The organism is Delftia sp. (assembly GCF_059499305.1).
Map to the genome: position 1 here is coordinate 49662 of NZ_JCABYI010000030.1, position 55943 is coordinate 105604.

Sequence of the window (55943 nt, forward strand, 5' to 3'; positions counted from 1 at the left end):
AGGGCGAAGGGCGCAGGGCGCAGGGCGCAGGGCGAAGGGCGAAGGGCGAAGGGCGAAGGGCGAAGGGCGAAGGGCGAAGGGCGCAGGGCGCAGGGCGCAGGGCGAAGGGCGAAGGGCGAAGGGCGCAGGGCGCAGGGCGCAGGGCTCGCGAATGTAAGCCATGGGATAGGCACCTCAAAACTTGGCATTTCTCGGCCCTGATCACTCGCCAGGCAAGTTCAGAGTGCAAAAATATTCATTTAAATCAATGACTTACGAAGCGAATCGACAAGAAATTAGTTCAAAACTGAGTGAGAAAAGTTCAAAACTCGGTGGGAATCGACAGCGACTGCACGAACCTGCATCTTTCGTGCCGGTCGCCGGCGGAGCCGGGCGCAAAGGGGTCAAAACCCGGCGGGGGCCGACACATGCCTCCCGCCGGCAAGCAGGGTTTCCAAAAATCGCTCAGACTAGCCAGAAGCGACTTTTGCAGTGCCGAAGATTTCTGCAACCGACTGAAAAACCCGCGGAACTTCGGCTTTAGCACTCAATCCTAACGAGTGCTAATATGAAGGAATGGAAGAAAGGAACTCTGCAATGACAAACGCCTCCGGCTCCATTGCGACCACCTTGGCGCCCGCTAACCCCTGGGCCCTGGTGCCGCCTCTGGGCAATCTGGATGCCTACATTTCCGCGGTCAACCGCCTGCCCATGCTCACCCTCGAGGAAGAGCAGGACTACGCCCGCAAGCTCAAGGAACACAGTGACCTGGACGCCGCAGGGCGTCTGGTGATGTCCCACCTGCGCCTGGTGGTGTCCATCTCGCGCCAGTACCTGGGTTACGGCCTGCCCCACGGCGACCTGATCCAGGAAGGCAATGTCGGCCTGATGAAGGCCGTCAAGCGCTTCGATCCCGATCAGAACGTGCGCCTGGTGAGCTACGCCATGCACTGGATCAAGGCCGAGATCCACGAGTACATCCTCAAGAACTGGCGCATGGTCAAGGTCGCCACGACCAAGGCCCAGCGCAAGCTGTTCTTCAACCTGCGCTCCATGAAGCAGGGCCTGAAGTCCGACGCCGCCATGGCCGAGGACGGCGCCATGCTGCGCGACACGCTGACCTCCGGCGAGATCGACGCCATGGCCGAGAAGCTCAACGTCAAGCGCGAAGAAGTCATGGAGATGGAAACGCGCCTGGCCGGTGGCGACGTGCTGCTGGACCCCTCGCCCAGCGATGATGGCGAGCAGGCCTTCGGTCCCATCGCCTATCTGGCCGACGGCGCACATGAGCCCACGGCCATGATCGAGTCGCGCCAGCGTGACCACCTGGCCACCGACGGCATTGCCATGGCGCTGGATTCGCTGGACGACCGCAGCCGCCGCATCGTCGAGGAGCGCTGGCTCAAGGTCAACGATGACGGCTCGGGCGGCATGACGCTGCATGAGCTGGCCGCCGTGTATGGCGTGAGCGCCGAGCGCATTCGCCAGATCGAGGTGGCTGCCATGAAGAAGATGAAGAAGGCCCTGGCAGAGTTCGCCTGATGGCCTGACGGCCTGGGCTGACAGGCCGCTTCAAGACAAACCCGGATAATCTCCGGGTTTTTTATTGCCCGCAGCCTTTGCGGCCCCCACGCACCCATGCCCGCCAGCGCCATCTCGCCACTACGCCGCCTCTTCGCCAATGCCTTGGCCACCGCCCTGGCTTCGGCCCTGCTGCCTTGCGCCGCCGTGGCGGGCGACCAGTGGCCCAGCAGGCCCCTGCATCTGATCGTGGGCTTTCCCGCGGGCTCCTCCCCCGACCTCACGGCGCGCGCCCTGGCCGAGCCGCTGGAAAAGCGCCTGGGCCAGCCCGTCATCGTCGAGAACAAGGTGGGAGCAGGCGGCAACATTGCAGGCGAGCAGGTGGCCCGTGCGCGCGATGGCCATACCTTCAGCGTGATGATCAACGGCAACCTGACGATTGCCCGCCTGCTCAACCCCGCCGTGCGCTACGACCCCGTCAAGGACCTGCAGCCCGTCAGCCTGATCGGCGTGGCACCCCTGGTGCTGGTGGCGCCGGCCGGCGCGCCCGAGGGCCGGGCCTTCCTGGAGGCCGCTGCCCAGGCCGGCAGCCGCTGGAGCTACGGCTCGCCCGGCGTGGGCACCGTGGGCCACCTGGGCATGGAGCTGCTCAAGAGCCGCTCCGCGCTCAGGCCCGAGCACATTCCCTATCCCGGCTACCCGCAGGTGTTCAACGCCATCCAGGGCGGCGACCTGCAGCTGTCCATGCTGCCGCCCGCGCTGGCCATGGCCCAGGTCCAGGCCGGCAAGCTGCGCGGCGTGGCCGTGACCTCGGCCGCGCGCAGCCCGCTGGCGCCGGGCCTGCCCAGCCTCAAGGAGCTGGGCGTGGGCGATTTCGACCTGGAGATCTGGAACGCCGTGGCCGCGCCCAAGGCCATGCCCGCCGCCCATGTGCACAAGCTGGCCGAGGCCGTGAGCGAGATCGTGCGCTCGCCCGAGATGCGCGTGCGCCTGGCCGCCCAGGGCTGGCAGGCCGTGGGCAGCTCGCCCGAAGGCCTGGCCCTGCGCATGCGCCAGGACGTGGCGACGCTGGGCCGCATCATCCGCGAACAGGGCATACGCGCACAATGATGCGCCCAGTGACGTGCCCTCTTTGACACCCCCATGACCGCAGCCCAAGCCTTCACCGAACTCAATGCCTGGCAGGTTATGGCCTGGGGCCTGGCCTTCTTTGGCGTGCTCTACCTGGCCGGTGGCTGGGGCATGTCGGCGCTCACGCGCTGGCTGCAGCGGCGCGGCGCGGGCCGCGTGCTGGACACGCGCCCGCTCAAGCCCGACCAGTTGCAGCGCGAATGGCGCCAGTCGCTGCATTCGGTGCTGATCTTCGGCATCGGCATGATCGTGCCCTGGGGCCTTCTGCAATTGGGATGGGCGCGGCTGGAGCCCGATGCAGGCCCCTGGCGCATTGCCATCGAAATCGTGGTGCTGCTGATCTGGAACGATGTGCATTTCTGGATCAACCACCGCCTGCTGCATACGCGGCTGCTGGGGCGCTTTCATGGTGACCACCACCGCTCCATCGTCACCACGCCGTGGTCCACCTACAGCTTCCATCCCATCGAGGCGCTGATGCTGGGCAACGTCATCCTGCTGCCCATGGTGGTGCACGACTTCAGTTTCTGGTCGCTGGCCTCGGTGCCGGTGCTCAGCCTGCTGCTGAACGTCATAGGCCACTCCAACTACGACTTCTTTCCCGGGGTGTCCGACACGCATGCGCTGGCCGCCAGCCGGCGCCACCATCTGCACCATGCCCGGCCCAATGGCAACTACGGCTTTGCGCTGGCCTTCATGGACCGGCTGATGCGCACGCGCGTGGCACTGCCCGCCACGGCCCGGCCCAGGACGGAATGAGCCGACCGCCTGCTCGCCACGTCCAGCCACGGCTGCCCCGGCTGCGCCACGGGCGCGACCTGCAGTCGCTGGCCTATCTGGTGGCGCTGCCGCTGATCGTGTGGTGGCAGTGGCAGCATGGCTGGAACCTGTGGCTCTACGGGATCGAGCTGTTCCTCACGCTGGGCGTGGGCGTCATCCACCACAACCACACGCATTTGCGCATGTGGCGCGGGCGCTGGGCCAACCGCTTCACCGACTACTGGCTCACCCTGCTGCAAGGCCACCCGACCTTCGTGTTCTGGCCCGCCCATGTGGCCAACCACCACCGCTTCCGCCACGGCCCGCGCGACATGGCACGCACCTACCGCTTCGGCGGCGACCACAACCATCTGCTGGGCTACCTCCTGCACCCGCTGCAGGCCGGCTGGGTGCTGTACCCGCTGTTCCTGCGCTGGCTGGGCCAACTGCGGCGGCATTGGCCCGGCGCCTTTCGCTACTGCATGGGCCAGTACCTGCTGTGGCTGGGCAGCTGGGCGCTGCTGCTGTCGCTGGATTGGCAAAAGGCCTTGCTGCTGGTGATCGTTCCCCAGCTGCATGGCCTGCACTGGCTGCTGGCCACCAACTACCTGCAGCACGCCCATGCCGATGGCCGGCCACTGACGCGCGGCCAGCGGCTGGACAGCGCCACGCCACTGAACTACGCGCGCAATTTCGAGGGCTGGGTCAATCCGCTGCTGTTCAACATCGGCCTGCACACGGCCCACCACGAGCGGCCCCAGGCCCACTGGTCCGAGCTCACGCGCCTGCACAGCGAGCACTACCGCCAGCGCGTGGCCCCCGCGCTCAACGAGGGCGGACTGCTACCCTACATGGCCCGCGTCTTCGTGCTCGGCACGGTCTGGCCGCCGGCGCGCACGCGTGCGCAAATGCCTCCCGGAACATACGACTGATACGACCCTGAACCCATGCCCGTCGCCTATTCCAACGTCTATCTGCATGCCGCAGGCATGTTCCTGCCCGGTGAACCCGTGGACAACGCAGGCATGGATGCCTACGTGGCGCCGCTCAACCGCCTGTCCGAGCGCCTCAAGCGCCGCATCCTGGCCGAGAACGGCATTGTCCAGCGCCACTACGCCATCGACGCCGAAGGCCGCACCGTGCACAGCAACACGGCCATGGCCGCCCAGGCCATCCAGGACTGCCTGGCGCAGGCCGGGCGCGCGCTGGGCGATGTGGGCTTCCTGGCCAGCGGTTCCTCGGGCGGCGATGCGCTCATGCCCGGCTTTGCCAGCATGATCCAGGGAGAGATGGCCGCGCCGCCCATGGAGACCCTGTCCGTGCACGGCGTCTGCGCCGCCAGCGTGGGCGCGCTGCAGGCGGCGGCCCAGGCCGTGGACCGCGCGCCCGACTCGCTGGCCCTGGCCGTGGCCAGCGAAATGCCCTCGCGCCTGTTCAAGCGCTCGCGCTTCGCGGCCCAGGGATACAACACGGATTTCGACGCCCACTTCCTGCGCTGGATGCTGTCCGATGGCGCAGGCGCCGTGCTGCTGGGCGGCCCGCAGGCCCTGCCCGACGCGCCCGGCCTGCGCCTGAAGCTGCGCTGGACGCACCTGCGCAGCTTTGCGGGCGACTACCCGGTCTGCATGCAGCTGGGCCTGACGCCCGACCGCGCCACCAGCCACCTGGACTTTGCCGCCTGGGGCGAGGCCGAGGCCGCAGGCGCGCTGTCGCTGCGCCAGGACATCCGTCTGCTGCCGCACCTGTTCGATGTCTGCATCCACGAATACGCCCACCTGGCGCACACGGGCTGGGTGCCCGGGCGCGGCATAGACCACTTCCTGTGCCACTACTCGTCCGAGCGCTTCATCCCCGTGGTGGACGAGCTGCTGGGAAAGGCCCAGCTCGGCATCCCGCGCGAACGCTGGTGGAGCAACCTGGCCTGGCGCGGCAACACGGGCGCGGCTTCCATCTTCGTGATGCTGGCCGAATTCCTGCGCACGCAATCGGCGCGCCTGAAGCACGGCGATACCGTGCTGTGCTTCATTCCCGAATCGGGCCGCTTCACGGCCGGCTACATGCTGCTGGAAGTGGAGGATGCGGCCCAGGCTCCCACCGCCACCCCGGCCAAGGCCACAGCGCGCAGTGCCACCGCCGAAGCTCCCGCTGCCCCGGACCTGCTGCCCGATGTCTCCACCATCGCCCCGCCCCACGACCCGAACCAGGCCCCGGCCACGCTCGCGCCGCTGCTGACCGAACTGGCCAGCCTCTGGCAGGACTACCGCTCGCGCGTGTGGCGCACGCCGCTGCTGCAGCGCATACGCACAGGCAGGCTGCAGACCGCCGACTACGTGCGCTGGATGAGCCACTGGGTTCCCCAGGTGCGCGAGGGCAGCCTGTGGATGCGCGAGGGCGCGGCCTCGCTGACCGGCGAGCACGCGGCGCTGGCCGCGCTGATCGACGTGCATGCGGGCGAGGAGCAGAACGACTTCCGCATCCTGCACGAGGACTACCTCAAGGCCGGCGGCACCGAGACCGACCTCACCCGCCTGCGCCGCAACCCCGGCGGCGAGGCGCTCAACGCCTACCTGCACGGCCTGGCCGCCACGCCCAATCCCGTGGGCCTGCTGGGCGCCATCTACATCATCGAAGGCACGGGCCAGCGCATCGTGCCCAGCCTGCTGCCGCTGCTGCGCGCCAGCCTGCCGCTGCCGCCCGATGCCTTCCGCTTCCTGGAATACCACGGAGCCAACGACGAACACCACCTGGAACGCTGGCTCATGGCCGTGCAGATGGTGATGGCGCTGGACGGCACAGACGACACAGACGGCAGCGGGGGCACGGCGGCGCAGGCCATCGTGCGCACCGCGCGCCACACGGCGGCGCTGTACCTGATGCAGTTCGAGCATGTCCTGACCGAGGAGAACTGATGCCACCGCCAGACTTCATCGACCAGCCCCACGACGAGCGCGACCCCAGCCCCTGGCGTGCCCTGTACCTGGACCAGAGCACGCCGCTGCCCGACGACGTCAAGGCCGCCTGGCTGCGCGACTGCAGCAGCGGCTCGCGCCAATACCTGCTGCCCTTTCTGCGGCCGCTGGCGCGCACCAGCATCGTCCTCATCCAGATCCTCAAGGTGCTGCTGCCGCGCAACTGGGCCCACTCCAGGCTGCTGCACCGGCTGCTGGCCTTCAGCATGAACCGCTTCGTCTCGCCCGAGGCCAACTGGCTCATCCTGCGCCACTTCCACCTTGGCTCGCAGATCCTGGCCTTTGTCGCGGCCAACGCGCCCACGCCCGTGTCCACCACACCGCTGGAGCCAGGCAGCATCGACGACATCAGGGACGACCTGTTCCTCAGGCACGACCTGAACCTGTTCAACTTCGTCATCCGCCTGAACAACGCGCTGCGCGCCGCAGGCCAGGAACTGCAGCCCGTGGCCGAGCCCGACTTCTCCATGCTGCGCAACCCGCCCCTGCGCCTGGAGGACATGCCGCGCGGGCGCCTGAACCTGCTGGACCTGCAAAGCGCCATCGAGGTCTACACGCCCGTCTACCAGCTGCTGCTGACCGACAACGACTTCTGGCGCGCCAGCAACTCGCTGCAGCTGGACGAGACCGTGGCCATCTATGCGGCCAAGATCCTCGCCTCGCCCGAGCACCTGGTCATGCTCAACAACAAGCACCCGCTGGTGCCCCTGTCCACCCTGCGCGCCGGCCACCGCCTGGTGCTGCACGGCCTGTCCACCGAAATGCTGCACTGCCTGCTGATGAAGGTCGCCAGCGGCGACATCCCCCTGCCCGCACGCGAGCTGGCACGCATGCGCGAAGCCGCCCGCGCCCACGGCAGCGAAACGGCCAGCGGTGCCGACCATGCCAGCAGCACCAGCAGCACGGCAGCCGTCTGACCCAGGTCAAGGAACAGCGGTGGATTGACGCCATCTGGCGCGAAAACGGTTACATCACGTTGCATTCAGCCGCAGGGCCCGCTAGCCTGCACGGCTTCGCCCTGGCCGCACGCCCGGGTCCCTGCCAGCGCCAGGGCGCCTCCTGCCCTGGCTTGCGGCGCCTTCGAACCGTCCGTGCCATGCCATCGTCGTCCTTTGCGCCTTCAGCCGTACGCTGCAGCGAATGCATGCGTTCGTCCCATTGCCTGCTGGGCCAGTTACCCGAGCCCGCATTCCAGCAATGGCTGCCGCATATCCGCGAACGCGGCTTGGCCAAGGGCCAGAAGCTCCAGGCGCAAGGCTGCGTTGCCCATGAATTCCAGGTGATCAAGCTCGGTTTCGTTCTGGCCATCCGCCGTGGCGGCGACGGCGTGCAGCGGCCCGTGGCACTGTTCGGCAACGGCCACGCGCTGGGCAGCCCGGGCTGGCTGCAGCAGCCCTCGGCCATGCACTTCGAGGCCCTGGGCCCGGGGCGCATCTGCTGCGTGGACATCGCCACCATCACGCGCCGCGGCCTGGTCGATGCCGCCTTCGTGCGCGCGCTGGCCACCAGCTACACCTGCAACAACGCCCTGCTGGCGGAATGGGCCCACATCGTCCGCATCCCCGGCGTGCTGCGCCAGCTGGCCGCCACCCTGATGCAACTGGCCGCGCTGCAGTCAAGCCTGCTCGTACGCCTGCCCAGCCAGGGTGCACTGGCCGCCCTGCTGGCCACCACGCGCGAAACCATCGCACGCAGCCTTGTGCGCCTGGTGCAACTGGGCGCGCTGGAGCGGCCGGATCGATGGCACTGCGTGCTGCAGCCTGCGGTGTTGTCGAGGATCAGTGGGGGTGGGGTGAAGGAGGTGGGGTGCGAGAGGCGTGGCGGTTGATCGGGCGGACCGATAGGCTTGCCGACCTGTTGCAACATCAAGCGCCAGGTTTGGCAGAACCGCCGTCCCTGCTCACCATCGCTCCCTTCCCATCGCAACAGTCCGCAGTTTGATGCTCAAGCGCCTATTCCTCCTGCTGCGCCAGCAAGGTCGCCACGGGCTTGTGAATCAGCGCGGGAATCTGCTCCGCCGGCATGGCGCGGGCGAAGAGCCAGCCCTGGTAGGCGTCGCAGTCCAGGATGCGCAGCAGGCGCAGCTGCTCGGCGGTTTCCACGCCTTCGGCAACCACCTGCAGGCCCAGGGTGCGGGCCAGCGCGATCACGGCCTTGACGATCTTGGCGTCGGCCGGGCTGTCGAGCATGGGGCCGATGAAGGTGCGGTCTATCTTCACGCGCGAGACGGGCAGATCGCGCAGGTGGGCCAGCGAGGAGTAGCCGGTGCCGAAATCATCCAGCACCACGCAGACGCCTGCGGCAAGCAGGCTGCCCAGCAGTTCGCGCGCCTGCTGCGGGTCGGTCATGGCGGCGGACTCGGTGACTTCCAGCTCCAGCAGGTGCGGCGGCACGCCATGCCGGGCCAGGCTGCCCATGAGGCGCTGCTGCAGGTCGGCCTGGCGCAGTTGCTGGGCCGAGAGGTTGACCGCCACGCGCAGCGGCATGCCTGCGCGCAGCCAGTCGCCGGCCTGGCGGCAGGCCGCATCGATCACCCATTCGCCCAGCGCGAGGATCAGGCCCGTGGACTCGGCCACGGGCACGAAGCGCTCCGGCGAGACCCAGCCCATCTGCTCGTCGTTCCAGCGCAGCAGGGCCTCCACGCCCTGGACCTGGCCGCCCAGCACCTGCACCTGGGGCTGGAAATGCAGGCTCAGCAGACCCCGGTCCAGGGCGCGCTTGAGGCGTTCGTGCAGCAGCACTTTCTCGGCCATGGCCTCGCCCATGGCGCTGGCATAGCAGGCGTAGGAGGCACGGCCGCGCTGCTTGGCGTCGTACATGGCCATGTCGGCATAGCGCATGAGGGTGGCCGCATCGCCCGCGTCCTGCGGGTAGAAGGCCACGCCCACGCTGGCGCCGAAGTTCAGCGCGTAGTGGCCGATGGCGCAGGGCCGGCACAGCTCGCCCAGCAGCGCGTCGACGCGCCGGCGCAGGTCCGGCCCGTTGCAGGGATGCAGCACGGCGGTGAACTCGTCACCGCCCATGCGCGCCAGCGTGGCCGAAGTGCCCAGCGCGGCCTGCAGGCGGCGCGCCACTTCCTTGAGCACCTGGTCGCCCACGTCGTGGCCATAGCCGTCGTTGATGGCCTTGAAGTTGTCGAGGTCGAGCAGCAGCAGCGCAAAGGACGCGGGCCCGGTGCCCGAGCCCGAACCCACTTGCGCCTGCGCCTGCGAGATCGCCTGCTCCAGCTGCAACCCGAACTGCCAGCGGTTGAGCAGGCCGGTGAGCGTGTCGTGCGTGGCGTGGTAGTGCATGCAGGCCTCCATCTGGCGCAGCTGCGACAGGTCGCGCACAAAGGCCACGGCCACGCCCCCGCCGTGCGGGGAATGGCCCAGGGCGATGTCCACGGACAGGCGCTTGCCGTCCTTGCGCAGCAGCCACAGGTCCCGCCCCTGCCCCATGGGCCGGCGCGCGGGCTGGGCGAAGTAGGACTGCAGCTGCGGCCCATGGGCCGCATGCGCCTCGGGCGGCAGCAGCATCTGCAGCGGACGGCCCAGCAGCTCGGAGGCGCCATAGCCGCTCATGGCCTGCATGGCGGGATTGGCCAGCAGGATGCGGCCCTTGCGATCCACGAGCACGATGCCGTCGGGCGCGGCCTCCATGGCCACGCGCTTGAGCTCCTCATCCAGCGCCTCGCACGGCCCGATCAGATGGCCGGCTTGCGCGCTCCAGGCCGACGCCATCATGCGGACGGCCCCTTGCCGTGGAAGACCGATGCCGCAGCCTCCAGCGCCTGAGCCTGCCCGGCCAGCTGCTGCGCGTGCGCGATGGTGTCGCGCGCCAGCGTGGCGTTGTGCTGGGTCATCTGTTCGAGCTGCTGCACGGCGGCCTGTACCTGTTGCACGCCACCGGCCTGGGCCTGGCTGGCGGCCTGCATGCCTTCGGCCAGCAGCAGCTGCTCGCGCATGTCGGCCTGCACGGCGAGCATGGCCTCGCCCATTTCGCGCGCCATGGCGCAGCTTTGCGCCACCTGCTGCTGCGATGCCTCGATCAATGCCTTGATCTGGCGCGCAGCGTGGGCGCTGCGCTGGGACAGGCCGCGCACCTCGTCGGCCACCACGGCAAAGCCCTTGCCGTGCTCGCCGGCGCGCGCGGCCTCCACGGCGGCGTTGAGCGCCAGCAGATTGGTCTGAAAGGCAATGCCGTCGATGAGCGAGCTGATCTCCCCGACCTGGTCGCTGGTCCGGGCCACGCCGCGCATGCCCTGGTCCAGTTGCGCGACCATGCGGCTGCTCTGCCCGGCCATGTCCACGCCATGCCGCGCGCGGCGGGCGGCCTCGCCGGCCTGGGCGCTGCTGCGCTCTATGGCGCAGGCCAGGGCCTGCATGGCCTGGGCCGATTGCTCCAGGCTGGCGGCGGCAGCCTCGGTGCGGTCGCTCAGTTCGGTGCTGCCCTGCTGCACGGCCAGCGCGCAGCGGCGCACCTGGTCGCTCTTGCCCTGGATGTCGTCCACCAGGGAGACCAGGTTGAGTCCGGTCTGCCGCACGGCGCCGCCGATGGCGCCGATCTCGTCCGTGCGCTGCGTGAACAGTTCCCCCGTCTGCTGCCCGCTGGCCACGGCCTGGGCCTGTCCGCGCAGGGCAGCCAGGGGCATGAGCAGCCTGGTGCGCAGCCACTGCCCGGCCGCCACGCAAGCCAGGCTCCAGATCAGCCAGGCGGGCCAGATCTCGGCCAGCGTCAGGGACAGGGGCAAAGCCGAGGCCCAGGCCTGCAGCGACGGCAACCACAGCCCGGCCGATCCCAGCAGCCACAGTCCCGCCACCATGGCCTGCGCCCGCCAGGCCAGCGGCCTGAAGCGCCACCAGCGCTGCAGCGCGCCCGCGGCGCCACGCCCCACTGGGAAGCCCCGGTGCAGGCCCAGCGAGCGCACGCCGGCATTGATCTGTTCATAGAGCGCCGCATGCTGCTGCACTTCGCACGGCTGCGGCCGGGTGCGCACGGACAGGTAGCCGACCACGGTGCCCGCATGCCGTATGGGACTGGCGTTGGCGCGCACCCAGTAGTGGTCGCCGTTCTTGCGCCGGTTCTTGACCAGGGCGCTCCAGGGCAGCCCTCGCTGGATGGTGGACCACATGTCGGCGAAGGCGGCGGCCGGCATGTCCGGATGGCGCACGATGCTGTGGGCCTTGCCGTAGAGCTCGGCGGCCTCGAAGCCGCTGACGCGGATGAAGGCATCGTTGGCATAGACGATGCGCCCCTTCAGGTCGGTGACGGAAAGAAGCGTCTCTCCTTCGTTCAAAGGGTACTCACGCTGGGTGACGTACACGTTTCGCCGCATGGATCAGGTCTCTTGGAGATGGGCGGGGCGTCGGCATGACGCTCCAGGCGGGGCCCACTCTAAGCAGTCCTGCGGCGATGCACATCAGGGATGGTGTGCCGCATCGCGCCTAAACGCAGCCAATGTGACGGCGGTCACACTGGCTGCGGCGCGCGCAGGATCAGGAACGCTTTTCCTGCAGCAGGGCCTTGACGTCGGCGCCCAGCACCTGCGGGCCGCCGCCGTATCGCTCATACACGCGCAGGCGGCCGGCCGTGTCGTAGACATAGCTGCCGGCCGAATGGTCCAGCGTGTAGGTGCCTTCGGTCTTGCCGGGCACCTTCTTGTAGAAGAGCTTGAAATCCTTGGCCACGGCCGCCGTCTCCTCGGGCGTGCCGTGCAGGCCGACGAAGCCGGGGTCGAAGTTGCCCAGGTAGGCCTTGAGCACCTCGGGCGTGTCGCGCTCGGGGTCCAGGGTGACGAAGACGCCCTGCAGCCTGTCGCCATCGGCGCCCAGCTGCTGCTTGACCTCGACCAGCTCCTGCAGCGTGGTGGGGCAGACGTCGGGGCATTGCGTGTAGCCGAAGAAGACCACGACGACCTTGCCCGCAAAGTCCTTGATGCTGCGCTGCTTGCCGTCCACATCGCGCAGGGGAATGTCCTTGGCGTATTCGGCGCCCGTGACATCGACACCCTGGAAACTGGTCTTGGCCTCGCGCGAGCATCCGCTCAGCGCCAGGGCGCCCCATGCCATGGCGGTCACGCCCAGAAAGCGCAGCGCTGTCCGTTTGTTCATGCTTCCTCAACAAGGTAGTTGCCGCAGGCTGCGTGGCCGCAAAGCCTGCGCGCCGCCCGGGCTGGAAAGGGAAAAGGCGAAAGCGTCCGCTGAAGGCGCTTTCGCACAGCCGCAAACCATAACCCATAACCGCAAGACCCCGGCGCTGCGGGGCCTGCCTGCCTCCATGAGACGGCCTGGCTGCCGGCTCGGTTCCTTGGCGCAGGCCTCAGTCGCCGTCGCCGGGGCGTCCCGCCGTGTCCCACGAGGCCGATGCTCGCAGCAGCCGGTCCAGGTCGCGCTTGGCCTTGCCGGCGTCGGCCATGCCCAGCCCGGCGGGCATGCGCATCATCCAGTGGCCCTGCGGGTCCACCACGTACAGGTGGTCCTGCAGCGCATGGCCGGGCGCGGGCTGCAGCCAGCCGCGCAGCACGGCCTCGGGCACGCGCAGCACCGTGGCCTGGGCCAGCGCGGGGCGCAGGTGGGCGGGCACGGGAGCGTCGTCGGAGATGAGCCAGACCCGGTCCAGCCGGTCCTTTTCGCGGCCCAGGGTCTCGCGCAGCTGGCGCTGCAGATAGAGATGGCTTTCGCAGGCGCTGCCGCAGTCCCCGCCCGCCACGCTCAGCAGCAGCCATTGGCCCTTGAGCGACTGCAGCGGTACAGGGGCGCCGTCCAGCGTGGTGGCCGTGGCCGGTGGCAAGGCTGGCTGGTCCGCGATCAGCTCGCCAAAGCTGCGCTGCTGACCAGGCCGCAGCACGTAGTAGGTGAAATAGGAGGCCACCACGGGCGCGGCGCAGACCGCGAACACGGCCAGCATCTTCCAGCGGCCGCTGCGCGTGCGTTGCGCGCCGGCAAGGCCCGGCTGCAAGGGTGGCAGGCCATGGACAGTCATCTCCAGGGGAGTCTCAGGAGCGGGCATGGCGCGGGCGGACAAAGCGTCGGACGATTTGGAACCAGACATACAAAAGCGTGATCAGGGCCGCAAGTCCAAACCATTGGAACGCATAGCCATGGTGTTTCTCGACACCGGCCGTCACAACAGGCCAGTCGCGCCGCAGGTCTTCGCTGGCTTCGCCGGTCTGCAGCAGGCTCCATTCGCGCAGCGGCAGCCCGGAGGCCACGGCCCATTCGGCAATGTCCACATTCTGTCGGATGCGCGACTTTTGCCCATCAGGGTCTGCCCCTGCACGGCCGAATTCGTAGAGCCGGGACGGCGCGGCCTCCATGCGCCCCTGGACGGTCACCAGCCCTTCGGGCGTCTGCACCTCGGGCAGGGCCGTGCGGTCCAGGAAGTTGCGCGGCACCCAGCCGCGCTGCACGGCGATCACCACGTCCTCATGCGGCGCAGCCAGCCGCAGCGGCGTGAGCACGAAGAAGCCCGGCTGGCCCTGCATCTGGCGGTTGTCCAGGTACAGCGTCTGCCCCGCAATCCAGTGGCCCTGCAATTGCACGGGACGGTGCAGCCAGGGCGCGGCCTCGGGGTTCGGCACCGCATCGGGCTGCACGGCTGCCAGCTGGGCGTTGCTCCACGGCGGCAGGCCCTGCTGGCGCTGCACGGCGTCGAACAGTTCCTGCTTGTAGGCCGCGCGCTGCAGCTGCCAGCGGCCCAGGGACAGCGTGACGGCCACGCCGATCAGCGCGGCCAAGGTGATCAGTACAAACCGCCAGCGCTCTGGCATTCTGGAAACACGCACCGGATAATCCACCCATGAAATTCGTGATCGTTCTCGCCCTGCTGGCCATTGTCGCCAGTCTGGGCAGCGCCCTGTTCTTCATGATGCGCCGCAATCCCGAAGACCAGCAGGGAGCGGGCGACGACAGGCGCCGCAGCCGCGCCATGTTCCGTGCACTGGCGCTGCGCGTGGGCCTGTCCATCGCGCTGTTCCTGTGCGTGCTGCTGGCGGCCAAGCTGGGCTACATCCATCCCACCGGCTGGACCGCCGGGCAATAGACAAGCCCCCTGCCCCCACAAACAAAAAGAAGCGCCCTGGCGCTTCTTTTTGCATGGGGCCGGATACAGACTACATCCAGTAGACCAGCACGTAGAGGAACAGCCACACCACGTCCACGAAGTGCCAGTACCATGCCGCGCCCTCGAAGCCGAAATGCCGCTCGGCCGTGAAGTGCCCGGCATGCAGGCGCATGGTGATGAAGAACAGCATCAGCATGCCCACGAAGACGTGGAAGCCGTGGAATCCCGTGAGCAGGAAGAAGGTCGAGCCGAACACGCCCGAGGACAGCTTGAGGTTCAGATCCGTGTACAGGTGGTAGTACTCGTAGCCCTGCACGCACAGGAAGACGAAGCCCAGGATCACCGTCATCCACATGAAGGCGATGGTGCGGGCGCGGTGGCCGGCCTGCAGCGCATGGTGGGCAATGGTCAGCGTCACGCCCGAAGTCAGCAGCAGCGCCGTGTTGATGGTGGGCAGCCAGAACGGGCCCACGGTCTGGAAGGGCTCGACGCTGTTGGCCGGCGAGGCCGTGGCACCCGCTGCCATGCTGGGCCAGACGGCCTTGAAGTCGGGCCACAGCAAGGCGTTGTCCAGGCTGCCCAGCGCGGGCACCGAGTGCGAGCGCGCCCACCACAGGGCGGTGAAGAAGGCGCCGAAGAACATCACCTCGGAGAAGATGAACCAGCTCATGCTCCAGCGGAAGGACAGGTCGATCTTGCGACCGTACTTGCCCGACTCGCTTTCATGCGCGGCCTCCCGGAACCAGAAAAAGAGCACGGCCAGCCACCAGACCAGGCCCAGGCCCAGGCTGTACATGCCCCATTCATGGCCGTTGATCCAGTTGCCCGCGCCCAGGATCACGAAGAACAGCCCCGCCGCCGCCATGACGGGATGGCTGGACTCTGCCGGCACGTAGTAGTAAGGCGTTTTGCCGTGGGTGGTTGCACTCATTGCTCAGCTCCTGACATTCTTGGTTCTGTGTTTCCCGTCTATCACTCTCTGTCCCCGATGGCCGCGCCGCTCAGACCACGAGCTTGACCAGCGCGATCAATCCCAGCACCAGCAGGAAGATGGCCGCCAGCCCCACTGCAATCACATGCAGCGGCGTGATGCGCTCCCCGTCCTGCTGGTACTCGCTTGCCCTGCGCACGCCGAACAGGGACCAGGCCACGGCGCGCACCGTGCGCCACACGCTGGGCGGGCGGCGCTTGTCCCCGGGTTGCGGCGCATTCATGAGGCCGGCTCCTGCTTCGGCCCTGCGGCCACCGGCGCATCGCCCGTGGGCGCGGCCGGCGTCCTGCCGCCCACCTCGAAGAAGGTATAGGACAGCGTGATCGTGGTCACGTCCTTGGAGATGCGCGGATCGATCACGAAGGCCACCGGCCACTCGCGCTTTTCCCCTGGCTCCAGCGTGTACTGCGAAAAGCAGAAGCACTCGAGCTTGTTGAAATGCGCAGCCGCCTGGCGTGGCGCATAGCTCGGTATCGCCTGGGCCGCCATGCGGCGGTTCTGCACATTCTGGAATTCGTACATGACCGTGGCCAGCTCGCCCGGATGGACCTGCATGGAGCGCTGCGCCGGCTTGAAGTCCCAGGGCCCGCGCGCATTGGCGTCGAACTCCACGGTGATGGTGCGGCTCTTGTCCACCTGCGAGTTGGCCGGCAGCTTCACATCGCGCCCGGCCGTGCCGTTGCCCGGCACCTGCCGCTCGGACAGCGACAGGATGTTGATGCCCGTGAGCTCGCAGATGTGCTTGTAGATGGGAATCAGCACGTAGCCGAAGGCAAACATGCCCAGCGCCACCACGGCCAGCTTGCCCACCATCTTCGCGTTTTCACTGCGCACGCTCACGGATTGCCCTCCTGTTGCCTTCAAGCGCTCAATGGAGCACGGTGATCTTGATCACGAAGCCGGCCAGAAAGACCAGCGCCACCGATACCAGGATCAGCGCCAGCCGCACGTTGGCTTTTCGTTGCTGTGCATCCATTTTTCTGATCTCCATGACTACTGGCAATCTCTGAGACTGTCGCGCCCCACCCCAGGGGCACCGAGGAAGGGGGAAGGCGCGAAGCGACCCAGGCGGTGGTTCATTTCAGCCTATGACGCGGGTCGCCGTCGCATCCAGCTTGGGCGGCGTCTCGAAGGTATGGAACGGCGCCGGCGAGGGCACTTCCCACTCCAGGCCTTCGGCAGCCTCCCAGGGCTTTTGCGGCGCCTTCTCGCCCTTGCCGCGCATGGCGGGCACGACGACGAAGAGGAAGAAATACACCTGCATCAGGCCGAAGCCCAGCGCGCCCAGCGAGGCCACCATGTTGAAGTCGGCGAACTGCATGGGGTAGTCGGCATAGCGGCGCGGCATGCCCGCCAGGCCCAGGAAGTGCATGGGGAAGAAGGTGATGTTGAAGAAGATCAGCGAGCCCCAGAAGTGGATCTGGCCGCGCGTCTCCGAATACATCACGCCCGTCCACTTGGGCGCCCAGTAGTAGTAGGCCGCGAACATGGAGAACAGCGATCCGGCCACCAGCACGTAGTGGAAGTGGGCCACCACGTAGTAGGTGTCCTGCAGCTGGATGTCGATGGGCGCCATCGACAGGATCAGGCCCGTGAAGCCGCCCATGGTGAACACGAAGATGAAGCCCACCGAGAACAGCATGGGCGTCTCGAAGGTCATGGAGCCACGCCACATGGTGGCCACCCAGTTGAAGATCTTCACGGCCGTGGGCACCGAGATCAGCATGGTGGCGTACATGAAGAACAGCTGGCCCGTGACGGGCATGCCGGTCGTGAACATGTGGTGCGCCCACACGATGAAGGACAGGATGGCGATGGACGAGGTCGCATACACCATGGACGCATAGCCGAACAGCTTCTTGCGGCTGAAGGCCGGCACGATCTGGCTGATGATGCCGAAGGCCGGCAGGATCATGATGTAGACCTCGGGGTGGCCGAAGAACCAGAAGATGTGCTGGTACATCACCGGATCGCCGCCGCCTGCGGGATTGAAGAAGCTGGTGCCGAAATGGCGGTCCGTCAGCGTCATGGTGATGGCGCCGGCCAGCACGGGCATGACGGCGATCAGCAGGTAGGCCGTGATCAGCCAGGTCCAGGCGAACATGGGCATCTTCATCAGCGTCATGCCGGGCGCGCGCATGTTGAGCACGGTGACGATGATGTTGATGGCGCCCATGATGGAGCTGGCGCCCATGATGTGCATGGCCAGGATGGAGGTGTCCATGGACGGCCCCATCTGCAGCGTCAGCGGCGCATACAGCGTCCAGCCTGCGGCGGGTGCGCCGCCGGGCATAAAGAACGAGCCCACCAGCATCAGGCCGGCCGGGATCAGCAGCCAGAAGCTGAAGTTGTTCATGCGCGCGAAGGCCATGTCGGAGGCGCCGATCTGCAGCGGCAGCATCCAGTTCGCAAAGCCCACGAAGGCCGGCATGATGGCGCCGAACACCATGATCAGGCCGTGCATGGTGGTCAGCTGGTTGAACAGCTCGGGGTTGACGATCTGCAGCCCGGGCTGGAACAGCTCGGCGCGGATCAGCAGCGCCAGCACCCCGCCCACCATCAGCATGGTGAACGAGAACAGCAGGTACAGCGTGCCGATGTCCTTGTGGTTGGTGGCGAACATCCAGCGCCGCCAGCCCGTGGGCGTGGCGTGGTGGTGATGATCGTCATGCCCGTGTCCATGCTCGTGCTCATGCGCATGTTCGTGGCCCTCGCCCGCAGGGCTGTGGATGGGGGGAAGTACGGCGCTCATGCTGTTATCTCCAATCGCTCATCTGTCTTGCGTGCTCACTGCGCAGGGAACTTGCCTGTGCGGGCGGCCACGAACTCGGCCGGCTGCACCAGCTGGCCGGTCTTGTTGGACCAGTGGTTCTTGGCAAAGGTGACCACGGCGGCCAGCTCGGTATCGCTCAGCTGCTTCCAGGCGGGCATGGCGCCGTTGGCACGGCCTTCCAGCACCACATGCATCATCTCGGCCGTGGGACCCAGGACCACGGGGCTGCCGTCCAGCGCCTTGATGGGACCGGCGCCCTTGCCGTTGGCCTGGTGGCAGGCCGCGCAGTTGGCCGCATAGACCTTCTCGCCGCGTGCGATCAGGTCTTGCAGGGACCAGACCTTGCTGGGGTCGTCCTTCTTGGCGGCGGCGATCTTCTTTTGCTCGTCCACCCAGGCCTTGTAGCCGTCATTGGACAGCACCTTCACGTGGATGGGCATGTAGGCATGCTCCTTGCCGCACAGCTCGGCGCACTGGCCGTAGTAGTCGCCGGTCTTCTCGGCGCGGAACCAGGTGTCGCGCACGAAGCCCGGAATCGCATCCTGCTTGATGCCGAAGGACGGCACCATGAAGGAGTGGATCACGTCGTTGGCCGTGGTGATGATGCGCACCTTGCGGTCCACGGGCACGACCAGCGGGTTGTCCACCTTGAGCAGGTAGTCGTTGGGTGCCTTGGACACATCGCCGCTGTCGGACAGCACGCGGTGGCTGCTGTCCAGCGTGGAGATGAAGCTCAGGCCCTCGCCTTCGCCGTTGATGTAGTCGTAGCCCCATTTCCACTGGTAGCCCGTGGCCTTGATCGTGACATCGGCGTTGGTGGTGTCCTTCTGCGCCACCAGCACCTTGGTGGCCGGCAGCGCCATGAGCACGACGATGATGAAGGGCACGACGGTCCAGACCACCTCGACCGTGGCCGATTCGTGGAAGTTCGCGGCCTTGGCGCCGCGCGATTTGCGGTGCTTCCAGATCGAATAGAACATCACGGCGAACACGCCGATGAAGATCACCGTGCAGATGATCAGCATCATCCAGTGCAGGTAATGCTGCTCATGCGCGATACGCGTGACCGCCGGATGAAGGTTGAGCTGATTGACGGCCGGGCCGCCTGGCAGATCTGTCGCCGCATGTGCAAGGGAGCCTGCCCCTGCCACACTCATCAAGCCCCAGAGAACCAGCCTGGTGGAAATGCTTTTCATAGTTTTCACTTACATCTAAGCCTCGGGTTATCCACTCGCTCCGCTGCGCCGGCGTGGGGGCCGCGCAGCCAGACCGTTCAACGCCTGCCCAAAGGGCAACTCCCGGCCTCAACTGTCCGAGCATGCATGAAAGCGCCGCAGATGTGCCTGCGCGCAATCACCAATAGCGTGCCAGCCGACATCAACGGCAGCTCGGACGTGGGACCAGGATGGGGGCGGGCCGCCATCCCCGCCTGCGCCTGCAGGCGCATGAACTCGGGGGACAGCAGCAAAGTGGATGGGAGGATGCGCACGCGCCGGCCCTTCAGGGCATGTGTGCCGTGTGTGCCGTGCGGGCCGGGAGCGGATGGAAAGAGGCAGCGCATGCGGCCCAGCAGTGCGGGCAGCAGGGAACACAGTGACAGAAAGACCAGTGCCCGCTCCCAGAGGAGCAGGCACTGCTGCAGCCGGTGATGATCAAACTTGCGGGCGGGCCACTCTTGAATGCGCCGGCCCGTTCTCGTTCCCGTGGCAAAGCGAAACACCAAATCGTCTCCCCTTTCGGCCTGCGGACCGCTGGTCTTTTCCCGGCCCGGGAGAGCGAGCCCAGGGAAAAGCTGTTGTCTCTGTCAGCTCGGGAAAAGTGTAGACGTTTTTGTTTTCGATCAATGACCGGAAAGCGACATTCAGGCTATCGCAAACCCGTGTTGCGTGGCTGGCGCAGCATGCTGCGCATGTCCTCCAGCGACACGGCGCTGCTGGACTCCAGGCGCACGCGCGGCTGCGGCTTGTAGGCATGGCCGTAGACGATCTCGAAGGTCAGCGCCAGCTGTCCGTCGGGGCCGGCCAGCCGTTCGCGCAAGGCGTCGTGCAGGCGCTGCTGCCAGCGGCGGCCGCGCAGCGCGGCAAAGCGTTGCGGATGGAAGTTGCGGCCCAGCTCGCGCAGCTCCTGCAGCAGCCGCTCGGGCGTGGCAAAGGTCAGCGTGATGTGCTCCATGTCCATCACCGGCTCGCTGAAGCCTGCGTGCACCAGCATGTCGCCCCAGTCATGCATGTCGGTGAAGGCCTGGCCGGCGGGCGGCCAGCCGAGCTGGGCGTAGAGGGCATGCAGTTCGCGCAGCGTATCGGGCCCCAAGCAGGAGAACATCACATAGCCGTCCACGGACAGCGCCTGGTGCCAGCGCGCGATCAGCGCCTGCGGGTCGGCCTGCTGGTGCAGGGCCATGTTGGCCCACAGCATGTCCACGCCGGCGGGCTCGGGCTCGCCGAAGCGCGTGGCGCCCCCGGTCCAGCGCGCGGGCTGCCACCAGCGCGCGCCCAGCTGCTCGCGGGCGGCGGCCTCATGCAGCGGCGAGGCTTCATAGACCAGGCATTCGGACTGCGCATAGCGCTGGCGCAGCAGCGCATGGGCCTGCAGGCCGCCGCGCACGGGCTGCCAGTGGCACCAGCGCTGGGGCGGCTTGACGATCCAGTCCAGCCGCTCCTGCATGCGGCGCGCCACCTCCTCATGCAGCCACGGCGAGGCCGCAGGCGCGCCCTGCTGCCAGCGCAATGCGGCGGCCGGATCGATGGTGGGAGGCAATTCGTGGGACATGGCTGGGCGGGGAATCCGTGCTCCTCAAAAGACAGGCGCCCGGCCCCGGAGCAAAGGGGTGGCGGACGCGGCGCGAGTATATTGACTCCATGCCCAACCTGCCTGCGTCATGGCTTTCGCGCTGGCATGCCGGCCTGCCCGGCCTGCTGCCCAGCCAGTGCGCCGTCTGCCACCGCTGGCCTGCGCGGCGCCTGTGCCAGGACTGCCGCGCACGCTGGGCCAGACCCATGGCGCGATGCGGGCGCTGCGCCATGCCGCTGCCGGCCCGCACCGGCGCCGATGGTCCCCGCACCTGCGGCGCCTGCCTGGTCAAGCCGCCGCCGCTGACGCACTGCCTGGCCGCGCTGGACTATGCCTACCCGTGGCACACGGTGATCGGCGACTTCAAGTTCCGGGGAGATACCGGCCTGGCACGCAGCCTGGCCGATCTGCTGCTGGAGTTGCCTCAGGCGCGCGAGCAACTGCAGCAATGTGACCTGCTGCTGCCCATGCCGCTGTCGCCGCAGCGCCTGCGAGAGCGCGGCTTTCACCAGACCCTGGTGCTGGCCCGCGCGCTCTGCAGCGCATCCACCCGGGGCAAGCTGCGGCACCAGGCCGTGCAGCGCGCCCACACGGCACAGGCCCAGCATGACCTGCCGCGCGCCCTGCGCCTGCGCCAGCTGCGCACGGTCTTTGCCGTGCCACCTGCGCAGCTGGCCCACGTGCGCGGCCGCAAGATCCTGTTGATCGACGATGTGATGACCACGGGCGCCAGCCTGCATGCGCTGGCCACCTGCCTGCGCCGCGCAGGCGCGGCCGAGGTCAGCGCCCTGGTGCTGGCGCGCACGCCCTGACCGCAGGGGACCGGGGCCCGGGGGCATCTGCCGCCGCGAGACAATACGGGCCATGTTCCATATCGTTCTCGTCGCGCCGGAGATCCCGCCCAATACCGGCAATGTGATCCGTCTGGCCGCCAACACCGGCTGCAGCCTGCACCTGATCGAGCCGCTGGGCTTTTCCATGGAAGACCGCCTGATGCGCCGCGCCGGCCTCGACTACCACGAGTACGCGCCCGTGCGCCGCCATGCCGACTGGCAGGCCTTCCTGCAGGACTGCCGGCCGGACCGCCAGCGCATGTTCGCCATGACCACGCACAGCAGCAGCCCCGCCCACGCCATCGGCTTCCAGCCCGGCGACTGGCTGGTGTTCGGCTCCGAAAGCAAGGGCCTGCCCGCCGAGGTGCGCGAGCAGTTCCCGCCGCAGCAGCGCCTGCGCCTGCCCATGCTGCCGCAGCAGCGCAGCCTGAACCTGTCCAACGCCGTGGCCGTGACGGTGTTTGAAGCCTGGCGCCAGCAGCAGTTTGCCGGCGCCGCACTGGCCGAGGGCGCGCCCGGCGCGGCCTGAGCGACCGGCCTGGGTCGGCGGAAAGTTCCCCGCCGATTGTTTCAACCGCTGAAAAAGCGCATTGCCAATCCAAGGGTTTATCCCGATTCCACATCGTCCTACATTTGAGTCATGGGCTCTACGTTACCAAGCGATTTCCGCAAGGAACGCCCTGTCCCAGAAACAAAACAAAGGACTTGAATCATGAAGAACACCCGCCGTTTTGCCGTCCTGGCCGCCCTCACCGTTTCCGCCTTCGCCGCCCAGGCCGCCGGCTTCGACTACGCCGACAACAGCAGCTACCCGCCCGAAGTGGAGACCCAAAGCACGCTGACACGTGCCCAGGTCATGGCCGACCTGAAGGCCGCCCAGGCCAATGGCACCATGCCCTCCGTCGCCGAAGGCTACCTGCCCATCCAGAACACCGCCACCGCTGGCGTGAGCCGCGAGGAAGTGCGCCGCGAGGCCGCCGCTGCCGAGCGTTCGGGCCAGCTGAACTTCGGCGCCTGAGCCCCAGACCCCGCAACCGCTGCCACCACGCAGCCAGCCCGCAGGTGCCGCCTGCGGGCTTTTTTTCATCGCCGGGCCGCCCCAAGATGAAAAGCGCCCCCTTGGGGGGCAGCGGGCCTTGCGCAGCAAGGGTAGCGGGGGGTCAGTTTTCATTCAGGCCTTGGCACCGTAGTTGCGGGCCACGGACTCGGCCACGCAGGCGGGCTTGTCCGCGCCTTCGCGCTCCACGGTCACCAGCCAGGTCATCTGCAGGCCGCCGGGCTCGATGGGCTCAGCGGCCTGCAGCGTCAGGCGCGCGCGCAGGCGGCTGCCCACGGGCACGGGCGAGGTGAAGCGCACGCGGTTGAGGCCGTAGTTCACGCCCATTTGCGCGCCTTCGATGTGAAAGCAGCTCTGGAAAAACTGGGGAATCAGCGACAGCGTCAGAAAGCCATGCGCGATCGGCGCGCCGAAGGGGCCCTTGGACGCACGCTCGGGGTCCACATGGATCCACTGCTGGTCGCCCGTGGCATCGGCGAACAGCTGCACCTGCTGCTGGGTGATGGTGATCCAGTCGCTGACGGCGACTTCCTGCCCCACGCAGGCACGCACTTCGGAATAGGAAGGGAAGGTTTTCATGCCCCAAATGGTAGGGGCCGGTGCCGCGCGCTCCATGTCGGGCGCGCGACAGGCTAGGGTTAGTCCAGGGTGGATGTCACCTGGACGCGCGCTGCACGAAGAACAGCCCCGTGCCCACGGCCATCAGCAGCGCGCCGAAGACCCGGTTCTGGCTGCGCACGGCACGCGCGCTGCGCATGAAGCCGCGCAGCGCGCTGGCGCTGGCCGCATAGCCATGCATGACCATGGTGTCCACGGCCAGCATGGTAGCGGCCAGGATCAGCAACTGCAGCCACAGCGGGCGGCTGGTGGTCATGAACTGGGGCAGCACGGCCACCATGAAGATGATGCCCTTGGGGTTGGTGGCGTTGGTCAGGAAGCCCGTGAGCACGCGGCGGCGCACGCTGAGCTCGGGCATGGATTCCTGGGTGGCCAGGGGTGCGGCACCCGAGCGCCATTGGCTGATGCCCAGGTAGATCAGGTAGCAGGCGCCGACGATCTTCACGGCGTTGAACGCCCATTCGGAGGCCAGCAGCAGCGAGCCCACGCCCGCGCCGGCGATCAGCAAGATGGTCAGCAGCCCCAGCTGCAGCCCGAAGATGGTGGCGCTGCTCTTGCGCACGCCATACGACAGGCCATGGCTCATGGACAGCACGGCGCCCGAGCCCGGGGAGACCGCAATGATCCAGCAGGCCACAAAGTAGGCGATCCAAGTGTGCCAATCCATGCCAAACACCTTAAAAATACGGAGCAGGCCGGCATCTTAAAACCGTGCAGCCGATCTGGCGCACTGCCGCGGCAAAGCCGGATGGGGCGGTGAAGCATTCGGTGGCTTTTTTCATCGCCGGGCCGCCCCAAGATGAAAACGGCCCCCTCGGGGGGCGCCCGGCCAGGGACAGCGGACCTAGCGCAGCAAAGGGAGCGTGGGGGGCATTTTCAACCCTGTCAAAAAGCTGACCCAGCTGTGAGAGTGACACAATCAATCACCCCAGGGTAAACACCAACTCCAAGATCCCGAGCTTCCATGGAACACAGCGCCCCCATCTGGCTGATCTACGGCTTTCTCTATCTCACCGCCGCCGTGCTGGCCGTGCCCATTGCGCGTGCCCTGGGCCTGGGCGCCATCATTGGCTACCTGGGTGCCGGCATTGCCATGGGCCCCTGGGGACTGTCGCTTGTCAGCAATGTGGATGACATTCTTCACTTTGCCGAGTTCGGCGTGGTGCTGATGCTGTTCGTGATCGGGCTGGAGCTGCAGCCCAGCCGCCTGTGGGAGCTGCGCCGGCCCATCCTGGGATGGGGGCTCGCGCAGATGCTGGCCTGCACGGGCGTGCTGTTCCTGGCGGCCTGGGCCTTCGGCTTTTCCTGGCGCGTGAGCCTGATCGCGGGCATGGGCCTGGCCCTGTCGTCCACGGCCATCTGCCTGCAGGTCATGGCCGAGCGCAACCTCATGCGCACGCCCAGCGGCCAGGCCGGCTTTTCCATCCTGCTGTTCCAGGACGTGGCCGCCATTCCCATCCTGGCGCTGATCCCCATCCTGGGCGCGGTCAAGGCCGCCAATGCCACGCACACAGACAGCCACCTGTGGCTGCAGGTGCTCAAGACCGTGGGCACCATCGCCGCCGTGGTGGTGGGCGGCCGCCTGCTGCTGCGCCCCCTGCTGCGCTGGATCGCCCGCAGCCGCACGCCCGAGATCTTCACGGCCACCTCGCTGCTGCTGGTGGTGGGCATTGCCATGCTGATGGTGCAGGTGGGCCTGTCCATGGCGCTGGGAGCCTTCCTGGCCGGCGTGCTGCTGGCAGACAGCGAGTACCGCAGCGAGCTGGAGACCAACATCGAGCCCTTCAAGGGCCTGCTGCTGGGCCTGTTCTTCATGGCCGTGGGCATGAGCATCGATTTCGGCGTGCTGCTGCGCGCGCCCTGGGCCATGGCGGCCATGGTGCTGGGCTTTCTGGCGCTCAAGGGCGCCGTGCTCTACACCCTGGCCCGCGTGCTGAAGCTGCCCTGGCGCGAGCGCCCGGTGTTCACCCTGCTGCTGGCCCAGGGCGGCGAGTTCGCCTTCGTGGTGTTCCAGACGGCGGCGCAGTACAAGGTGTTCCACCACAGCATCTCGTCCATGCTGGTGGCCGCCGTGGCCCTGTCCATGCTGATCGGCCCGCTGGTGCTGGTGCTGATGGACAAGCTGCTGCTCCAGCGCTTTGCCGACATGAAGGATTGCCAGGTCGACGGCGCGGGCCAGGCTGCCAGGCCCCATGAAATATCGGAGCCGCAGGACGCGCAGGTCATCATTGCGGGCTTTGGCCGCTACGGCCAGATCGTGGCGCGCGTGCTGCTGACCCAGGGCGTGCCGGCCACCATCCTCGACCACAGCGTGGAGATGCTGGAAGTGGCACACACCTTCGGCTACCGCGTGTTCTTCGGCGATGCCACGCGCATGGACCTGCTGCGCATTGCCGGCGCGGACAAGGCGCGGGTGCTGGTCATCGCGGTGGACTCTTCCGAGCAATCGCTGAAGATCGCCGCCCGCGTGCGCAAGCGCTTTCCGCACCTGGAGATCGTGGCCCGCGCGCGCGACATGGCCCACTGGTACCAGTTGCGCGACCTGGGTGTGCACCATGTCGAGCGCGAAGTCTTCGAGTCCAGCCTGGTCTCGGCGTGCACCGTGCTGGAGCTCGCTGGCCACAGCCCTGCCGAGGCCCGGCGCACCACCGCGCGCTTTCGGGAGCACAACCTGCAGCTGATCGAGCGCATGTACCCCCACCACAAGGACCAGGCCCAGCTCATTGCCGTGGCCAAGCAGGGCCGCCAGCAGCTGGTCGAGCAGATGGCCAAGGAGCGGCAGGAGGCCCAAGCGCGGCAGGAGAAGGAGCAGGCGCCGCAGGAAGCCCCGCCCCCGCCCGCCCCCTGAAAACCGGGCCTCAGGACGCGCCCAGCGCCTGCACCATGTGGTCCACGAACTGCGCCAGCTTGGGCAGTTGGCGGCGGTCCGGCAGATAGACCAGGTGCACCGGGCGCGGCAGTGGCACGCAGTCCTGCAGCACGGGCACCAGCCGGCCCGCGGCCATGTCGGCGGCCAGCAGCACCTCGGGCTGCAGGATCAGGCCCAGGCCGCGCAGCGCCGCATGGCGCAGCCCGTCGCCGCTGTTGCAGCGCAGGCGGGCATCGTCGGGCCACTGCACCGGCGCCGAGCCGTCGCCGCGCAGAATCCATTCCGAGCGGCGCTGCCAGACCGCGTAGCTCAGGCAGTCATGGCGCGCCAGATCGCCCACGCCACGCGGATGACCGCGCCGCCGCAGGTACGAAGGCGCCGCCGCGATCACCATGCGATAGGGCTGCAGCGGCCGCGCCACCAGGCCTTCGCCGCCCACGGGGCCGATGCGCACGGCCACGTCGATGTTCTCGCCCACCAGGTCGACCATGCTGTCGCTCAATTGCAGATCCACGCGCACCAGCGGATTGGCCAGCTGGTAGTCGGCCACCAGCGGCGCGATCACATGGTTGCCCAGCGTGGTCGGCGCACTGATGCGCAGCAGGCCCTGGGGCGCGCTGCGGCTGCGCTCCACGGCCGACTCGGCCCAGCGCAACTGCTCGAAGACCTGGCGGCTGTCCTCGTAGAAGCTGCGCCCCACCTCGGTCAGGCTGTGGCGCCGCGTGGTGCGCTGCAGCAGGCGCGCGCCCAGATGGGCTTCCAGCTGCTGCACATGCTTGCCCACCATCACGGCCGAGATGTCCAGGCGCCGCGCGGCCTGGGCAAAGCTGCCGTCCTCGACCACGGCCATGAAGACCTCCATATTGCGCAGCTTGTCCATGGATTGCCAACCAATGCTTAGGAGTACAAAAAGATCCGGCTACTTTATGCCATCCATGATTTGCAAAACACTGGAGGCCTGTTCACCCCCTCAGAAAGAAAACCGCATGAAGATCCTTCTCATCGGTGCCTCCGGCACCATCGGCCGCGCCGTACACGCCCTGCTGGCCCCGCGCCATGACATCGTCACCGTGGGCCGCAACAGCGGCGATCTGCGCGCCGACTTCACCCAGCCCGAGACGCTGCAGAAAATGTTCGAAGCCGCCGGCCAGGTGGACGCCATCGTCAGCACGGCCGGAAAGCTGCACTTCGGCCCGCTGTCCGAGATGACGGCCGAGCAGTTCAACTCCGGCCTGCAGGACAAGCTGCTGGGCCAGGTGCGGCTCGCCCTGCTGGGCCAGCGCTGGCTGCGCGACGGCGGCTCCATCACGCTGACCAGCGGCGTCGCCGCCACCGAGCCCATCCGCCACGGCGCCAATGCATCGACAGTGAATGCCGCCCTCCACGGCTTCGTCACCGGCGCCGCGGTCGAACTGCAGCGCGGCCTGCGCATCAACGCCGTGAGCCCCACCCTGCTGACCGAATCGGCCGATGCCTATGGCTCGGTCTTCCCCGGCTTCGAGACCGTGCCCGCCGCCCGCGTGGCCCTGGCCTACCAGCGCAGCGTGGAAGGCGCCCAGACCGGCAGGGTCTTCGAGGTGCTCTGACCTCTTCTTGCGGCGGGCCCTCGGCAAAGTCCTTGCGTGCCCGCCCAAAAGGGCCGCGTGCTACGCTGCGCGCCACCATGTTCAACCCCACCCAAGCCGATGTGCGGCGCTTTTTCTGCGGCGTGCGCACCAAGATGCTGAGCGGCGCGCCGATGGAGGCCATAGAGACGCTGGCCAGCCTCTGGATTGCCGAGCATCCCGAGTATTTCGATGACCTTGCCGACGTGGACGCCGCCCTGCTGCGCGACTACGACGCCACGCCCGGCGTGACCAATCCGTTTTTGCATCTGTCCATGCATCTGTCCATCAGCGAGCAGTGCAGCATCGACCAGCCGCGCGGCATACGCCAGGCCGTGGAGCTGCTCAGCCGCCGCCTGGACTCGCTGCACGACGCCCACCACGCCACCATGGAATGCCTGGGGCAGATGCTCTGGGAAAGCCAGCGTTCGGGCCGCCCGCCCGATGGCGAGGCCTATATCGCCGCAGTCCAGCGCCGCGCCACGAGCGACGGCGCCAAGGCCACGGGCGGCGCATAGCGCCTCTGTGCATCACCCTCAAGACAAAGCCCGCGATTGCGGGCTTTTGCTATGGGGTATGGGGCTGCGCGCGATTCACTGCGATTTGTGGCCCAGGCGGAAATGGGGCTGCGGCAGGGTCTGCAGCTCGCCATCGAGGCTGCCGATGTAGTTGGCCAGCGCCTTGAGTTCGCTGTTGGTGAACTGCTTGGCAATGCCGGCCATCACGCCGTTGCTGCGGCCGATATGGGGGTTGCCTTCGGTCTTGTAGGACTTGAGGGCGGAGTACAGATAGTCCGCGTACTGGCCGGCCACCTTGGGGTAGCTGGGATCGATGGGTTTGGAAAAGCCCTGGCCGTGGCAGGATACGCAGGCGCCCTTTTGCAGCAGCGCGGCGACCTGGGTGCTGGGCTCGCGGACCTTGGCGTCGGCGGCCTTGGCCACGCCATGCTCGGCGTAGTAGGCCGCCACGTCGGCCATGTCCTGCTCGGTCAGCGGATCGGCAATGCCGCGCATGGTGGGATGCTTGCGTTCGCCCTTCTGGTAGGCCTGCAGCGCGGCCACGATGTAGGGTGCGCCCTGGCCGGAAATCTTGGGGACCTTGTACACCTCGGGGAAGCTGGCCTGGTAGCCCTGGATGCCATGGCAGCCAATGCACATGGCGATCTTCCCCTCCCCTGCCTTTGCGTCACCTTTGCTTTGCTGGGCCTGTGCCACAGAGGTCACAGATGCGACAGCCAGCGCCAATACCGTGGTCAAAGTTTTTATCATTTTGCGCGCACAATCCTTCAAGAGTTCTGACGGATGCCTACTGCTGAGCGGGTAGCGCGAACGATTATGGCAGTCACCGTCAAGCGTCCCCATCAATACTTACGCTGATACCGCCCATGAAATTTCAAGGTTCCGAGAACTACGTCGCCACCCAGGATTTGATGCTCGCGGTGAATGCCGCAGCCACCTTGCAGCGCCCGCTGCTGGTCAAGGGAGAGCCCGGCACGGGCAAGACCATGCTGGCCGAGGAAGTGGCCGCCGCGCTGGACATGCCGCTGCTGCAGTGGCACATCAAGTCCACCACCAAGGCCCAGCAGGGCCTGTATGAATACGACGCCGTCAGCCGCCTGCGCGACTCGCAACTGTCCGACATCGACGGCGGCGAGCGCGTCAAGGACATCCACAACTACATCGTCAAGGGCGTGCTGTGGCAGGCCTTCACGGCAGACCGGCCCGTGGCCCTGCTGATCGACGAGATCGACAAGGCCGACATCGAATTCCCGAACGACCTGCTGCGCGAGATCGACCGCATGGAGTTCTACTGCTACGAGACGCGCGAGATGATCCGCGCCAAGCACCGGCCGCTGGTGTTCATCACCTCCAACAACGAAAAGGAGCTGCCCGACGCCTTCCTGCGCCGCTGCTTCTTCCACTACATCAAGTTCCCCGACGCCGACACCATGCGCCAGATCGTGGCCGTGCACTTCCCCAAGCTGCAGGGCGAGCTGCTGGCCGCCGCGATGAAGGTGTTCTACGACGTGCGCAACCTGCCCGGCCTCAAGAAGAAGCCCTCCACCAGCGAGTTGATCGACTGGCTCAAGCTGCTGGTGGCCGAGGACATTCCCGTGGAATCGCTGCAGACCGCCGAGGGCAAGGTCGCCGTGCCGCCGCTGGTGGGCGCCCTGCTCAAGAACGAGCAGGACGTGAGCCTGTTCGAGAAGCTGGTCTTCATGAACCAGCGCAACCGCTGAGGCCAGCCATGCCGGATTCCAAGCCCGACACCGAAGGCCCCGACCACGCCGGCGCAGACCCGCGCGTGCCGGTCATCACCGGCCAGGTCACCACCATCCCCGTGGCTGGCGCCGTGGCGCACCAGGGCTTCGTGCAGCCCGTGGTCATGCGCTTCAACGGCGTGCGGCTCGAGCCCCTGGCGCTCAGCCATGAAGCGGGCCTGCGCGAGGCCGTGCAGGACGGCCAGCTGTGGCGCATCCGCGTGACCTCCGCGCCCGAGCCCGACGACGTGCGCGCCTATATCGAGGCCGCGCTGGAGCAGCGCAGCCAGGGCAAGCGCTTCGCGTTTGCCGTGCTCGACGACGACAGCGGCCGCGTGCTGGGCACCAGCAGCTACCACGACATCCTGCCCGAGGTGCGCCGCGTGGAGATCGGCTACACCTGGTACGCGCGCAGCGTGCAGCGCACCCATGTCAACACCTCGGCCAAGCTCATGCTCATGGGCCATGCCTTCGACACGCTGGCCTGCCATGTGGTGGGCTGGCGCACGGACTGCTTCAACTTCGCCAGCCAGCGCGCCATCGAGCGCCTGGGTGCCAGGAAGGACGGCGTGATCCGCGGCCACGCGCTGCGCCGCGACGGCACCATCCGCGACACCGTGATGTACAGCCTGCGCAGCGGCGAATGGCCCGAGTCGCGCGCCCAGTTGCTGGACCAGTTGCAGCGCCATTCGGACGGCAGCACCGCCGTGGCGCGCACATGAGGGCGCGTACGCAAGGCCCCCGGGAGATGCCATGCTGATCGACTTCTTCTACACCATGCGCGCGGCCAAGCTGCCCGTCTCGGTCAAGGAGTTCCTGACCCTGCTGGAGGCGCTGCAGGCCGGCGTGGTCGGCCCCAGGAGCGAGGACGCCTGGAGCCTGGACGACTTCTACCACCTGGGCCGCACCGTGCTGGTCAAGGACGAGAAGCACTACGACAAGTACGACCGCGCCTTCGCCGCCTACTTCAAGGGCGTGGAGATGGTGGCCGACCTCACGCGCGAGATTCCCCAGGACTGGCTGAAGAAGCTGCTGGAGCGCGAACTCTCGCCCGAGCAGAAGGCCGCCATCGAAGCCATGGGCTGGGACGAGCTGATGGACACGCTCAAGAAGCGCCTGGAGGAGCAAAAGGAGCGCCACGAAGGCGGCAACAAGTGGATAGGCACGGGCGGCACCAGCCCCTTCGGCCACGGCGGCTACAACCCGGCCGGCGTGCGCATCGGCGGGCCGGGCCGCAACAAGAGCGCCGTCAAGGTCTGGGAGCAGCGTGCCTACCGCGACTACGACGACACGCAGGAGCTGGGCACGCGCAACATCAAGGTGGCGCTGCGCCGGCTGCGCAAGTTCGCACGCGAAGGCAGCGACCTGGAGCTGGACCTGCCCGACACCATCCGCAGCACGGCCGCCAACGCGGGCTACCTGGACATCAAGATGATCCCGGAGCGCCACAACAACGTGAAGGTGCTGCTGCTCATGGACGTGGGCGGCACCATGGACGAGCACGTGCAGCGCGTGGAGGAGCTGTTCTCCGCCGTCAAGAGCGAGTTCAAGCACCTGGAGTTCTACTACTTCCACAACTGCGTCTACGACTTCATGTGGAAGAACAACCGCCGCCGCTTCGCCGAGAAGTTTCCGACCTGGGACATCATCCGCAAGTACAACAAGGACTACAAGCTGATCTTCGTGGGCGACGCCACCATGAGCCCCTACGAGATCCTGCAGCCCGGCGGCAGCGTGGAGTACATGAACGAGGAGCCCGGCGCCGAATGGCTGCAGCGCCTGACGCATGCCTTCCCGCGCTTTGCCTGGATCAACCCCGAGCCGCCCGGCGTCTGGCAGTACCGCCAGAGCATCAGCATCATCCAGCAGCTCACGGGCAACCGCATGTACCCTTTGACACTCAAAGGTCTGGAAGACGCCATGCGCCTGCTGTCAAAATAGGCCGATGCCCAAGCTCCCCCCCGCGACAGCGCCGGCCCGAGGGCCGGCGTTTTTGTTTCTGTTGAGTGCAGCCCTGATGCTCGGCGGCTGCAGCCTCCTGCCGTCCAAGAATGATGACAAGGACACGGACCCGTCGCTGATTGCAGCGACCGGCGACCCGGCCTTCTCCCTTGTCGTCGATGCGCCCAAGGAAGTGCGCGAGCTGCTGGAAAAGCACCTCGAACTGCGCCGCTACCGCTACCAGAGCGACCTGCAGCGGCGCGAGCTGACGCGGCTGCTGGGCGCCACCGACGCCAACGTGCGCGACCTGATCGGCACGCTGGGCTACTTCAGCCCCACGGTCACGGTGGAGATCAAGGAAACGCCCGAATCCGACGAGGCCCCGCTGCAGGTCACCGTCAAGGTGGACCCGGGCGAGCCCGCCACCATTGCGCGCAGCCAGGTGCGCTTTGCGGGCGTCAATGCCGACGATCCCGATGGCGCCTCCCAGCGCGCCACCATCGAAGAGGACTGGCCGCTGCAGCCCGGCCAGCGCTTCAGCCAGTCCAGCTGGAGCCAGGCCAAGAGCCAGGGCCTGCGCACGCTGCAGTCGCGCCGCTACCCGCTGGCGCGCATCGACTCCAGCCTGGCAGACATCGACGCCGACACGCACGAGGCCGATGTCAGCGTGGCCTATGCACCCGGCCCGGCCTACACCTTCGGCCCGCTGCGCATCGAAGGCGCCCAGCGCTACGACCCCGTGGGCACGGCCCGCATCGCACGCCTGCCCGAGGGCGAGGAATACGACCAGACCGCCCTGGTCGACGCCCAGCTGCGCCTGGCCAGCAGCGGCTACTACGACTCCGTCTTCCTCACGCTGGCCAACGTGCCCCAGCAGGGAGACAGCGCCGCCGAGGACGAGGAAGCCATCAAGCGCAAGGGCGCCCAGGTCACCACGCCCGTCATCGCCCAGGTGCGCGAGGCCCAGATGCAAAAATGGGTCTTCGGCGTGGGCATGAGCACCGACACCGGCCCGCGCCTGAGCGTGGACCACATCCACAACCGCCTGCCCTGGCTGGGCTGGCGTGCCGTCACGCGCATGCGCTTCGACCGCAAGAACCCGCTGATCTCCACGCAGTGGACCGCCCTGCCCGACGAAACCCTGTGGCGCTGGTTCACCACGGCCAAGGCCGAGCGCGCGCCCTCGGGCGACTTCGATGTCAACAGCCTGCAGCTGCGCGCCGGCCGCACCAAGTCCGAAGACCACATCGACCGCAACTACTACCTGCAGTACGACTACGCCAAGACCCAGGGCGAGGGCGCGCCCCCGTCCAGCTCGTCGGTCACGGCCAACTACGGCTGGACGGGCCGCTACTTCGACAGCACGCTGGCGCCCTCCTCGGGCTTCGGCTTTGCCTGGGAAGTCGGCGCGGGCACCACGCTCACGCCCCAGCGCACGCCGTTCGGCCGTGTCTCGGGCCGCTGGCTCAGCCTGATTCCCATCGGCGAGGTCGATCCCGAGACCAAGCGCCGCAGCCGCCTGGCGCTGCGCGCCTCCGGCGGTGCCTTGCTGGCCCGCAAGGATGCCGACCTGCCCGTCACCCAGCTGTTCATCACCGGCGGTGACAACACCGTGCGCGGCTACGGGTACCAGAGCATCGGTGCGCGCACCGACAGCGGCAAGGTCATCGGCGGGCGCTACATGGCCGTGGGCAGCATCGAGTGGCAGCGGCCCATCGTCATCAAGGGCAACACACAGGACTGGGAGCACGCCGTCTTCCTGGACGCCGGCACCGTGGGCGATGCGCCCGACTCCATGTACATGCGCGTGGGCGTGGGCACCGGCCTGCGCTGGCGCAGCCCCGTGGGCCCCGTGCAGGCCGACATCGCCTGGGGCGCCCAGGAAAAGCAGCTGCGCCTGCACCTGCGCCTGGGCTTCAACTTCTGACCATGGTGGATTCCCGCTTGAATACCCCTGCCTCCTCCGCCGCGCCAGACCAAAGCCCCCAGGCGTCCCCTCCGTCGCCTGCGCCCCGCCGCCGCTGGCTGCGCTACCTGCTCTGGTTCTTCCTGGTCCTGGTCCTGCTGCTGGCCGCCCTGCTGGGTTCCGCCTGGTGGTGGAGCGGCCGTGCCGATTCGCTGGCCTACACCCTGCAGCGCGTGGCCGGCTGGCTGCCCGCAGGCCAGAGCCTGCAGGCCAAGGAAGTCACCGGCACCCTGCGCCAGGGCGGGCGCATCGGCTGGCTGCAATGGCAAAGCCCCACCATGAAGGTGGAGCTGCGCGACGCCACCATCGGCTGGCAATTGCATCCCCTGCTGTCGCGCACCGTGCGCCTGGGCGAAGTCCGCATCGCCGAGCTGAACATTGCCAGCACGCCCGACCCCGAGGACAAGAAACCCGTCGAGCCGCTGCAGCAGCTCGTGCTGCCCGTGAAGATCGACGTGCCCTTCCATGTGGAGCGCATCGTCTGGCAAGGCCCGCCCCAGGCCGAAGTACTGGGCCTGCAAGGCCACTACGCCTACGACGGCAGCGAGCACCAGCTGGACGTGCGCGACCTGCAATGGGCCGATGGCAACTACCAGGCCAGGCTGCGCCTGCAGGCCCGTGCGCCCATGGCCATCCAGGCCGAGCTGCAGGGCGACCTGCAGGCGCCGGCCCTGGCTTCGGACGACGAGGCCTCCGCAGCCAAGGCCCCCAAACCTGCACCGCTGGCCGTGCAGGCAAAGGCCCGGATCGACGGCACCCTGGCCACCGCCGCTGCGCAACTGGGCATCAAGCTCCAGGTTGATGCCAAGCCCGGGACGGTGTCCGAGGAAACGCCTGCTCCTCCCGCCGTACAGAAATCCGCCAGGGCCGATGGCAAGAACGGCAAGGCCAGGGAGCGCAAGGAAGCCGCCCCTGTGTCCGAACCCATGCATGCGGACATCGAGGCCAGCATCCGGCCCTGGCAGCCCCAGCCGCTGCAGACCGCGCGCGCCCAGCTCAGCCAGATCGACATCGCCGCCTTCTGGCCCCAGGGACCGCGCACCCGCATCAGCGGCGAATTGCAGGCCGGGCCGGATGGCAAGGCAGCTGATACAGCCCAGGCACCCGCCACGGAACAGCCATCGGACCAGGCACCAGGCTCGGCCATCGCCACCACCGCCTGGCAGTTGACGACACGCCTGAACAACGCCATGCCCGGCCCCTGGGACCGCCAGCGCCTGCCGCTGGACCAGATCGAGGCCGCAGTGCGCTATGACGGCCAGCAGTGGCTGCTGGAGCAGGCGCAGATCGCCATAGGCTCGGGCAGCATCGACGCCCAGGGCCGCTTCGAGCCTGCCACCAAGGTCTTCGAAGGCCAGGCCAAGGTCCAGCGCCTGGACCCCGCCGCGCTCTACAGCCTCCTGGAAGCCGCACCGCTGCAGGGCGAGCTGCGCGCCAGCACCACGGCAGAGCAGCAGGTGGACTTCAGCGTGGACATCCAGGCCGCAGCAGCGCCCGCAGGCGCCAAGCGCCAGCCCCTGCGCATAGAAAAACTCGCCACCAAAGGCCGCTGGGCCCAGCCCGTGCTGTCGCTGGAGAACCTGCAGCTTGATGCGCTGCAGGCCTCGGTGCGCAGCCGCAGCCTGCAGTTCGACACCGAACAGCAAAAGCTGCAGACCGTGCTGAAGGCCCAGCTGCCCGGCGCCGAACTCTCGCTGGACGGCCACATCAGCCCTGCCGCAGGCCAGGGCAGCAGCCAGCTCAAGCTGTCGTCACTCACCGCCCTCACGCAGTGGCTGCGCAAGCTGCCCGGCATGAAGGACCCGCTGGCCGGCGCCCTGATCGAAGCCCAGGCCCAGCTGGACGCCAGCTGGCGCGGCGGATGGGGCGCACTGCAAAAGCGCATGAAGGCCGCCGTGGGCGACCCCCTGCCCGCCAGCGGCCTGCAGCTGCAGGCCGACCTGCAGGCCGCCAAGCTGCGCTACCTGCCCGCCAACACGCCGCCCGAGCAGGCGCTGGAGCTGCCCGAGCTGCGCCTGGCCCTCAAGGGCTCGCCCGAGCAGGCCAGCCTCACCCTGGCCGGCCAGGCGAAGCGCGGCACGCAGACCGCGCAGATCGACACGGCCCTGCAGGCAGGCCTTGCCACGGCGCGCGGTGCCGCGCCCCTGGACTGGCAGGCCAGCATCGACAGGCTGCAGGCCCGGCTGAGTCCGGGCCAGGACCTGCCCGGCCCATGGCAGCTGCAACTGGCAGGCAACCAGCCCGTACGGATCGCCCAGCGCACCACGGGCCGCACCGTGCTGTCCACCGCCTTCACGGCATCGGCCGGCAGCCTGCAGGTCACGCCGCCCACCCTGCCCCAGCGCCGCACCAATGCCGAGGCGCCGCAGCCCGTGCTGCTGGCCTGGGACGACACCCGCGCCACCCAGGGCGGCGACGGCCGCTGGGCCCTGCGCAGCACCGGCCGCGCCCAGGCCCTGCCGCTGGCCTGGGTCGATGCCCTGTCCATGGCCGAGGAGCCCCCGCTGGCCGCCATGGGCCTGAGCGGCGACCTGAGCTTCAACGCCCGCTGGGACATCGACACGACGGGCCCCGCGCTCAAGGCCGAACTGCTGGTCGAGCGTGCAGCCGGCGACCTGCGCCTGGCCGTGGAAGACGGCTCGGGCACCACCGTCATCCACACCACGGGGCCGCGCTCCAGCAAGCCCGGCGAAGTGCGCACGCATACCGTGCGCGGCGCCGGCATGCGCGCCCACATCAAGCAGGCCCGCCTGAGCGTGCGCGCCCAGGGAGACGACGTGCAAGCCAAGCTCGACTGGGACAGCGAACGCGCCGGCACCCTGACCGCGCAGCTGGGCACGCGCCTGGCCCAGCAGGACGGCACCTGGACCTGGCCCGAGAAGGCCCCTCTGTCCGGCCAGATCGACGCCCGCATGCCCGACATCGGCATCTGGGCGCTGTTCGCCCCGCCCGGCTGGCGCGTCACCGGATCGCTGCAGGCCAAGGCCGAGATCAGCGGCGACCGCCAGAACCCGCAGTGGCAGGGCAATCTCTCGGCCGACGGCCTGAGCATCCTGTCCGCGCTGGACGGCATCGACCTGCAAAACGGCGTGCTGCGCGCGCGCCTGCAAGGCAACCGCCTGGATCTGACCGAGCTGCGCATGCAGGGCGGGCGCGGCAGCAATGCGCGCATCCTGGGCTACAGCGGCAACCTCACCACGGCACCGCGTGAAGGCGGCGAACTCACGGGCTCGGGCTTCGTGCGCTGGGACCCGCCCAACGCCGATGGCAGCAACTCCGGCCTGAGCATGGACCTGCGCGCCCAGGCCACCAGGCTGCAGGTGCTGGTGCGCGCGGACCGCCAGGTCAGCGTCTCGGGCGGCCTGCAGGCCAGGCTGGAGCAAGGCCAGTTCACGCTGCGCGGCGACCTCACCACCGACCGCGCCACCATCATCCTGCCCGAAGAATCCGCGCCCTCGCTGGACTCCGACGTGGTCGTGCACTCGGCCGCCTCGCGCAAGGCCGAGCAGGAAGCGGCGCGCAAGCAGCAGCAGGCCGACCGCAAGGCCCAGGCCCGCGCGGAAACCATCAAGCTGCCCGACATCCTCGTCAAGCTTGACCTGGGCCGCGACTTCGCGCTGCAGGGCTACGGCATCACCACACGCCTGGAAGGCGCGCTGGAAGTGCAAGGCCCCACCGTGGCGGGCGGCCCGCCGCGCATTACCGGCGAGATCCGCACCGTGCAGGGCCGCTACCGCGCCTGGGGCCAGTCGCTGGACGTGGAGACCGGCCTCATCCGCTTCAACGGCCCCTACGCCAACCCCTCGCTGGACATCCTGGCGCTGCGCCCGAACATCGCCGTGCGCGCAGGCGTGCAGGTGCAGGGCACGGCCAACGCCCCGCGCGTGCGCCTGTACTCCGACCCCGAAATGCCCGATGCCGAAAAGCTCTCCTGGGTGGTCATGGGCCGCGACCCCGCCACGGGCGGCGCCGAAAGCGCCCTGCTCCAGCAGGCCGCGCTGTCCCTGCTCAGCGGCGGGCGCAACAACAGCGGCAAGATCGCCAGCAACCTGGGCCTGGACGAAATCGGCTTCAAGGGACCGGGCGGCGAGGGCTCCACGGGCGCGGCCCTCACCCTGGGCAAGCGCCTGTCCAGCGACCTCTATGTCACCTACGAGCAAAGCCTCTCGGGCGCCATGGGCACGCTGTACATCTTCTACGACCTCTCGCGCCGCCTCACCCTGCGCGGCCAGACCGGGGAAACCAGCGCGCTGGACCTGATCTACACCGTGCGCAAGGACTGACGCCTCACCCCCGCGCAGCCGCCCTGCCGGCGCTGCGCGAGGCGGACCCGCCATGGGTTTACAATCGCCGTTTGCTCCTCTCCGTAGTTCAATGGATAGAACGGGCGCCTCCTAAGCGCCAGATACAGGTTCGATTCCTGTCGGAGGGACCATCAATTTTCCAATGGCGACAACCACTTACAGCTCATTGAGTGGGTGTCTGGGCCATAAGTGGGACATGAATACGGTCTCAAGGGCTGGATTGCATGCCCGCGCAGTGGGCTCTCAACACGGAAACGACGACAGCCCCCTCGGCGCCCTCATGGGAATCGAAGGGGCCGTTTTCATTTCGTTTGGCCCGAGCTAAGCGCGCGCACCCGCATCAGCGCCGAACCTTCTCCAGCGCCACCGCAGGGCCTGCTCAGGCAGGGCAAATCACTTAGTGATTGCTTTTTTCAGTTCTTCCTGGAATTCCTCACCATTCCGAAGGCGAAGATATTCCTGATGTGCCAACCGATAGGCTTCTGATTCCATACCGTACGAAGTCGACAGTACTTCATAGCGGTCGACTCCGGCACGACGCCAGAGTGCCAGATCGGCCATGACCTCCGCGCGGGAAGTACTATTTACTTCCTTTTTATTTGCTGCGCTGCTCTCTTGAGAATTGGCTGCATAGCAAGTAGAAATAGCTATTGTGAAGAATGCGAATTTTAGAGTGCGCAATGCACTTGCCCTGATCAAGGGCGAGGCTATTTTTGACATGGTTTAAATGACAGATGACTATGAGGCTACCGGCAAGTATGTTATGCGGCAGTGTTGACCGAATGAATCAAAGACGCAATATTAAATATTGAGCCACTCCTTTCCTAAAGAAAATTGATGACTACCAGATATATTCATCAATCAATATTCAGAATAAGTTTCCAATCAACTTTTCTTTTTCAATCCAAAAAGTAATTGAAAATTCAAAACACTTTGCTGATCTTTACCCAAAGTCTTGCTCAGGGAATATCCACACGCAGCAGACCAGTGCACGAATGCTGCAAAAACCAAATAGATGTTGAAATTCAAGTGAGGTAACGAGTAGCGGGCTTGGAGTTTGAGAAACCCTGGGCCAAATCTCCGCGCGCTTGCTCAAATGCGTCCCATGCCGCTGCCTCAGGCACTGGTGGAATGGTCACAAGCTCTCTGCGATCAAAACCCACCAAGGCAGCATCAACGAGTTCGTCAACCTCCATCCATGACATCGCCACCAGAGCGCTCATAGATCTCGGTGCGTGTGGCGGCCGGCAAAACCGCTGGTATGTAGACGCCCCTGGGCCCTGCCTCAGCTGCAAGGCGCTGCGAGAAGGCCAACATGTAGGACTTCGTTGCTGCGCAAATACCTTGTGAAGACTCAGGCAGCCGGTCGGTGGTACGGGCCACCCATACGAGATCGTGGCCACGAGCCGCAAAGCGGCGTGCGTAAACAGCACCAATGCCACTGGAGGCGCCAGCAATAAGAGAGCTAGTCATTTCAACTTCCCCAATCGATATCCACCATTTTTTATGGCAGCCTTGTCAATAAGACAAGTCAGCGCAGAGAGACGCTGCTGCGGAGAAAGATGCGTTCAGTTGCGGGAAGTCAAGCTGGCCATCGTGTAGTGCTCATAGTGGCCAATCCCATTCTTCACGATGGGATCTTCGGATGTAAACGAACCGATCTCTTGGTTGTCGGCGATCTGGTAAAGAGACACGCCGTAGCCATCACCATCGTCAATCACAGGCCCGTGCGCTACGATCACACCTTGCTCGAGAAGACCGTTCATATATTCGCCATGCTGCCTCATCCATGTTTTTTCTTCACCGGACATGGTGCCCAGGAAATTTGCGCGAGGCGGGACAAATTTGCACAGGTAGTATTTCATTTCGGCTCCTCTCAAAGATAAATGATGCTGGGATTCAAGCTGTTTTCACACTCTTCAATATTGCCCCTTCGAACATCTTGGGCGCATAGCTCTGCAGGAACAGGATCATTCCGGTCATCTTTCCAACGGGGTTACTGAACTTTGGCTTCTTGGTCTCGATCAGCTTGGTAATCGTGTTGACGACGGCGTCGGGCGCCTCCGCCTCATCGATCCCCTTCTGTGTCGCAGCATCTGCTTGCTTGCGGTAGGCGTTGTAATCAGCAATACGCCCGCTTGATTGAGACACGGAGTTATGAGCGAGGTTGGTCTTGAACCACACTGGCTCCACCATGCTGACTTGGATGTTGAACGGATCCAGCTCGAAGCGCAGAGATTTGAAGTAGCCCTGGACTGCGTGCTTTGAAGCCGTGTAGTACGAGAGATTCGGCGGGCCGATCAAGCCGACGATGGAGCTGATTGTGATGATCTGCCCATGCTTTTGCGCCCGCAGCCGGGGCAGCAAGGCATTCGTCACTTTGATCGTGCCCCAGAAGTTGGTTTCGAACTGCTGACGTCCCAATTCGACGGGAGTCTCTTCTGCCAGCCCCGTCACCATGTAGCCGGCATTGTTCACCAATACATCCAGCTGCCTGACGCTGCGGAACAGCTCTTCAGCGAACGCGTTGATGGAGTTGTCGTCGCTGATGTCCAGACGCAGCAGCTTGAAGGGAACCTTCCCTTCGTGCTTTTCAGGTTCACGGCTGGTGCCGATGACTTCGAAGCCCTGGTTGTGCAGGCTGTTGGCGAGCAGCAGGCCGAAGCCCGAGGATGCGCCGGTGATTAGGACTGTCTTCTTCATGGGTAGCTTCTCCGTAGATGATGGAAATTCTTGAAAACTTTGCCCGGCTGAACGTGCGTGCAGAAGGGCTTTGGGCTATTTGCTATCGGGGTTGGCAGCGCGACCATGAACAAGCCTTCATCAGCCAAGGCATGGCTCACAACCGTTACCTCTCAAGATGAGGCTGGGCTCTCTGCGCGCATGACTCCTTTCGGGCGTGGGTGCTGGACTGAACGATGGGCGCATGTTAGTATCGTTTTAGTACTTAGTCAATACTGAAATGATATGGACTCGAAGAAAACTTCTGAAAGCACTTGCCCCATCGCGCGCAGCCTGGCCTTCCTGGGCGATGCGTGGACTATGTTGATCCTGCGGGATGCGAACGCTGGGCTGACGCGCTTCGATCAGTTCAGGAAAAGCCTTGGCATCGCTCCCACGATGCTGACGAAGCGTTTGGCGACGCTCACGGATGAGCAACTGCTGGAAAAGCGGCAGTATTCGGAGCGGCCACCTCGCGAGGAATACGTCCTGACCGAAGCTGGGAGGGACTACTTGCCCGTTCTCTTCATGATTGCTGCCTGGGGCCGAAAGCACCGTGGCGAAGGCAAGCTGGTTCGGTTTCTGGATGCCGAGACGGGCAACGATCTGAAGCCGATTGCGATCGACGCAGAGACCGGCGCAGAGATCGGGACTCGCGAAATCCGCATGGTGATGCCGGAATGAAGCCAAGCAGTCGGGCTCCAGTGCCGGCGGAAAATCAAGCAGGCACAGCGAACCGTGGCGTAGTTCTTCTGTTGGCTGCGCTCGCGGCGATAGGCGCTTTGTCAACCAACATCATCCTGCCGTCGTTTCCGGCGATGTCTAAAACCCTGGGTGCGTCAGATGCCCAGCTCGGCCTGACACTCAGTGTCTTCTTCGTAGTTTTCGCGGCGGGGCAACTCTTCGTGGGACCTCTGTCTGATCGCTTCGGGCGTCGCAAACTGGTCATAGGGGGCTTGCTGGTCTTCGCGGCTGGCGGGGTGGTGTGTGCCCAGGCGGCGGCTCCAGCCGAACTGATTGTCGGCCGAGCAATACAGGCTGCAGGCGTATGCGCCGCGTCCGTACTTGCACGCGCGATCGCAAGAGATATGTATGAAGGCGAAACTCTGGCACGCGTTCTTGCGATGGTGATCGTGGCTATGGCCGCGGCGCCGGGGTTCTCTCCGCTGCTGGGCGGCATGACTGAGAAAATGATTGGCTGGCGCATGACCTTCCTGACGGTCAGTGCCTTCGGGCTCGCACTTTCAATGTGGTACGCCTTCCGACTTCCAGAAACACACGTCGCGTCGCGGCGGATGCCGCTTGCCGTTGGCCCCATACTCAGGATCTATGCCAGCCTTCTGATCGATCCACGCTTCCTCCGTCCAGTCGTCGCTGTCATGTGTCTCACAGGCGGGCTTTATGGATTCTTCGCTGCTGCTCCATCAGTGCTGATGGGCGCCATCAAGTTGAGCGCGCTGGAGATGGGGCTCTTTTTTGCAGCCACGGTGCCCGTGGTTTTTGCTGCAGGCCTCGCTGTACCAAGACTTTCACATCGCTGGGGTGCAGCTCGAGTCATCCAAGCCGGAATCGTCTTGGCCTTGGTTGGAGGCGTGATGATCTACCTGGCCTCGGTTCGATACCCATCCAGCCTCACAGCGTTCACGTTCGCGCTCTGTGTCTTCCTCATGGGAATGGGCGTTGCCAATCCTCTCAGTACAGCACAGGCGCTTTCTCCATTTGGAGCTCAAGCAGGTGCAGCCTCCGCCATGTTGGGCTTCATACAGATGTCCGGCGCAGCACTTGGCGCCATGCTGGTCAGCACGATGGCAGGGATCTCCCACATGGCGGCGGTAGGACTGCTTATCTCAGTCTTCGCACTTCTTGCTTTCATCACTTTCTGGAACCAGCCCAGGACGGCTGGTTTTTGACGAGATTCCAGTGGATACACGAGGCACACCTTCGCCAGCATGAATTGGATGGAGCCTTTGCCCGACTGCCGCAGCGTGAGGACTCAATGGCCGCAGGCCCCTGCCCCTGTAGCACAAACACACAACTGGAAGAATTCTTGCGGAACGCCACTGAACACGCAGCGCGTCACGCAGATAACTCGTTGATTTCTCACGTCCTCGCAAGCCATGCGCCATCGATCTTTAGAGAGATGCGCCACTGGACTTTCGTCTGTACGGAAAACGCGCCACTGGACTTTAGTTTTTTAGACCAGTAAGGCTGAGGAGCGAGCTATCGGCCGAGGCGCAAGGGCTCAGGGCCGATGTGCGGCGGCGTAGCGCGTTGCCATGGGCTCTTGTGTGGCAGCTACCGACCCGTTGCTGTCGCTCAGTTTCAGTTTGCGGGAGTCGGCTTTCGAGCGGTCGTCGCTGATTGCGGACAGATTCCGTTGCCAACCGATAAGCCAGAAACGCTCGCCTTAAAACCCATCATTTGTCGCGGCGAGATGCCAGGTTTGCATTAATCCACGACGACACGTCCGTTACCGGAATGGAGCGGCGTTGGTTGAACGTGCCGCTCTTGGCCCACGACATGCCGCGCCCCTGGGCAAAGGCTGCACGGTACTTGCTCATCATGTTTTGCGGGTCGCGCGCCAGCTCATCCAGCAGGTACTGCTCGGTCCATACCGACCGGGTGAAAGAGCGGCCAAGGCCCGCCTCCAGCTTGTCCGCCACCTCGCCGTAAGTCACGGTGTCGCCTGCCAGATACACAATCTCGTTGCGGATGCGCGGTTGGGCGAACACCACTTCGGCCGTCAGCGCGCCGATGTCGTCGGGAGTGGTCAACGTCACTGCAGTATCAAGGCTTCCCAGGGCGTGGACCGCATCGTTGTGCAGGTCGACGACGCCGAACTCGGGCTCGAACAGGTAGCTCATGAACATGCCGGTGGAGATGATGACCCACTCCGTCTGATTCTGGCTGCGCAGCAGCTCACGCACGTCGAGCTGTGCGTCGAAGATGTCCTGCGGGCCGCCCCGGCCGATCACGTCGAAGTCGACCCCGAACTGCCAGGGGAAGTACCGGGGAATGCCTGACTGCAGCGCGGCCCGCGCCAGCTTCATCGGTGTGTTGATGCCGGCTGCATAGCCTGCGCACCCGATCACCGTGTCATAGCGTGCGAAAACCACGGCAAGCTCATCGATGGAGCTTTTCACCAGGTCGCCCAGGACGATCTCGATGCCGAGGCTACGAATCTCCGCGATATCCCGCTGCTTGGCAGACGCGGAGGAATCCACGGCGCTGGCGCGCAGCAGCACGCTGATCTTGCTACCAGCCACGCTCTTGGCGCGACGTGCGAGGTTGCGAAGCACCGGCAGGCCGAGTTCGCCGGCACCGAGGACGAGGATGCTTCGAGACGTCGCGCTAGGGTCTAATTGGTTCATCGTGTGGACAGGAGATTGAGAGAGTTCTGGCAGTCTAGCCACGCACCGAAGATGATGTAAGAAGGCACACGCGTGATACCGAGAGCAAACCACAGTGAACCGAGACGAAATTCTTCAATACGCGCAGAACGTTTGCGATGGCCTGCGAGACGATGACGATGGGGTGCGACGCGAGGTGCTTGCGCATGCCGGAAACCGCTGGTCGCTTGGCATTCTTCATACGCTGGGGGTGTATGGCAGGCTGCGCCACGCGGAGATTGGCAGGCGTATGCACGGCGTCACCCAGCGCATGCTGACGCTGACACTGCGGCAGTTGGAGCGTGATGGCTTAGTGCTGCGCCATGACTTCGAAGAGGTGCCGCCCAGGGTGGAATACGAGCTGTCGGAAACCGGCATGGAGTTGCTCCTGCGCATGGTGCCGCTGTGGACGTGGATCGTCGAGAATGCAGACCACTTTCGGGAAGCTAGGCAAACGTTTGACACTCTTCACCGCGATGCCGACTCATAGGCTGCTGCGGTGTTGACTAATAAAGCGGTCAGCCAAGCAGTCATTGCCAACGGCAGCTTCTGGCCGACAACTGTCCTTGTGCGAGGGCAAGCCTTTCTACGGAGCGCTAAGCGCCCCTGGTGTCTCGCATAAGCCTCCCTGTAGCGGGCGGCATGGTGGCCGCGAAGTCCCCGGGGCGCGTCACTCAGGCTCGATTTGAGCCATCCAAACGATGCTCACCCCTCATCGCGCCAGTGAGGCAGGTCGGCCGAGTACTCGAAACCACCCCGCACAGGTCATCGCCAGAGGCTTCGCTCCTCATCCGCGCCCGACCTGGTCAAGCTCCCCTCTAGGGCTGGCCCGCCATCGTGCCACGAAGGCGGAGCTTCCCTCCCTTCGACTACACAGAGGTCACCAGCCGAGGCTTCGGTCTCGTTCGCGCCTGATCTAGGGCAGTCATTCTGCACGGCTGGCTGATTTTGGGTGCGCTCAGCCCCACGGCCAGGGGCGCCCTCAATGCGACGTTAGGACACAGCCCGCAAGGCTGCATGGTGATTCAGCGCCACCCTTTCGCCGAAAGTTCTGTGTGCTCCTGCAGGCCTCGCTTCGCCGCTGGGCAGCGCGGGCGCGCCCCGAAAAAACTAAAGATCAGTGGCGGAAGAACTAATGTGTAGTGGCGTTCCGCAACTCTCTCCTACCCCAGCACCTTCTGAAGACGCGGCTGGTAACGCGATCTGCTCAGACTTGCTCAGATTCAGAATGTTTCTTTTTGTTCTAATTTGTAGCAAAAGTCTCACTATGAGACCAAGGCCCAAACCTCCGGTCTAAGCAAGTCTTCTTTCCAGCCTCCCCAATCCTCAAGGCGTGCATTGCAAGCTTTCAGGGGTTTTCCTCAAAGGTGTCCACACATGATTCAGCGCCGTTCTTTGCAGCACGTCCTCGCCGCCGCTTCGCTCTCACTCATTGCCTGTGCCGTAAGCGCCGCCGATTACGCCTATATTCCCAATTCAAACAGCAGAACAATTTCGGTCATCAATACCGCGACTGGAGAACTCGCCACCACATTAAGTCCAGCAAGCATGGACGCAACGTTAAATGATAACATCTACACTCTTGCATTGCGACCAGGCGCCAACAATGAGTCGTGGTTCGGGCAATACAGATCCAACAACAAACTGGGAGTTATTGACACAACAAACAACTCCCTAAAAGCAGTTATCGACAACACTGGATCATCTGTCTCCATCACCTTTTCTGCAGATGGTGCCATCGCCTACGTCAGTGATTACGTCAATAGTAAGCTGCATATTATAGACGCCAACTCCAAACAAATCACTGCCAGCTTAAATACGGGATGCTGGACAATCTCCTCTGCACTAAGCCAAGACGGTGCCTCACTTTATGTGCGGTGTGGAGACACTGGTGAGATCAAAAAACTGGATACTGCCACCAACACGTTATCCACACTGGAAAACGTCTCAAATTCGGGATTTGGCTTGGCTTATGACCCGACAGGAGCCGGAAAACTATATACGTCGAGCAATGCTGGCAACACGGTTGGCCTCATCGATTTGGCAGACAACACGGTTACTCAGATCACAATAAGCGGTATTAATGGCCCCGCCAAGGCAGTAGCAGTTCGAAAGAATGGCAGCAAACTATATGTTGGCGGAAACAACAATGTACTGCACGTCGTTGACACTGCCAACACTTCAACACAGAAAACGCTCACACTGAGCGGTGAGGTCTCAGGTATCACGGGCCTTGGTATCTCGGCAAACGATGCGGCGCTGTATGCTGTAACAGCGAATGGCACAGTCCATGTCATTGATGTCGCCACCGATACGGAAACCAAGACGATATCTGCCGCAGCCGGCGCCTCTTCTTTATGGATCTGGGGTGACTTCCTCGGCAACGTCGTCGCCAGTGCCACGCCGGGTGGACCCTCGGTGGCATCGATTGCCCCGCAGGGCACACCATCAGCCAGCGCCACAAGCATCAATTTCGCAGTGACCTTCAGCGAAGCGGTCAACGGAGTGGATGGCACCGATTTCGCGCTGACCACTACAGGCACCGCCACCGGCACGATGGGCACGCCATCCAGTGCCGACAACGGCATCACATGGACTGTACCCGTCACTGCCATCAGCGGCACGGGCAGCCTGCGCCTGGACCTCAACAGCAGCGGCACCGGCATCGAGAGCACCGCAGCAGCCAAGCCCATTGCAGGGGGCTTCGCGACAGGAACCGTGCACAACGTTGATGTACAGGTGCCAGTCACTGGCGCTTGTGGCACGGCGGCGGGCCAAGCCACGGCATTGGCCCCTGCAGCGGGGCTGTGCAGCGCAGGCACGGCTACGGCGATCTCCAGCGCCAGTGGCAAATACACCTGGCAGTGCCAGGGCTTGAACGGCGGCAGCGCCAACAGCTGCGAAGCCCCCTGGTCCACCGCTGGAGGCAGCAAGGCAATGGTCGCACTGCAGACAGCCAACGGTTGGCAGGTGAGCAACGCCAGCTTCAGCACCACGCCACCCGCGACCGCTCCGCAAGGCGTGACTTTCCCCTCTGGACTGCTCTCGCTGAATCTCAGCAGCGGCAACCTGGGCAGCGATGCAACCGTCACCCTGAACTTCAGCACACCGGTGCCTGCAGGCGCGGTATACATGAAGTACGGCCCCAGCCCTGATGGTTTCAACTGCCAAGGCGCAGCATGTGCTCAACCACACTGGTACCAACTGCCTGCCAACCGTGCTGTGCTGGCATCGGACCGGCTGAGCGCCACGTTGACGCTGACCGACGGCGGGCTCGGCGACAACGACGGCATAGCCAACCAATCCATCCAGGATCCGGGAGGCTTTGCACTGCTGGCAGCACCCGCCAGCACTGCGGCGATTCCCACCCTGTCTGAATGGGGCATCATCGCGCTGTCGTCCCTTCTGGCCATGTTCGGCATCGCAAGAATGCGCCGCCGCCAGGGCTGAAAACAAAAGCCACCTTCGGGTGGCTTTTTTCATTTCACCGGCCGCGAAACGAGCAACCGGGCTTACCGCTCTCTGCCGTCCCTCAATGCATTTCCTTGATAGCTCCATGGCAAGAACCCAGAACCCGGCTCCAACACAAAAAATCGTCACCGTCAGCTGACTCAATGCCTACCATGGGTCAATACTGGAAATCCTCAATTCAATCCCATTGAGATGATCGCAATGTGGATGCGATCTCAATATCAATTGAAATGCCCTACCCGACACAATAAAAACCATTTCCTTGCAAAATAAAATCCGCCTTCATACACTCCAGTCTCCAACTTTCATGGAGGAGAACGCAATGACTGGAATTCGTCGTGATGTCAATCAAGGTGGAACTGTCTGGAATGAAACGCTGATCTGGTATTCCAAGGCCGTGGGGCACCTTTACTCTCTTCCCATTACGGACAGGACCAGCTGGAGATATCTTGCCGCCATTCATGGCATCAACAAGAGCGGCTGGATCAGTGCCGGCGTGCTTTCGGCCAAGGACCCTTTGCCACCCACATCCGAAACCGAGGAGATGTGGGACCAATGCCAGCATGGCACCTGGTACTTTCTTCCCTGGCATCGCGGCTATCTCGCCGCATTCGAAGCCATTGTGGCGAAGACCGTCAAGGAGCTTGGCGGTCCTGCGGACTGGGCGCTTCCCTATTGGAACTACCTGAATTCCAGCAATCAGGCCGCACGCAACATACCCCAGGCTTTCCTGGAAGAGAAATTGCCGGATGGTTCTCCCAATTTCCTGGCCAAGGCCAGGCGCAATGGGTCAAAGCGCCTGGGACCAACGCCTGACATTCCCCGTGATATCACGCTGGGTTGCCAGGACTACCACCGCTTCACCAGCGCTCCCGGCACCTTGGAATACGGCGGTGGCATCACCGCCTTTTCCCATGACGGCAGCGACACTGGCGCCATTGAATCCAATCCGCACAATCTGGTTCACATCATGGTCGGCGGACTGCAGGAGCCCTATGGATTCATGTCAGACCCCGACTATGCCGCCCTGGACCCGATTTTCTGGGTGCACCATTGCAATGTGGACCGGCTTTGGGCCGCCTGGCTGACCCAGCCCGGCAACATCCAGGACAACAGCGCCGCCTGGAGCAACGGACCTGCCGGCCGCGGCTTCGTCATGCCGGACACCGAAGGAAAGCTGGCCTCCTATGATCCGGGTGAAACCCTGCCTGGCGGTGCGCTGGCCCCTGACTATGACAATCTGACCAGCGGCACGGGCGCCACCACGCTCACGGCCAGCACGGCAGGCCTCACACCGCAGGAGATCGACATGCCCGCAGAATTCTCGACGGTCCCGCCGCCCGCGCCGCGTGTACTGGGCTCCAATGCGGAGCGGGTCATCGTGGGCCGCACGCCGCGGCTGACCACCGTATCGATCGCGGACCCCGGTGCCGCAAAGGTCGAGTTGCTGCAGGCAGGCGCCGCGCTGCCGCGGCCACAGCGCTACTTTCTTCACCTGGAAGGCATTCGCGGCAATGCGCCCAGCGGCGTGCTGACGGTCTCCATCGGCTCGCCCGGGGCGGCGGCGCGGCATGCAGACACCGTCGCCCTGTTCGGATTGGCCAAGGCCTCGGCCAGCGACGGACCGCATGGAGGCAACGGACTGGGCGCCACCATCGACATCACCGATGCCACGCAGGCCATCCTGGACGCAGGCGGCAGTCTGGACCAGTTGAACGTGGCCATCGAACAGCCCGAAGCCGACCCCGGGCGCGAAATCACCGTGGACCGCGTGAGCGTGGTCGCACAGGACGCCACCCGCTAAGGCTCGTGTATGGACGCGCTGCTGAGAGACCTGCGGACCGCTCCCGCGCCAGCACTGATGGCCGTGTCGGGGGCAGGCTTCATCAGCCTGGCCATCAGCCCGCCTGCCACGCCCGGCCTGTCGCTGTGCGGCTCGCTGTCCTCGGTCACGCTGGCCGACCTGTCGCCGCTGGTGCTGGACGGGCACACGCTCGGCATCCTCGGTGTGGCATGGCTGGCCATGGTCCTGGCCATGATGCCGCTGCTGGCACTGCGGCAGGTGCGCCACGCCATGCGATCGAGCGTGGCCCGCCGGCGCCTGCTGGCGGCGGGCCTGCTGCTTGCGGGCTATGCGCTGGTGTGGATGGCGGCCGGCCTGGTCATGGTGCCGCTTGCCGCCCTCTTGCACGCAGCCGCGCATCCCGCGCTCATTCTTGCCTGCATTGCCGTGGCGGTCTTGTGGAGTTCATCGCCCGCAGGAACGCGCGCCCACAATGCCTGCCACAGGCTGTACCCCGTGGCCGCCAGCGGCCCCACGGCCAACCGGGACAGCCTGCAGCACGGACTGCGAACCGGCGTGGCATGCGCCACGGCATGCTGGCCGTGGATGCTGGCGCCCTTCGCCTTTCCCGCGGCCTGGCACCTGCCGGCCATGGCTGTTGCAGCGGTTTTACTCTTTGTGGAGCGCACAGGCCCATCGCTGCGGCCCGCCTGGCGCCTGCCCTATGTCCTGCGGCGCCTTCTGCACGGCAAGCCGCGCACGTCGCTGGGCCGGGCGACAAGACACTGAACCCTGTGGAGGGTGAGCCTCACCCCCGCCCGGCCAGCTCCGCCACCCCTCGCACCAGCGCGCGCCCAGCGTCCGTCGCCTTGCCGTAATGCGCCAGCAGTGCCTGTACATCGGCGTCGGGCGCATGGGAGCGCAGGGACAGCAGCACGTAGCCGATATCGACGCCGGCAAGGTGCAATTGCTGCAGCGCCGTGGCGTCGGGGACGAGGGCGCCGGACTCGAATTGCTGCAGGACCTGTTTGGCTTGGCCGGCCTTGCGGGCGAGTTCGGCTTCGCTGAGGTTCAGGCGCTGGCGTTCCTGTTGCAGGCGGGCGGCAAGGGTGGGTTCGGGGCGCTCATGCTGGATGGCGTTCGGGTCAAACGAGCGGAGGCCGGTCAGCACAAAGGAAATGTCCAGGCCATGCGCAGAAATCCGTGCAAGAAACTCGGCGCTGACGGTTGCCACGTCACGCTCCCAGTCCTGATAAGTGCGCATTTTGGTGCCGCCCAGCTTGGCCATGTCCGCTTGAGACAGGCCGAGACGCTCGCGCTCCTGACGAAGGCGTTCACCAAAAATTACACGGATTTCTGCATTCATCTTGTTGACGACCACGGATTTCCGTGCAATAGTCGATGTACCTTGTAGACCTTGACTTCAAATACTACCTGACCCCTCAGGCGGCTCCTTTGCGCGCCTGTACGTTGCACGAAGGAGGTCCATGAAGCACTCCGCCGCCAAACCGTCGCGCAAGAAGCTCGCTGCGGCGTATCGCGCGCTGTTTCAGCAGGCGGCTGAAGCGCTCTGGCAGGCCGCGATGACCGCCGAAGACCACCGGCACGGCGTCGAATCCGACCGCCTGCTGCGCATTGCCAGCGGTGTGGCCCGCAGTGCCGCGCAGGCCGACTCATCGCAGGACCTGCAGGACCCGCAGAACATGGCCTTTGACGTGGCGGCCTGCATCAACGCGGCGCGCCTGGTGCCCGGCCATGCGGAATCCGCCCCGCGCTCCGGCCTGCTGGCCGAGGCGGCGCAGGCGCTCTCACAGATCTCTGAAACGCCGGCGGACCACATCGTTTTTCCCCGTGACACGCTGGCCAGGCTGCAGGCGGAGAGCGTTGCCGATCCCGCGCCCGCACAGTGGCGCGAGCTGGCCCGCCAGGCCAACTACGAGGCCCAGCAGCTGGCACAGGCGCTGATGCAGATGGGCCATCGCCAGGACACGGAGACCCATGTCGTTGCGCACGGCATGGCGGCGCGCATTGCGCAGCTGACGGAGATCGTTTTCGTGGCCGCCGCCCTGCATGGCGAGCACCGTGATGGCTGGGGCTCGCCGGTCCTGCGCGACGTGCGCCATATCTTTGAAGGCGGCATGGGCCGCCTGGGATGAGCGGGGCGCGGCTCAGCTCTGGACGACGACGTTCTCCAGCCTCAGCACGGCTTCGCGCACCTCGCCCAGGCGCGTGTCCTGCGCCTGCGAGGCCTGGATGATGGTGTCCATGATGTCGCTGGCATTCACGGCAGCCGCGCGCATCTGCTTCATCATGTCGCCCGATTCATTCACACGCTCGAAGCCCAGCTGCACGCTGGCCGCAGACGCGCCGATGACGGATTTGACCTCCCTGGCCGCCTCGGCGCAGCGCTGGGCCAGGCTGCGCACTTCGCCGGCCACGACACCGAACCCGCGCCCCTGCTCGCCCGCACGCGCGGCTTCGACGGCGGCGTTGAGCGCCAGCAGATTGGTCTGGAAGGCAATGCCATCGATCAGGCCCACCATCTCGCCGATGCGACGGGAGTTGCTGGAGATGCTGGACATGGCGTCGACCGCGCTGTCCAGGGCCACGTCGCCGCGCTGGGCAATGCGCGTCACGTCCCGCGCCTGGGCATGCGCGTCATGCGCCTGGGCAGCGCTGTCGCGCACCAATTGCTGCAGTTGCTCGAAAGCCGATTGCACCAGGCGCGTGGCCTCGTAGCGCTGCGTGATGTCGGTGGCGTACTTCACCACCTTGAAGGGCTGGCCGGACTGGTTGAGCACGGGGCTGTAGTTGGCCTCGATCCAGACATCGTTGCCCAGGCGCCCTATGCGCCGGAACTGGCCCCGGTAGTGCTTGCCCTGCGACAGGTGCGCCCAGAAGGCCGCGTACTCGGCCGAGCTGCGCTCCTGCGGGGCCACGAACATGCTGTGGTGCCGGCCGACCAGCTCGTCTTCGGATGCATAGCCCATGGCCTGCAGAAAATTGCGGTTGCAGCGCAGGATGCTGCCGTCCAGACCGAACTCGATCACGGCCTGGGCCCTGCCTACCGCCGCCAGCTGGCTGCTGGCTTCGGCATCGCGCAGCACTTCGGCCGAGATATCCATGGCGTACTTGACGACCCGCAGCACCTGTCCACGGCTGTCGAGCACGGGGCTGTAGTTGGCCTGCAGCCAGACCTCACGTCCCTGGCGGTCGATGCGCCGGCACCGGCCCACAAAGGCTTGCCCGCGCGCAAGCCGTGCCCAGAAGTCCCGATAGTCCCTGGCCTGCGCATCCGCCGGGTCCAGGAAGATGCGGTGGTGCTGCCCGCGCAGCTCGTCCAGCTCATAGCCCATGAGGTCCAGAAACTGCGCGTTGGCGAAGAGGATGTGGCCCTGGGGATCGAGCTCGAGGACGGCCTGGGTGCTGTACAAGGCCTTCAGTTGGGAGCTTGGGGAATCGGAACGCAGGCCGAGCCTGGACAGGATGGAGCGGATGCCGCGCATGGAAGCCCTTGTTATTCAGCGCTGAATGGGTGATTGGCGCCCGACAATGGGCTGGTCTGGCAACGATTGTATCTGTTTGCTATTTTCTGCACTCTTCGCATTGACGTGCACTTTCTGTCAGAAGATGCCTACAGAAATAAAAAAATGCCCTTCAATTCACAATTGTTTGCATTTTCTCAAGGCATCCAATTCCCTTTTTCCACCCAAGTCTTTCAAGCAGCAAGAAACACATGTAACTAATTGATATAGAGTTCACAGCATTCCGTCGCCTGGCGGTGTCCTCTGTCTTGTGTGCTTGAAAAATGTCTTGTGGCGTTCGGGTGATCGATTTGACTTCCAGCCTGGGCGGCCGCGCCCTGGCCAAGCTGGGCGTGGCGTACGCCCCCGGCAAGCCGCGGGTTGCCGTGAGGCTGGCGGACTCGGAAAGCGCCCCTGTCATCGACTGGGGCGGACCTCCGGGGAGGGATGAGCCGCTGTGCGAGCCCTCGGCGCCGGGCGCCTTGGTACTGCTGATCGGCCCCGGCGCCGTTCATCAGGCCAGGGAATTGTTTCAGAGAGCATTGAATGAGGCCGTGCGTTGCGTACGCATTTTTCTGATGCCAAGCGCCATCATGGAAGAAATAGCGCTCAAGCAAATGCGGATGCCGCACCATGAATCCATTCAGCTTTACCGATTACCGGACAGCAGTTCAGAAACACTTTGGTTTGTTTTGATCGAAGAGCTGCAAAAGCTCTCAGCCCGATTTTCATCCGGTGACAACACCGATTCCAGAAAAAGAGAAGTTTCAATGTCAAGCAATCTGTCCCAATCCATGCAATCCATTATTTCCATCGAAGGCGCCATGGCGGCGGCCCTGGTGGACCATCAAAGCGGGATGTGCCTGGCCCAGGCGGGCAGCGGCGTGGATCTGGAGCTTGCTGCGGCAGGCAATACCCAGGTGGTGCGGGCCAAGCTCAAGACCATGGAGTCGCTGGGACTGCGCAAGGGCATCGAAGATATCCTGATCACCCTGGGCGACCAATACCATTTGATCCGCCTCATCCCCAACAGCCCCGGGCTGTTTCTTTACCTGGTGCTGGACAAGGCCCGTGGCAACCTCGCCCTGGCCCGCTACAAGCTGACGGATATCGAGCGGTCACTGAAGGTGTGATCGCGGGACTGCGGGCCTGGGCCTGGGCCTGGGCATGGCCGGCCCGGTCATCCAGCTGCCCACTCGGCTACCATCGGTGCCCCCATCCCCATGCAGTTTCCCTGGAAGGCCCTCATGCTGCTGTACGCCGATTCGCAATTCGCCTCTCCCTATGCCCTGTCCGTGTTCGTGTCGCTGAAGGTCAAGGGGATTGACTTCGAGCTGCGCACGCTGGACCTTTCGGCGGGACAGAACACCGGGGCGGACTATGTGGCCGCGTCACTGACGGCACGGGTGCCTACGCTGGTGGATGGCGATTTCAGCCTGTCGGAGTCTTCGGCGATTTGCGAGTACCTGCAGGACCGCTTTGGCGGCGCCCGGCTCTATCCCGAAGATGCGCAGGCGCGCGCCCGTGTGCGCCAGGTCCAGGCCTGGCTGCGCAGCGATCTGATGGCACTGCGCTCGGAGCGCAGCACCGAGGTGGTGTTCTACCGCCCCACGCCCACGCCGCTGTCGGATGCGGGCCAGGCGGCGGCGCGCAAGCTGTTTTCGGTGGCGGGAGCCTTCATCCGCTCGGAGCACGACCACATCGCCGGCCCGTGGTCGATTGCCGATGTGGATCTGGCGCTGATGCTCAACCGCCTGGTGCTCAACGGCGACGCCGTGCCTGCGCTGCTGGCCGCCTATGCGCGCCGACAGTGGCAGCACCCCGCCATCCAGCAGTGGCTGGCCCTGCCGCGCCCGCCGCTGGCAGGCTGAGCCCCCCGGGATATTGGCAGGCCATGGACAGTCTTCTCTACATGGGCGTGCGGATCACGCCAGCATCACTGCCCAGCGATGTCACGCCCGGCGCCTGGCTGCCCCGCGCCACGCTGCTGGAGGTGGCCAGCGGCAAGGCCCTGGGAGCAGTCACCGAAGACCAGGGCTGCGACACGCGGCAGGAGGCCGATGCCCGTGCGCTGCGGCTGGGCAAGCGCCATGTGATGAAGGTACTGCACCAGGGATAAAGCGCCGGGGCGAAGGCCGCAGGCCCGCCCCTGTCAATCCATTTTCACGGCCACCAGCCTCCATCCCATCAGGCCTTCACGCCTGAAGATGAAGCCGCCCGGCTCGCCGCGCGGGTGCACGAAGACCTTGGACCAGCCCTGGTACTCCACGGAGTAGTCCTTGCGCGGCGGCCCGCCCTGGGTGTCCACGCCCACGCCTGCGGCGGCCACGTCCGTGGGTTTGCCGGGCTTGCCTTTTTCCAGCATGAGCATGACGCCGTCGGGCGAGACCAGCGCCTCGGTGAACTGGCTGACCAGGCCCTGGGCCAGTTGCTGGCCAAAGCCGGCCAGGGGGTTGGAGGCGCTGTCGCCCGAGCCGCCCATCTGGGATTGCAGCCTGGCCATCATCTGGCCCTTGATGCTTTCGCGCAGCGCAGGGAAGTCCACGTAGCCGGAGAGGGCCTGGGCGTCGCGACGCTCCACGGCCTTGCCGATCTGGTGCAGGGCGATATAGGGCGATGCATAGAGCAGGCCGGCCGCAGCCACGCA

At 65.6% G+C, this 55943-nt stretch carries 52 protein-coding genes and 1 tRNA gene (1 of these 53 only partly in view); 30 read left to right on the forward strand and 23 right to left on the reverse strand.

The features are described from left to right. The first annotated feature begins 576 nt into the window (after window positions 1-576). The 7 genes from rpoH to AC5I49_RS16925 all read left to right on the forward strand — a co-directional run bounded on the left by rpoH (window position 577) and on the right by AC5I49_RS16925 (window position 8187). Entirely contained in the window at window positions 577-1521 is a 945-nt protein-coding gene (gene rpoH, locus AC5I49_RS16895) for an RNA polymerase sigma factor RpoH (protein ID WP_016450157.1), read from the forward strand. Between the two features lie 96 nt (window positions 1522-1617). Continuing rightward, entirely contained in the window at window positions 1618-2610 is a 993-nt protein-coding gene (locus AC5I49_RS16900; RefSeq protein ID WP_244387267.1) for a Bug family tripartite tricarboxylate transporter substrate binding protein, read from the forward strand. A 33-nt stretch (window positions 2611-2643) separates the two neighbouring features. Further along, window positions 2644-3390: a sterol desaturase family protein gene (locus AC5I49_RS16905; RefSeq protein WP_495789633.1), complete on the forward strand. Its 747-nt coding sequence runs from the start codon at window positions 2644-2646 to the stop codon at window positions 3388-3390. After that, the gene (locus AC5I49_RS16910; RefSeq protein ID WP_133072577.1) at window positions 3387-4322 is read left to right on the forward strand and encodes a fatty acid desaturase; all 936 of its coding nucleotides are present in this window, start codon (window positions 3387-3389) and stop codon (window positions 4320-4322) included. The genes AC5I49_RS16905 and AC5I49_RS16910 overlap by 4 nt, the downstream gene beginning before the upstream one ends. Before the next feature lie 15 nt (window positions 4323-4337). Then, a complete protein-coding gene (locus AC5I49_RS16915) occupies window positions 4338-6299 on the forward strand; it encodes a 3-oxoacyl-[acyl-carrier-protein] synthase III C-terminal domain-containing protein (protein ID WP_495789634.1) in 1962 nt (653 codons plus the stop codon). After that, window positions 6299-7276 carry a DUF6999 family protein gene (locus tag AC5I49_RS16920; protein ID WP_495789635.1) on the forward strand — a complete coding sequence of 326 codons (978 nt, stop codon included), beginning with the start codon at window positions 6299-6301 and terminating at the stop codon, window positions 7274-7276. Before AC5I49_RS16915 ends, AC5I49_RS16920 begins: the two co-directional genes overlap by 1 nt. 227 nt (window positions 7277-7503) lie before the next feature. Beyond that, a complete protein-coding gene (locus AC5I49_RS16925; RefSeq protein ID WP_154835438.1) occupies window positions 7504-8187 on the forward strand; it encodes a Crp/Fnr family transcriptional regulator in 684 nt (227 codons plus the stop codon). Window positions 8188-8311: 124 nt separating this feature from the next. On the opposite strand, the gene AC5I49_RS16930 is transcribed toward AC5I49_RS16925, so the two are convergent. The 5 genes from AC5I49_RS16930 to AC5I49_RS16950 all read right to left on the reverse strand — a co-directional run bounded on the left by AC5I49_RS16930 (window position 8312) and on the right by AC5I49_RS16950 (window position 14109). Further along, complete coding sequence (locus AC5I49_RS16930; RefSeq protein WP_495789636.1) at window positions 8312-10084, reverse strand: putative bifunctional diguanylate cyclase/phosphodiesterase; 1773 nt, start codon at window positions 10082-10084, stop codon at window positions 8312-8314. Continuing rightward, window positions 10081-11676 carry a methyl-accepting chemotaxis protein gene (locus AC5I49_RS16935; protein ID WP_017404752.1) on the reverse strand — a complete coding sequence of 532 codons (1596 nt, stop codon included), beginning with the start codon at window positions 11674-11676 and terminating at the stop codon, window positions 10081-10083. Before AC5I49_RS16935 ends, AC5I49_RS16930 begins: the two co-directional genes overlap by 4 nt. A 160-nt stretch (window positions 11677-11836) precedes the next feature. Then, window positions 11837-12451, reverse strand: coding sequence for an SCO family protein (locus AC5I49_RS16940; protein WP_016453745.1), 615 nt, complete (start codon window positions 12449-12451; stop codon window positions 11837-11839). 208 nt (window positions 12452-12659) lie between these two features. After that, on the reverse strand, window positions 12660-13349 hold the full coding sequence (locus AC5I49_RS16945; RefSeq protein ID WP_495789637.1) for an SCO family protein: 690 nt from the start codon (window positions 13347-13349) through the stop codon (window positions 12660-12662). After that, the gene (locus AC5I49_RS16950) at window positions 13336-14109 is read right to left on the reverse strand and encodes an SURF1 family protein (RefSeq protein ID WP_495789839.1); all 774 of its coding nucleotides are present in this window, start codon (window positions 14107-14109) and stop codon (window positions 13336-13338) included. The genes AC5I49_RS16945 and AC5I49_RS16950 overlap by 14 nt, the downstream gene beginning before the upstream one ends. A gap of 29 nt (window positions 14110-14138) precedes the next feature. On the opposite strand from AC5I49_RS16950, the gene AC5I49_RS16955 reads away from it, so the two are divergent. Then, a complete protein-coding gene (locus AC5I49_RS16955) occupies window positions 14139-14381 on the forward strand; it encodes a twin transmembrane helix small protein (protein WP_016450145.1) in 243 nt (80 codons plus the stop codon). A gap of 70 nt (window positions 14382-14451) precedes the next feature. On the opposite strand, the gene AC5I49_RS16960 is transcribed toward AC5I49_RS16955, so the two are convergent. The 7 genes from AC5I49_RS16960 to AC5I49_RS16990 form a co-directional block, all read right to left on the reverse strand. Beyond that, window positions 14452-15333, reverse strand: coding sequence for a cytochrome c oxidase subunit 3 (locus AC5I49_RS16960; RefSeq protein ID WP_016450144.1), 882 nt, complete (start codon window positions 15331-15333; stop codon window positions 14452-14454). Between the two features lie 70 nt (window positions 15334-15403). Next, a complete protein-coding gene (locus AC5I49_RS16965; protein WP_016450143.1) occupies window positions 15404-15616 on the reverse strand; it encodes a DUF2970 domain-containing protein in 213 nt (70 codons plus the stop codon). Further along, complete coding sequence (locus AC5I49_RS16970; RefSeq protein ID WP_016453742.1) at window positions 15613-16233, reverse strand: cytochrome c oxidase assembly protein; 621 nt, start codon at window positions 16231-16233, stop codon at window positions 15613-15615. The genes AC5I49_RS16965 and AC5I49_RS16970 overlap by 4 nt, the downstream gene beginning before the upstream one ends. A 28-nt stretch (window positions 16234-16261) precedes the next feature. Further along, entirely contained in the window at window positions 16262-16369 is a 108-nt protein-coding gene (locus AC5I49_RS16975) for a cytochrome oxidase small assembly protein (RefSeq protein WP_016450141.1), read from the reverse strand. Between the two features lie 105 nt (window positions 16370-16474). Next, a complete protein-coding gene (gene ctaD / locus AC5I49_RS16980) occupies window positions 16475-18145 on the reverse strand; it encodes a cytochrome c oxidase subunit I (RefSeq protein WP_016450140.1) in 1671 nt (556 codons plus the stop codon). A gap of 35 nt (window positions 18146-18180) precedes the next feature. Next, a complete protein-coding gene (gene coxB, locus AC5I49_RS16985) occupies window positions 18181-19362 on the reverse strand; it encodes a cytochrome c oxidase subunit II (protein ID WP_016450139.1) in 1182 nt (393 codons plus the stop codon). Window positions 19363-20032: 670 nt separating this feature from the next. Beyond that, window positions 20033-20935, reverse strand: coding sequence for a class I SAM-dependent methyltransferase (locus tag AC5I49_RS16990; protein WP_017406701.1), 903 nt, complete (start codon window positions 20933-20935; stop codon window positions 20033-20035). 89 nt (window positions 20936-21024) lie between these two features. Between AC5I49_RS16990 and AC5I49_RS16995 the strand changes: the two genes are divergently transcribed. The 3 genes from AC5I49_RS16995 to AC5I49_RS17005 all read left to right on the forward strand — a co-directional run bounded on the left by AC5I49_RS16995 (window position 21025) and on the right by AC5I49_RS17005 (window position 22807). Then, window positions 21025-21768, forward strand: coding sequence for a ComF family protein (locus tag AC5I49_RS16995; protein ID WP_034347955.1), 744 nt, complete (start codon window positions 21025-21027; stop codon window positions 21766-21768). 52 nt (window positions 21769-21820) lie between these two features. Further along, window positions 21821-22318, forward strand: a complete 498-nt coding sequence (gene trmL / locus AC5I49_RS17000) for a tRNA (uridine(34)/cytosine(34)/5-carboxymethylaminomethyluridine(34)-2'-O)-methyltransferase TrmL (protein ID WP_016450136.1) — start codon at window positions 21821-21823, stop codon at window positions 22316-22318. A gap of 183 nt (window positions 22319-22501) precedes the next feature. Continuing rightward, window positions 22502-22807, forward strand: a complete 306-nt coding sequence (locus tag AC5I49_RS17005; protein ID WP_016450135.1) for a DUF4148 domain-containing protein — start codon at window positions 22502-22504, stop codon at window positions 22805-22807. Window positions 22808-22960: 153 nt separating this feature from the next. On the opposite strand, the gene AC5I49_RS17010 is transcribed toward AC5I49_RS17005, so the two are convergent. Both AC5I49_RS17010 and AC5I49_RS17015 read right to left on the reverse strand, forming a co-directional pair. After that, entirely contained in the window at window positions 22961-23425 is a 465-nt protein-coding gene (locus AC5I49_RS17010; protein WP_495789638.1) for a MaoC family dehydratase, read from the reverse strand. 76 nt (window positions 23426-23501) lie between these two features. Next, window positions 23502-24131 (reverse strand): LysE family transporter, encoded by a 630-nt coding sequence (locus AC5I49_RS17015; protein ID WP_012203595.1) that lies wholly within the window; start codon window positions 24129-24131, stop codon window positions 23502-23504. A gap of 297 nt (window positions 24132-24428) precedes the next feature. Here AC5I49_RS17015 and kefC point away from each other — a divergent pair, with 297 nt between their 5' ends. Then, window positions 24429-26312 carry a glutathione-regulated potassium-efflux system protein KefC gene (gene kefC, locus AC5I49_RS17020; protein WP_495789639.1) on the forward strand — a complete coding sequence of 628 codons (1884 nt, stop codon included), beginning with the start codon at window positions 24429-24431 and terminating at the stop codon, window positions 26310-26312. 10 nt (window positions 26313-26322) lie between these two features. On the opposite strand, the gene AC5I49_RS17025 is transcribed toward kefC, so the two are convergent. Continuing rightward, on the reverse strand, window positions 26323-27213 hold the full coding sequence (locus AC5I49_RS17025; protein WP_392444652.1) for a LysR family transcriptional regulator: 891 nt from the start codon (window positions 27211-27213) through the stop codon (window positions 26323-26325). Between the two features lie 106 nt (window positions 27214-27319). Here AC5I49_RS17025 and AC5I49_RS17030 point away from each other — a divergent pair, with 106 nt between their 5' ends. Both AC5I49_RS17030 and AC5I49_RS17035 read left to right on the forward strand, forming a co-directional pair. After that, a complete protein-coding gene (locus AC5I49_RS17030; RefSeq protein WP_034347952.1) occupies window positions 27320-27919 on the forward strand; it encodes a short chain dehydrogenase in 600 nt (199 codons plus the stop codon). Window positions 27920-27996: 77 nt separating this feature from the next. Beyond that, the gene (locus tag AC5I49_RS17035) at window positions 27997-28455 is read left to right on the forward strand and encodes a DUF1841 family protein (RefSeq protein ID WP_016453732.1); all 459 of its coding nucleotides are present in this window, start codon (window positions 27997-27999) and stop codon (window positions 28453-28455) included. 75 nt (window positions 28456-28530) lie between these two features. On the opposite strand, the gene AC5I49_RS17040 is transcribed toward AC5I49_RS17035, so the two are convergent. Next, window positions 28531-29205, reverse strand: a complete 675-nt coding sequence (locus AC5I49_RS17040; protein ID WP_016450129.1) for a c-type cytochrome — start codon at window positions 29203-29205, stop codon at window positions 28531-28533. Window positions 29206-29321: 116 nt separating this feature from the next. Here AC5I49_RS17040 and AC5I49_RS17045 point away from each other — a divergent pair, with 116 nt between their 5' ends. The 6 genes from AC5I49_RS17045 to AC5I49_RS17070 all read left to right on the forward strand — a co-directional run bounded on the left by AC5I49_RS17045 (window position 29322) and on the right by AC5I49_RS17070 (window position 38539). Next, entirely contained in the window at window positions 29322-30176 is an 855-nt protein-coding gene (locus AC5I49_RS17045; RefSeq protein WP_016453731.1) for an AAA family ATPase, read from the forward strand. Window positions 30177-30184: 8 nt separating this feature from the next. Further along, window positions 30185-30919, forward strand: a complete 735-nt coding sequence (locus AC5I49_RS17050; protein ID WP_034367829.1) for a GNAT family N-acetyltransferase — start codon at window positions 30185-30187, stop codon at window positions 30917-30919. Window positions 30920-30950: 31 nt separating this feature from the next. Continuing rightward, a complete protein-coding gene (locus tag AC5I49_RS17055) occupies window positions 30951-32138 on the forward strand; it encodes a vWA domain-containing protein (protein ID WP_016453729.1) in 1188 nt (395 codons plus the stop codon). Between the two features lie 4 nt (window positions 32139-32142). Further along, complete coding sequence (locus tag AC5I49_RS17060) at window positions 32143-34065, forward strand: autotransporter assembly complex protein TamA (RefSeq protein ID WP_495789640.1); 1923 nt, start codon at window positions 32143-32145, stop codon at window positions 34063-34065. A gap of 2 nt (window positions 34066-34067) precedes the next feature. Beyond that, on the forward strand, window positions 34068-38387 hold the full coding sequence (locus AC5I49_RS17065; RefSeq protein ID WP_495789641.1) for a translocation/assembly module TamB domain-containing protein: 4320 nt from the start codon (window positions 34068-34070) through the stop codon (window positions 38385-38387). 77 nt (window positions 38388-38464) lie between these two features. Then, window positions 38465-38539, forward strand: a tRNA-Arg gene (locus AC5I49_RS17070). Between the two features lie 262 nt (window positions 38540-38801). On the opposite strand, the gene AC5I49_RS17075 is transcribed toward AC5I49_RS17070, so the two are convergent. From AC5I49_RS17075 to AC5I49_RS17085, 3 genes are all read right to left on the reverse strand, one after another. After that, window positions 38802-39128, reverse strand: a complete 327-nt coding sequence (locus AC5I49_RS17075; RefSeq protein WP_080649883.1) for a hypothetical protein — start codon at window positions 39126-39128, stop codon at window positions 38802-38804. A gap of 848 nt (window positions 39129-39976) precedes the next feature. After that, complete coding sequence (locus AC5I49_RS17080; RefSeq protein WP_016454549.1) at window positions 39977-40273, reverse strand: YciI family protein; 297 nt, start codon at window positions 40271-40273, stop codon at window positions 39977-39979. A gap of 34 nt (window positions 40274-40307) precedes the next feature. Further along, window positions 40308-41111 (reverse strand): SDR family NAD(P)-dependent oxidoreductase, encoded by an 804-nt coding sequence (locus AC5I49_RS17085; protein ID WP_016454548.1) that lies wholly within the window; start codon window positions 41109-41111, stop codon window positions 40308-40310. 264 nt (window positions 41112-41375) lie between these two features. Here AC5I49_RS17085 and AC5I49_RS17090 point away from each other — a divergent pair, with 264 nt between their 5' ends. Further along, window positions 41376-41813 (forward strand): winged helix-turn-helix transcriptional regulator, encoded by a 438-nt coding sequence (locus AC5I49_RS17090; RefSeq protein ID WP_016454547.1) that lies wholly within the window; start codon window positions 41376-41378, stop codon window positions 41811-41813. Beyond that, window positions 41810-43039 (forward strand): multidrug effflux MFS transporter, encoded by a 1230-nt coding sequence (locus AC5I49_RS17095; protein WP_016454546.1) that lies wholly within the window; start codon window positions 41810-41812, stop codon window positions 43037-43039. Before AC5I49_RS17090 ends, AC5I49_RS17095 begins: the two co-directional genes overlap by 4 nt. Before the next feature lie 507 nt (window positions 43040-43546). On the opposite strand, the gene AC5I49_RS17100 is transcribed toward AC5I49_RS17095, so the two are convergent. Further along, window positions 43547-44500 carry an aromatic alcohol reductase gene (locus tag AC5I49_RS17100; protein ID WP_016453220.1) on the reverse strand — a complete coding sequence of 318 codons (954 nt, stop codon included), beginning with the start codon at window positions 44498-44500 and terminating at the stop codon, window positions 43547-43549. A 94-nt stretch (window positions 44501-44594) separates the two neighbouring features. On the opposite strand from AC5I49_RS17100, the gene AC5I49_RS17105 reads away from it, so the two are divergent. The 4 genes from AC5I49_RS17105 to AC5I49_RS17120 all read left to right on the forward strand — a co-directional run bounded on the left by AC5I49_RS17105 (window position 44595) and on the right by AC5I49_RS17120 (window position 50561). Beyond that, window positions 44595-45008 (forward strand): winged helix-turn-helix transcriptional regulator, encoded by a 414-nt coding sequence (locus AC5I49_RS17105; protein WP_034347780.1) that lies wholly within the window; start codon window positions 44595-44597, stop codon window positions 45006-45008. An 887-nt stretch (window positions 45009-45895) separates the two neighbouring features. Beyond that, complete coding sequence (locus AC5I49_RS17110) at window positions 45896-47968, forward strand: IPTL-CTERM sorting domain-containing protein (RefSeq protein WP_495789642.1); 2073 nt, start codon at window positions 45896-45898, stop codon at window positions 47966-47968. 328 nt (window positions 47969-48296) lie between these two features. After that, a complete protein-coding gene (locus AC5I49_RS17115; RefSeq protein WP_227468446.1) occupies window positions 48297-49793 on the forward strand; it encodes a tyrosinase family protein in 1497 nt (498 codons plus the stop codon). Window positions 49794-49802: 9 nt separating this feature from the next. Continuing rightward, window positions 49803-50561 (forward strand): copper chaperone, encoded by a 759-nt coding sequence (locus AC5I49_RS17120; RefSeq protein ID WP_016447904.1) that lies wholly within the window; start codon window positions 49803-49805, stop codon window positions 50559-50561. A gap of 19 nt (window positions 50562-50580) precedes the next feature. Here the strand turns inward: AC5I49_RS17120 and AC5I49_RS17125 are convergent, their stop codons facing one another. After that, window positions 50581-51153: a helix-turn-helix domain-containing protein gene (locus AC5I49_RS17125; protein WP_225971056.1), complete on the reverse strand. Its 573-nt coding sequence runs from the start codon at window positions 51151-51153 to the stop codon at window positions 50581-50583. Between the two features lie 106 nt (window positions 51154-51259). Here AC5I49_RS17125 and AC5I49_RS17130 point away from each other — a divergent pair, with 106 nt between their 5' ends. Beyond that, window positions 51260-51928 (forward strand): hypothetical protein, encoded by a 669-nt coding sequence (locus AC5I49_RS17130; protein ID WP_495789643.1) that lies wholly within the window; start codon window positions 51260-51262, stop codon window positions 51926-51928. 12 nt (window positions 51929-51940) lie between these two features. Here the strand turns inward: AC5I49_RS17130 and AC5I49_RS17135 are convergent, their stop codons facing one another. Next, window positions 51941-53278: a methyl-accepting chemotaxis protein gene (locus tag AC5I49_RS17135; protein ID WP_047326073.1), complete on the reverse strand. Its 1338-nt coding sequence runs from the start codon at window positions 53276-53278 to the stop codon at window positions 51941-51943. A gap of 812 nt (window positions 53279-54090) precedes the next feature. On the opposite strand from AC5I49_RS17135, the gene AC5I49_RS17140 reads away from it, so the two are divergent. The 3 genes from AC5I49_RS17140 to AC5I49_RS17150 all read left to right on the forward strand — a co-directional run bounded on the left by AC5I49_RS17140 (window position 54091) and on the right by AC5I49_RS17150 (window position 55415). After that, complete coding sequence (locus AC5I49_RS17140) at window positions 54091-54429, forward strand: hypothetical protein (RefSeq protein WP_017405441.1); 339 nt, start codon at window positions 54091-54093, stop codon at window positions 54427-54429. A 114-nt stretch (window positions 54430-54543) separates the two neighbouring features. Then, window positions 54544-55167, forward strand: coding sequence for a glutathione transferase (gene yfcF, locus AC5I49_RS17145; RefSeq protein ID WP_126312483.1), 624 nt, complete (start codon window positions 54544-54546; stop codon window positions 55165-55167). A gap of 23 nt (window positions 55168-55190) precedes the next feature. Next, the gene (locus AC5I49_RS17150) at window positions 55191-55415 is read left to right on the forward strand and encodes a hypothetical protein (RefSeq protein WP_026062392.1); all 225 of its coding nucleotides are present in this window, start codon (window positions 55191-55193) and stop codon (window positions 55413-55415) included. A gap of 33 nt (window positions 55416-55448) precedes the next feature. Here the strand turns inward: AC5I49_RS17150 and AC5I49_RS17155 are convergent, their stop codons facing one another. Next, a protein-coding gene (locus tag AC5I49_RS17155; protein ID WP_046987310.1) for a DUF2939 domain-containing protein crosses the window boundary here: on the reverse strand, window positions 55449-55943 show its 3' portion. It continues 39 nt past the right edge of the window; the window shows 495 of its 534 coding nt (coding positions 40-534); its start codon lies off the right edge, out of view; it ends in the stop codon at window positions 55449-55451.

Excerpts from the sequence above, each read along its gene's own strand:
- rpoH (WP_016450157.1), top strand. The coding sequence starts at position 577 with ATGACAAACGCCTCCGGCTCCATTGCGACCACCTTGGCGCCCGCTAAC.
- AC5I49_RS16900 (WP_244387267.1), top strand. The coding sequence starts at position 1,618 with ATGCCCGCCAGCGCCATCTCGCCACTACGCCGCCTCTTCGCCAATGCC.
- AC5I49_RS16905 (WP_495789633.1), top strand. The coding sequence starts at position 2,644 with ATGACCGCAGCCCAAGCCTTCACCGAACTCAATGCCTGGCAGGTTATG.
- AC5I49_RS16910 (WP_133072577.1), top strand. The coding sequence starts at position 3,387 with ATGAGCCGACCGCCTGCTCGCCACGTCCAGCCACGGCTGCCCCGGCTG.
- AC5I49_RS16915 (WP_495789634.1), top strand. The coding sequence starts at position 4,338 with ATGCCCGTCGCCTATTCCAACGTCTATCTGCATGCCGCAGGCATGTTC.
- AC5I49_RS16920 (WP_495789635.1), top strand. The coding sequence starts at position 6,299 with ATGCCACCGCCAGACTTCATCGACCAGCCCCACGACGAGCGCGACCCC.
- AC5I49_RS16925 (WP_154835438.1), top strand. The coding sequence starts at position 7,504 with ATGCGTTCGTCCCATTGCCTGCTGGGCCAGTTACCCGAGCCCGCATTC.
- AC5I49_RS16930 (WP_495789636.1), bottom strand. The coding sequence starts at position 10,084 with ATGATGGCGTCGGCCTGGAGCGCGCAAGCCGGCCATCTGATCGGGCCG.
- AC5I49_RS16935 (WP_017404752.1), bottom strand. The coding sequence starts at position 11,676 with ATGCGGCGAAACGTGTACGTCACCCAGCGTGAGTACCCTTTGAACGAA.
- AC5I49_RS16940 (WP_016453745.1), bottom strand. The coding sequence starts at position 12,451 with ATGAACAAACGGACAGCGCTGCGCTTTCTGGGCGTGACCGCCATGGCA.
- AC5I49_RS16945 (WP_495789637.1), bottom strand. The coding sequence starts at position 13,349 with ATGCCCGCTCCTGAGACTCCCCTGGAGATGACTGTCCATGGCCTGCCA.
- AC5I49_RS16950 (WP_495789839.1), bottom strand. The coding sequence starts at position 14,109 with ATGCCAGAGCGCTGGCGGTTTGTACTGATCACCTTGGCCGCGCTGATC.
- AC5I49_RS16955 (WP_016450145.1), top strand. The coding sequence starts at position 14,139 with ATGAAATTCGTGATCGTTCTCGCCCTGCTGGCCATTGTCGCCAGTCTG.
- AC5I49_RS16960 (WP_016450144.1), bottom strand. The coding sequence starts at position 15,333 with ATGAGTGCAACCACCCACGGCAAAACGCCTTACTACTACGTGCCGGCA.
- AC5I49_RS16965 (WP_016450143.1), bottom strand. The coding sequence starts at position 15,616 with ATGAATGCGCCGCAACCCGGGGACAAGCGCCGCCCGCCCAGCGTGTGG.
- AC5I49_RS16975 (WP_016450141.1), bottom strand. The coding sequence starts at position 16,369 with ATGGATGCACAGCAACGAAAAGCCAACGTGCGGCTGGCGCTGATCCTG.
- ctaD (WP_016450140.1), bottom strand. The coding sequence starts at position 18,145 with ATGAGCGCCGTACTTCCCCCCATCCACAGCCCTGCGGGCGAGGGCCAC.
- coxB (WP_016450139.1), bottom strand. The coding sequence starts at position 19,362 with ATGAAAAGCATTTCCACCAGGCTGGTTCTCTGGGGCTTGATGAGTGTG.
- AC5I49_RS16990 (WP_017406701.1), bottom strand. The coding sequence starts at position 20,935 with ATGTCCCACGAATTGCCTCCCACCATCGATCCGGCCGCCGCATTGCGC.
- AC5I49_RS16995 (WP_034347955.1), top strand. The coding sequence starts at position 21,025 with ATGCCCAACCTGCCTGCGTCATGGCTTTCGCGCTGGCATGCCGGCCTG.
- trmL (WP_016450136.1), top strand. The coding sequence starts at position 21,821 with ATGTTCCATATCGTTCTCGTCGCGCCGGAGATCCCGCCCAATACCGGC.
- AC5I49_RS17005 (WP_016450135.1), top strand. The coding sequence starts at position 22,502 with ATGAAGAACACCCGCCGTTTTGCCGTCCTGGCCGCCCTCACCGTTTCC.
- AC5I49_RS17010 (WP_495789638.1), bottom strand. The coding sequence starts at position 23,425 with ATGAAAACCTTCCCTTCCTATTCCGAAGTGCGTGCCTGCGTGGGGCAG.
- AC5I49_RS17015 (WP_012203595.1), bottom strand. The coding sequence starts at position 24,131 with ATGGATTGGCACACTTGGATCGCCTACTTTGTGGCCTGCTGGATCATT.
- kefC (WP_495789639.1), top strand. The coding sequence starts at position 24,429 with ATGGAACACAGCGCCCCCATCTGGCTGATCTACGGCTTTCTCTATCTC.
- AC5I49_RS17025 (WP_392444652.1), bottom strand. The coding sequence starts at position 27,213 with ATGGACAAGCTGCGCAATATGGAGGTCTTCATGGCCGTGGTCGAGGAC.
- AC5I49_RS17030 (WP_034347952.1), top strand. The coding sequence starts at position 27,320 with ATGAAGATCCTTCTCATCGGTGCCTCCGGCACCATCGGCCGCGCCGTA.
- AC5I49_RS17035 (WP_016453732.1), top strand. The coding sequence starts at position 27,997 with ATGTTCAACCCCACCCAAGCCGATGTGCGGCGCTTTTTCTGCGGCGTG.
- AC5I49_RS17040 (WP_016450129.1), bottom strand. The coding sequence starts at position 29,205 with ATGATAAAAACTTTGACCACGGTATTGGCGCTGGCTGTCGCATCTGTG.
- AC5I49_RS17045 (WP_016453731.1), top strand. The coding sequence starts at position 29,322 with ATGAAATTTCAAGGTTCCGAGAACTACGTCGCCACCCAGGATTTGATG.
- AC5I49_RS17050 (WP_034367829.1), top strand. The coding sequence starts at position 30,185 with ATGCCGGATTCCAAGCCCGACACCGAAGGCCCCGACCACGCCGGCGCA.
- AC5I49_RS17055 (WP_016453729.1), top strand. The coding sequence starts at position 30,951 with ATGCTGATCGACTTCTTCTACACCATGCGCGCGGCCAAGCTGCCCGTC.
- AC5I49_RS17060 (WP_495789640.1), top strand. The coding sequence starts at position 32,143 with ATGCCCAAGCTCCCCCCCGCGACAGCGCCGGCCCGAGGGCCGGCGTTT.
- AC5I49_RS17065 (WP_495789641.1), top strand. The coding sequence starts at position 34,068 with ATGGTGGATTCCCGCTTGAATACCCCTGCCTCCTCCGCCGCGCCAGAC.
- AC5I49_RS17075 (WP_080649883.1), bottom strand. The coding sequence starts at position 39,128 with ATGTCAAAAATAGCCTCGCCCTTGATCAGGGCAAGTGCATTGCGCACT.
- AC5I49_RS17080 (WP_016454549.1), bottom strand. The coding sequence starts at position 40,273 with ATGAAATACTACCTGTGCAAATTTGTCCCGCCTCGCGCAAATTTCCTG.
- AC5I49_RS17085 (WP_016454548.1), bottom strand. The coding sequence starts at position 41,111 with ATGAAGAAGACAGTCCTAATCACCGGCGCATCCTCGGGCTTCGGCCTG.
- AC5I49_RS17090 (WP_016454547.1), top strand. The coding sequence starts at position 41,376 with ATGGACTCGAAGAAAACTTCTGAAAGCACTTGCCCCATCGCGCGCAGC.
- AC5I49_RS17095 (WP_016454546.1), top strand. The coding sequence starts at position 41,810 with ATGAAGCCAAGCAGTCGGGCTCCAGTGCCGGCGGAAAATCAAGCAGGC.
- AC5I49_RS17100 (WP_016453220.1), bottom strand. The coding sequence starts at position 44,500 with ATGAACCAATTAGACCCTAGCGCGACGTCTCGAAGCATCCTCGTCCTC.
- AC5I49_RS17110 (WP_495789642.1), top strand. The coding sequence starts at position 45,896 with ATGATTCAGCGCCGTTCTTTGCAGCACGTCCTCGCCGCCGCTTCGCTC.
- AC5I49_RS17115 (WP_227468446.1), top strand. The coding sequence starts at position 48,297 with ATGGAGGAGAACGCAATGACTGGAATTCGTCGTGATGTCAATCAAGGT.
- AC5I49_RS17120 (WP_016447904.1), top strand. The coding sequence starts at position 49,803 with ATGGACGCGCTGCTGAGAGACCTGCGGACCGCTCCCGCGCCAGCACTG.
- AC5I49_RS17130 (WP_495789643.1), top strand. The coding sequence starts at position 51,260 with ATGAAGCACTCCGCCGCCAAACCGTCGCGCAAGAAGCTCGCTGCGGCG.
- AC5I49_RS17135 (WP_047326073.1), bottom strand. The coding sequence starts at position 53,278 with ATGCGCGGCATCCGCTCCATCCTGTCCAGGCTCGGCCTGCGTTCCGAT.
- AC5I49_RS17140 (WP_017405441.1), top strand. The coding sequence starts at position 54,091 with ATGCAATCCATTATTTCCATCGAAGGCGCCATGGCGGCGGCCCTGGTG.
- yfcF (WP_126312483.1), top strand. The coding sequence starts at position 54,544 with ATGCTGCTGTACGCCGATTCGCAATTCGCCTCTCCCTATGCCCTGTCC.
- AC5I49_RS17150 (WP_026062392.1), top strand. The coding sequence starts at position 55,191 with ATGGACAGTCTTCTCTACATGGGCGTGCGGATCACGCCAGCATCACTG.